At 55.1% G+C, this 56,544-nt stretch carries 51 protein-coding genes and 2 pseudogenes (1 of these 53 only partly in view); 18 read left to right on the top strand and 35 right to left on the bottom strand.

What is annotated here, in order from left to right; translation table 11 throughout:
* Nucleotides 1-737, bottom strand: partial view of a ubiquinone anaerobic biosynthesis protein UbiU gene (gene ubiU, locus ACMV5H_RS14745; RefSeq protein WP_021807507.1) — the 5' portion only. The gene continues 259 nt to the left of window position 1, outside the view; only the first 737 of its 996 coding nucleotides appear in the window; the start codon lies at nt 735-737; the stop codon falls past the left edge of the window.
* A gap of 288 nt (nt 738-1,025) precedes the next feature.
* Between ubiU and ubiT the strand changes: the two genes are divergently transcribed.
* Together ubiT and ACMV5H_RS14755 are read left to right on the top strand one after the other, a co-directional pair.
* The gene (ubiT, locus tag ACMV5H_RS14750; RefSeq protein WP_024483381.1) at nt 1,026-1,547 is read left to right on the top strand and encodes a ubiquinone anaerobic biosynthesis accessory factor UbiT; all 522 of its coding nucleotides are present in this window, start codon (nt 1,026-1,028) and stop codon (nt 1,545-1,547) included.
* On the top strand, nt 1,541-2,044 hold the full coding sequence (locus ACMV5H_RS14755; protein WP_021807506.1) for a GNAT family N-acetyltransferase: 504 nt from the start codon (nt 1,541-1,543) through the stop codon (nt 2,042-2,044). The genes ubiT and ACMV5H_RS14755 overlap by 7 nt, the downstream gene beginning before the upstream one ends.
* Here the strand turns inward: ACMV5H_RS14755 and ACMV5H_RS14760 are convergent.
* The gene (locus ACMV5H_RS14760) at nt 2,031-2,327 is read right to left on the bottom strand and encodes a GIY-YIG nuclease family protein (RefSeq protein ID WP_094981879.1); all 297 of its coding nucleotides are present in this window, start codon (nt 2,325-2,327) and stop codon (nt 2,031-2,033) included. The two genes, ACMV5H_RS14755 and ACMV5H_RS14760, sit on opposite strands and share 14 nt — an antisense overlap.
* A gap of 26 nt (nt 2,328-2,353) precedes the next feature.
* Nucleotides 2,354-3,373, bottom strand: coding sequence for a LacI family DNA-binding transcriptional regulator (locus tag ACMV5H_RS14765; RefSeq protein ID WP_414822030.1), 1,020 nt, complete (start codon nt 3,371-3,373; stop codon nt 2,354-2,356).
* A gap of 198 nt (nt 3,374-3,571) precedes the next feature.
* On the opposite strand from ACMV5H_RS14765, the gene ascF reads away from it, so the two are divergent.
* On the top strand, nt 3,572-5,011 hold the full coding sequence (ascF, locus tag ACMV5H_RS14770; protein ID WP_037376527.1) for a PTS cellobiose/arbutin/salicin transporter subunit IIBC: 1,440 nt from the start codon (nt 3,572-3,574) through the stop codon (nt 5,009-5,011).
* A 37-nt stretch (nt 5,012-5,048) separates the two neighbouring features.
* Nucleotides 5,049-6,479 (top strand): 6-phospho-beta-glucosidase, encoded by a 1,431-nt coding sequence (locus ACMV5H_RS14775; protein WP_059199552.1) that lies wholly within the window; start codon nt 5,049-5,051, stop codon nt 6,477-6,479.
* A gap of 75 nt (nt 6,480-6,554) precedes the next feature.
* Here the strand turns inward: ACMV5H_RS14775 and potE are convergent, their stop codons facing one another.
* The 3 genes from potE to speFL all read right to left on the bottom strand — a co-directional run bounded on the left by potE (nt 6,555) and on the right by speFL (nt 10,541).
* Entirely contained in the window at nt 6,555-7,871 is a 1,317-nt protein-coding gene (gene potE, locus ACMV5H_RS14780; protein ID WP_021807501.1) for a putrescine-ornithine antiporter, read from the bottom strand.
* 116 nt (nt 7,872-7,987) lie between these two features.
* Nucleotides 7,988-10,150 carry an ornithine decarboxylase SpeF gene (gene speF / locus ACMV5H_RS14785; RefSeq protein WP_414822031.1) on the bottom strand — a complete coding sequence of 721 codons (2,163 nt, stop codon included), beginning with the start codon at nt 10,148-10,150 and terminating at the stop codon, nt 7,988-7,990.
* 286 nt (nt 10,151-10,436) lie between these two features.
* Nucleotides 10,437-10,541, bottom strand: coding sequence for a leader peptide SpeFL (speFL, locus tag ACMV5H_RS14790; protein WP_112363015.1), 105 nt, complete (start codon nt 10,539-10,541; stop codon nt 10,437-10,439).
* A 429-nt stretch (nt 10,542-10,970) separates the two neighbouring features.
* Here speFL and ACMV5H_RS14795 point away from each other — a divergent pair, with 429 nt between their 5' ends.
* The 3 genes from ACMV5H_RS14795 to ACMV5H_RS14805 all read left to right on the top strand — a co-directional run bounded on the left by ACMV5H_RS14795 (nt 10,971) and on the right by ACMV5H_RS14805 (nt 13,191).
* Nucleotides 10,971-11,402, top strand: coding sequence for a YhbP family protein (locus ACMV5H_RS14795; RefSeq protein WP_115159479.1), 432 nt, complete (start codon nt 10,971-10,973; stop codon nt 11,400-11,402).
* Between the two features lie 30 nt (nt 11,403-11,432).
* Complete coding sequence (locus ACMV5H_RS14800; protein ID WP_115159480.1) at nt 11,433-12,488, top strand: DUF1176 domain-containing protein; 1,056 nt, start codon at nt 11,433-11,435, stop codon at nt 12,486-12,488.
* 67 nt (nt 12,489-12,555) lie between these two features.
* A complete protein-coding gene (locus ACMV5H_RS14805; RefSeq protein ID WP_021807497.1) occupies nt 12,556-13,191 on the top strand; it encodes an NAD(P)H-binding protein in 636 nt (211 codons plus the stop codon).
* Here the strand turns inward: ACMV5H_RS14805 and phnP are convergent.
* The 10 genes from phnP to phnF are packed head-to-tail and all read right to left on the bottom strand — an operon-like array spanning nt 13,186 to nt 20,832.
* Nucleotides 13,186-13,935, bottom strand: coding sequence for a phosphonate metabolism protein PhnP (phnP, locus tag ACMV5H_RS14810; protein WP_059199557.1), 750 nt, complete (start codon nt 13,933-13,935; stop codon nt 13,186-13,188). The genes ACMV5H_RS14805 and phnP overlap by 6 nt on opposite strands.
* A gap of 17 nt (nt 13,936-13,952) precedes the next feature.
* Nucleotides 13,953-14,507 carry a ribose 1,5-bisphosphokinase gene (gene phnN, locus ACMV5H_RS14815; RefSeq protein WP_021807495.1) on the bottom strand — a complete coding sequence of 185 codons (555 nt, stop codon included), beginning with the start codon at nt 14,505-14,507 and terminating at the stop codon, nt 13,953-13,955.
* Complete coding sequence (gene phnM, locus ACMV5H_RS14820; protein ID WP_115159481.1) at nt 14,507-15,643, bottom strand: alpha-D-ribose 1-methylphosphonate 5-triphosphate diphosphatase; 1,137 nt, start codon at nt 15,641-15,643, stop codon at nt 14,507-14,509. Before phnM ends, phnN begins: the two co-directional genes overlap by 1 nt.
* Nucleotides 15,640-16,344: a phosphonate C-P lyase system protein PhnL gene (phnL, locus tag ACMV5H_RS14825; protein WP_021807493.1), complete on the bottom strand. Its 705-nt coding sequence runs from the start codon at nt 16,342-16,344 to the stop codon at nt 15,640-15,642. The genes phnM and phnL overlap by 4 nt, the downstream gene beginning before the upstream one ends.
* A gap of 13 nt (nt 16,345-16,357) precedes the next feature.
* Nucleotides 16,358-17,146: a phosphonate C-P lyase system protein PhnK gene (gene phnK / locus ACMV5H_RS14830; protein WP_024483394.1), complete on the bottom strand. Its 789-nt coding sequence runs from the start codon at nt 17,144-17,146 to the stop codon at nt 16,358-16,360.
* Entirely contained in the window at nt 17,146-17,997 is an 852-nt protein-coding gene (locus ACMV5H_RS14835; RefSeq protein ID WP_115159482.1) for an alpha-D-ribose 1-methylphosphonate 5-phosphate C-P-lyase PhnJ, read from the bottom strand. Before ACMV5H_RS14835 ends, phnK begins: the two co-directional genes overlap by 1 nt.
* Nucleotides 17,990-19,075, bottom strand: coding sequence for a carbon-phosphorus lyase complex subunit PhnI (locus ACMV5H_RS14840; protein ID WP_179248705.1), 1,086 nt, complete (start codon nt 19,073-19,075; stop codon nt 17,990-17,992). The genes ACMV5H_RS14835 and ACMV5H_RS14840 overlap by 8 nt, the downstream gene beginning before the upstream one ends.
* The gene (phnH, locus tag ACMV5H_RS14845) at nt 19,075-19,656 is read right to left on the bottom strand and encodes a phosphonate C-P lyase system protein PhnH (protein ID WP_414822032.1); all 582 of its coding nucleotides are present in this window, start codon (nt 19,654-19,656) and stop codon (nt 19,075-19,077) included. The genes ACMV5H_RS14840 and phnH overlap by 1 nt, the downstream gene beginning before the upstream one ends.
* A gap of 3 nt (nt 19,657-19,659) precedes the next feature.
* Nucleotides 19,660-20,103: a phosphonate C-P lyase system protein PhnG gene (gene phnG / locus ACMV5H_RS14850; RefSeq protein WP_179248704.1), complete on the bottom strand. Its 444-nt coding sequence runs from the start codon at nt 20,101-20,103 to the stop codon at nt 19,660-19,662.
* Nucleotides 20,104-20,832 carry a phosphonate metabolism transcriptional regulator PhnF gene (phnF, locus tag ACMV5H_RS14855; protein WP_021807487.1) on the bottom strand — a complete coding sequence of 243 codons (729 nt, stop codon included), beginning with the start codon at nt 20,830-20,832 and terminating at the stop codon, nt 20,104-20,106.
* 289 nt (nt 20,833-21,121) lie between these two features.
* Here phnF and ACMV5H_RS14860 point away from each other — a divergent pair, with 289 nt between their 5' ends.
* From ACMV5H_RS14860 to ACMV5H_RS14870, 3 genes are all read left to right on the top strand, one after another.
* Nucleotides 21,122-21,409 (top strand): type II toxin-antitoxin system RelB/DinJ family antitoxin, encoded by a 288-nt coding sequence (locus tag ACMV5H_RS14860; protein ID WP_021179086.1) that lies wholly within the window; start codon nt 21,122-21,124, stop codon nt 21,407-21,409.
* 8 nt (nt 21,410-21,417) lie between these two features.
* Nucleotides 21,418-21,615, top strand: a complete 198-nt coding sequence (locus ACMV5H_RS14865) for a type II toxin-antitoxin system RelE/ParE family toxin (protein WP_414822033.1) — start codon at nt 21,418-21,420, stop codon at nt 21,613-21,615.
* 136 nt (nt 21,616-21,751) lie between these two features.
* Nucleotides 21,752-22,228 carry an Hcp family type VI secretion system effector gene (locus ACMV5H_RS14870; protein ID WP_094981869.1) on the top strand — a complete coding sequence of 159 codons (477 nt, stop codon included), beginning with the start codon at nt 21,752-21,754 and terminating at the stop codon, nt 22,226-22,228.
* Nucleotides 22,229-22,483: 255 nt separating this feature from the next.
* Here ACMV5H_RS14870 and ACMV5H_RS14875 read toward each other — a convergent pair whose 3' ends face one another.
* Nucleotides 22,484-23,191: a hypothetical protein gene (locus tag ACMV5H_RS14875; RefSeq protein WP_209529923.1), complete on the bottom strand. Its 708-nt coding sequence runs from the start codon at nt 23,189-23,191 to the stop codon at nt 22,484-22,486.
* 465 nt (nt 23,192-23,656) lie between these two features.
* Between ACMV5H_RS14875 and ACMV5H_RS14880 the strand changes: the two are divergent.
* Nucleotides 23,657-23,948, top strand: a pseudogene (locus ACMV5H_RS14880) (resolvase); the annotation flags it as partial.
* On the opposite strand, the gene nrdG reads toward ACMV5H_RS14880, so the two are convergent.
* The 3 genes from nrdG to ACMV5H_RS14895 all read right to left on the bottom strand — a co-directional run bounded on the left by nrdG (nt 23,949) and on the right by ACMV5H_RS14895 (nt 28,129).
* On the bottom strand, nt 23,949-24,413 hold the full coding sequence (gene nrdG / locus ACMV5H_RS14885; RefSeq protein WP_115159491.1) for an anaerobic ribonucleoside-triphosphate reductase-activating protein: 465 nt from the start codon (nt 24,411-24,413) through the stop codon (nt 23,949-23,951). It abuts the pseudogene before it with no gap.
* A gap of 378 nt (nt 24,414-24,791) precedes the next feature.
* Entirely contained in the window at nt 24,792-26,930 is a 2,139-nt protein-coding gene (gene nrdD / locus ACMV5H_RS14890) for an anaerobic ribonucleoside-triphosphate reductase (RefSeq protein WP_166733970.1), read from the bottom strand.
* Nucleotides 26,931-27,241: 311 nt separating this feature from the next.
* A complete protein-coding gene (locus ACMV5H_RS14895) occupies nt 27,242-28,129 on the bottom strand; it encodes a LysR family transcriptional regulator (protein WP_059199566.1) in 888 nt (295 codons plus the stop codon).
* Between the two features lie 104 nt (nt 28,130-28,233).
* Between ACMV5H_RS14895 and ACMV5H_RS14900 the strand changes: the two genes are divergently transcribed.
* Nucleotides 28,234-28,758, top strand: coding sequence for an NAD(P)H-dependent oxidoreductase (locus tag ACMV5H_RS14900; protein WP_059199567.1), 525 nt, complete (start codon nt 28,234-28,236; stop codon nt 28,756-28,758).
* Nucleotides 28,759-28,950: 192 nt separating this feature from the next.
* Here ACMV5H_RS14900 and ACMV5H_RS14905 read toward each other — a convergent pair whose 3' ends face one another.
* The 4 genes from ACMV5H_RS14905 to treR form a co-directional block, all read right to left on the bottom strand.
* Complete coding sequence (locus ACMV5H_RS14905; protein ID WP_414822034.1) at nt 28,951-30,984, bottom strand: glycoside hydrolase family 3 N-terminal domain-containing protein; 2,034 nt, start codon at nt 30,982-30,984, stop codon at nt 28,951-28,953.
* A gap of 491 nt (nt 30,985-31,475) precedes the next feature.
* Entirely contained in the window at nt 31,476-33,140 is a 1,665-nt protein-coding gene (gene treC, locus ACMV5H_RS14910; RefSeq protein WP_115159493.1) for an alpha,alpha-phosphotrehalase, read from the bottom strand.
* An 18-nt stretch (nt 33,141-33,158) separates the two neighbouring features.
* Nucleotides 33,159-34,574, bottom strand: coding sequence for a PTS trehalose transporter subunit IIBC (gene treB / locus ACMV5H_RS14915; RefSeq protein ID WP_059199570.1), 1,416 nt, complete (start codon nt 34,572-34,574; stop codon nt 33,159-33,161).
* Nucleotides 34,575-34,763: 189 nt separating this feature from the next.
* On the bottom strand, nt 34,764-35,711 hold the full coding sequence (gene treR / locus ACMV5H_RS14920) for a trehalose operon repressor TreR (RefSeq protein WP_021807795.1): 948 nt from the start codon (nt 35,709-35,711) through the stop codon (nt 34,764-34,766).
* Between the two features lie 412 nt (nt 35,712-36,123).
* On the opposite strand from treR, the gene mgtA reads away from it, so the two are divergent.
* From mgtA to ACMV5H_RS14940, 4 genes are all read left to right on the top strand, one after another.
* A complete protein-coding gene (gene mgtA / locus ACMV5H_RS14925; RefSeq protein WP_021807796.1) occupies nt 36,124-38,832 on the top strand; it encodes a magnesium-translocating P-type ATPase in 2,709 nt (902 codons plus the stop codon).
* A gap of 155 nt (nt 38,833-38,987) precedes the next feature.
* Nucleotides 38,988-41,381 carry a beta-N-acetylhexosaminidase gene (locus ACMV5H_RS14930; RefSeq protein ID WP_414822036.1) on the top strand — a complete coding sequence of 798 codons (2,394 nt, stop codon included), beginning with the start codon at nt 38,988-38,990 and terminating at the stop codon, nt 41,379-41,381.
* Between the two features lie 134 nt (nt 41,382-41,515).
* The gene (gene metC, locus ACMV5H_RS14935) at nt 41,516-42,703 is read left to right on the top strand and encodes a cystathionine beta-lyase (protein ID WP_414822037.1); all 1,188 of its coding nucleotides are present in this window, start codon (nt 41,516-41,518) and stop codon (nt 42,701-42,703) included.
* Between the two features lie 425 nt (nt 42,704-43,128).
* Nucleotides 43,129-44,337, top strand: coding sequence for a hypothetical protein (locus ACMV5H_RS14940; protein ID WP_223537220.1), 1,209 nt, complete (start codon nt 43,129-43,131; stop codon nt 44,335-44,337).
* A gap of 57 nt (nt 44,338-44,394) precedes the next feature.
* Here ACMV5H_RS14940 and ridA read toward each other — a convergent pair whose 3' ends face one another.
* The 9 genes from ridA to argF all read right to left on the bottom strand — a co-directional run bounded on the left by ridA (nt 44,395) and on the right by argF (nt 52,902).
* Complete coding sequence (gene ridA / locus ACMV5H_RS14945) at nt 44,395-44,781, bottom strand: 2-iminobutanoate/2-iminopropanoate deaminase (RefSeq protein WP_021179099.1); 387 nt, start codon at nt 44,779-44,781, stop codon at nt 44,395-44,397.
* Between the two features lie 136 nt (nt 44,782-44,917).
* Entirely contained in the window at nt 44,918-45,382 is a 465-nt protein-coding gene (pyrI, locus tag ACMV5H_RS14950) for an aspartate carbamoyltransferase regulatory subunit (protein ID WP_414822038.1), read from the bottom strand.
* Between the two features lie 12 nt (nt 45,383-45,394).
* On the bottom strand, nt 45,395-46,330 hold the full coding sequence (pyrB, locus tag ACMV5H_RS14955; protein WP_021179101.1) for an aspartate carbamoyltransferase: 936 nt from the start codon (nt 46,328-46,330) through the stop codon (nt 45,395-45,397).
* Nucleotides 46,331-46,678: 348 nt separating this feature from the next.
* A complete protein-coding gene (locus tag ACMV5H_RS14960; RefSeq protein ID WP_115159496.1) occupies nt 46,679-47,395 on the bottom strand; it encodes an ABC transporter ATP-binding protein in 717 nt (238 codons plus the stop codon).
* Nucleotides 47,382-48,218 (bottom strand): ABC transporter ATP-binding protein, encoded by an 837-nt coding sequence (locus ACMV5H_RS14965; RefSeq protein ID WP_414822039.1) that lies wholly within the window; start codon nt 48,216-48,218, stop codon nt 47,382-47,384. The genes ACMV5H_RS14960 and ACMV5H_RS14965 overlap by 14 nt, the downstream gene beginning before the upstream one ends.
* Nucleotides 48,211-49,032 carry an ABC transporter permease gene (locus ACMV5H_RS14970; RefSeq protein WP_414822040.1) on the bottom strand — a complete coding sequence of 274 codons (822 nt, stop codon included), beginning with the start codon at nt 49,030-49,032 and terminating at the stop codon, nt 48,211-48,213. Before ACMV5H_RS14970 ends, ACMV5H_RS14965 begins: the two co-directional genes overlap by 8 nt.
* Complete coding sequence (locus ACMV5H_RS14975) at nt 49,029-50,081, bottom strand: ABC transporter permease (protein WP_414822041.1); 1,053 nt, start codon at nt 50,079-50,081, stop codon at nt 49,029-49,031. Before ACMV5H_RS14975 ends, ACMV5H_RS14970 begins: the two co-directional genes overlap by 4 nt.
* A gap of 11 nt (nt 50,082-50,092) precedes the next feature.
* Nucleotides 50,093-51,661, bottom strand: a complete 1,569-nt coding sequence (locus ACMV5H_RS14980; RefSeq protein WP_414822042.1) for an ABC transporter substrate-binding protein — start codon at nt 51,659-51,661, stop codon at nt 50,093-50,095.
* 221 nt (nt 51,662-51,882) lie between these two features.
* Nucleotides 51,883-52,902, bottom strand: a complete 1,020-nt coding sequence (gene argF / locus ACMV5H_RS14985; protein WP_179252838.1) for an ornithine carbamoyltransferase — start codon at nt 52,900-52,902, stop codon at nt 51,883-51,885.
* Nucleotides 52,903-53,064: 162 nt separating this feature from the next.
* Here argF and rraB point away from each other — a divergent pair, with 162 nt between their 5' ends.
* Nucleotides 53,065-53,490 (top strand): ribonuclease E inhibitor RraB, encoded by a 426-nt coding sequence (rraB, locus tag ACMV5H_RS14990; protein WP_414822043.1) that lies wholly within the window; start codon nt 53,065-53,067, stop codon nt 53,488-53,490.
* 44 nt (nt 53,491-53,534) lie between these two features.
* Entirely contained in the window at nt 53,535-54,296 is a 762-nt protein-coding gene (gene miaE / locus ACMV5H_RS14995) for a tRNA isopentenyl-2-thiomethyl-A-37 hydroxylase MiaE (protein WP_179252839.1), read from the top strand.
* 5 nt (nt 54,297-54,301) lie between these two features.
* Here the strand turns inward: miaE and ACMV5H_RS15000 are convergent, their stop codons facing one another.
* Together ACMV5H_RS15000 and ACMV5H_RS15005 are read right to left on the bottom strand one after the other, a co-directional pair.
* The gene (locus ACMV5H_RS15000) at nt 54,302-55,909 is read right to left on the bottom strand and encodes a GMC family oxidoreductase (RefSeq protein WP_179252840.1); all 1,608 of its coding nucleotides are present in this window, start codon (nt 55,907-55,909) and stop codon (nt 54,302-54,304) included.
* 411 nt (nt 55,910-56,320) lie between these two features.
* Nucleotides 56,321-56,544 (bottom strand): annotated as a pseudogene (locus tag ACMV5H_RS15005) (IS481 family transposase); the annotation flags it as partial.

Consider the following 56,544-nt stretch of genomic DNA (forward strand, 5'->3'; position numbering starts at 1 on the left):
AGCGGGTGATAGAGCACGTTATCCACCAGATAGCGGCCTTTGCACAGCGTTGGGTAACCGGCGTTTTCGCCGTCCTGATAACGGTCGATCAGTACGTCATTCAGGCGCGATTCCATCCCCTGCGGTGTTTGTTGCCAGCGTACAAAGCGGGCAGGTGAGCAGGCGCCCACGGTGTTAGGCGATTCCCCAGTCAGATAAGAGGAGAGGTAACACCGCCCTTCGGCCATGATGCACAGGCTGCCAAAGGCGAACACTTCCAACGGTACTGGGCTGGTGCGTGATAATTGCTTCACTTGGTGCATCGACAGCACACGAGGCAGCACCACGCGGGCCACATCAAAGTGGCGTTGATAAAAACGGATGGCTTCTTCATTGGTCGCAGAGGCTTGCACCGAAACATGGCGCTCCACCTGCGGATAACGTTCCGCTGCGTACTCCAGCATTGCCAAATCAGCCAGGATCAGCGCGTCGGCACCCAACTGGGCGGCCATATCCACGGCTCTCTGCCAGCGTGCGTAGCCATCGGGGTGAGCAAAGGTGTTGATGGCGATATGCAGCTTGCGGCCATGCCGGTGCACATAGTCAGCCGCTTCCTGCAGCTTCTTCTCAGTAAAGTTCAGCCCGGCAAAGTGGCGCGCATTGGTATCGTCTTTCAGGCCGATGTAAACGGCGTCTGCGCCATTATCTACCGCGGCTTTCAAGGCCGGCAGGTTGCCAGCGGGGCAAAGCAGCTCCATAGATCTATCCTGATCCCAGCTATATACCTGGCCAGGTATATGCTGTGATAAACGTTGCCGGGCCATTGATTCGCCTGGCAATGATGTAAAAGGGGAGACAATTTTAGTGAACCCGAGGTTAACAAGCTTTGATTTGAGGCAGCTTCTGGCGTATTGATATTCAAGCAGTAACTTGAAATCTGTAGGGCAAGATGAGCGTTAATTGCACCATTTGTTGATATAGACCGGTTACGCGTAGCCGCAATGTGGCAAAATAACCTCAGACTGAGTAGAAAGGAGTGAATAACAGTGTTGGAAAAACTACGAGCACGCATTGTGCGTCAAGGGCCGTCGCTGTTGCGCGTACCGTTAAAATTCACGCCGTTTGCTCTGCAGCGTCAGGTTTTGCAACAGGTGCTGAGCTGGCAGTTCCGTCAGGCGCTGGCTGAGGGAGATTTAGAATTTCTCGAATCGCGCTGGCTGAAGATTGAAGTGCGCGATCTGGCACTGCAATGGTTTATGACGGTAGAAAACGATAGGCTGGTGGTGAGCCAACAGGCTGAGGCGGACGTCAGCTTCAGCGGCGAAGCCAACGATCTGATCTTGATTGCGGCACGTAAGCAAGATCCCGACACGCTGTTTTTCCAGCGTCGGTTGCAGATTGAAGGAGATACCGAATTGGGCCTGTATGTAAAAAATCTGATGGACGCTATCGATCTGGATGCGATGCCTACGCCGTTACGCGTTGGGCTGCTGCGGTTAGCAGACTTTGTGGAAGCAGGTTTGCAGGAGGGCACGGCGCAAACTTCCCGTGTGCCGCAGCCATGCTGATCCGCGTTGAAATCCCGGTGGATGCCGCAGGTATTGATGCGCTGCTGCGTAACGCCTTTGGCCGTGATGACGAAGCCGAGCTGGTACAACAACTGCGTGAAGACGGGTTGTTGACGCTGGGCATCGTTGCCACCGACGAAGAGGGTGGCGTGGTCGGTTATGCCGCATTCAGTCCGGTTGACGTTGCGGGCGAGGATCGCCAATGGGTTGGCCTTGCGCCGTTGGCGGTAGAGGAAAGCCTGCGTCGCCAAGGGCTGGCCGAAAAGCTGGTTTACGAAGGGTTGGATGCGCTGAATGAGTTCGGCTATGCCGCCGTGGTGGTGCTGGGCGAACCGGCTTACTACGGGCGTTTCGGCTTTAAAACGGCTGCCCAGTTCGATCTGCATTGCCGCTGGCCAGGAGCGGAAGCCGCATTCCAGGTTTATCCGTTGGCGGAAGATGCACTGAGCGGTGTGAATGGGCTGGTGGAGTATTCGGCACCCTTTAGTCGCTTTTAACTACCGGTAGTAGGTATTCCAATGAGAGGGGCGGATTCACTATCAGCTCCTCTTTTTGTTTTTTGCTCAACTGTTTCACCCGATATTCCAGCCGCAAAGCCATCGAGCGATCCCTAACCTGGCAGTGAAAAACCAGTTTCAGCTCCCCTTTGCCGCGCAGGGCTTTAGCCCCTTTACCGGCCTGATGCTGCGCCGCTCGCCGGGCGACGTCTGTCGTGATACCGGTGTACAGCATCCCGCTTGGCATTCGCAGCATATAGAGATGCCAGGTTGTTTCAGTCATAACGGCCTGCGTAATGGTTCAAAGAGTTACTTATGCCAAAAAGGCCCAACGGCTACAGAATCCCTAACCAGCAGCTCAGAAGTAAAAACGTTGTCCTTCGACAGATAGCCGCCGTCGAGCATGGCGATCAGCCGGTCGATCACTTCGCTCATCATATCGCTCACCGGGTCTTTAACGCTGGATAACGCCGGGGAGAGATAGGGAGCCGTAGGGATATTATCGAAGCCGATAACCGAGACGTCATTGGGCACGGCAATGCCCGCCTCGTTCAATTTCTTGATGGCGCCAACGGCCATATCATCGTTGCTGGCGAGTACCGCGCTAAAGGTGATCTTATCCTTGAGCAAGGACTCCATCGCCGCCGCACCGCTGGCTGGCGTCCACTTTCCTTTGATGATGAGCTTATCATCCAGTTCAATATCGTGTTGATTTAAGGCTTCTTTATGGCCGGATAGTCGCTCAATCGCCGTTGGCGAATCCAGTGAACCGGTAATAAAGGCGATATTCCTGTGGCCCTGTTCAATCAGGTATTTTGTTGCCTTAAAACTGGCCCCTTTGTGGTCGCAGCAGATGCAGTGGCTTTGGTGTTTTCTCAGCCTGCGGTTAACCACCATGATAGGTTGCTTGTGTTGCTCGATGATGTCATCCATCGCTTCGATGGTTAAGAAACGTGGGTAGATGATGATGGCGTCGCAGCGTAAATCGAGCAGGAATCGGATCGCCTCTTGCTCTTCTGCGGCACTGTGTTTACCGTCCACCAGGATCAACTGGCGGCCGTTGTCTTCCAACTTTTGCGCCGCCTGGGAAAGTATCTCGCTGAAATAACTGCCGTTATAGAGGGTGTTGGTGACCACCAGGCCAATGCACTGGGATTTATTGGTGGCCAGATTTCTCGCCAGCAGATTGGGACGATAACCCGCCTCTTCGATGGCTTTAAATACCTGATCTTTGGTGGCTTCGCTGACGTACCCTTTGCCGGAAAGAACGCGTGAAACAGTGGCTTTTGAGACGCCTGCCTTTTTTGCCACTTCCTGCATGGTAGACATAGGGTTTTCCCGGCTTATAACAATTATCCCCATTCTACACATTCCGCCGCATTAGAGCAGAGCCTTTGCAGCTTCTCGAACCCATTCATGTCGATCACAATCACAAAATAGACAATAAAAAAATTTATAGGTTGATCTGAAATCTCAATATCAACACTCTTGTGTGAAACCGGTTACCTATCTATGAGAGTGGTCCTCATGTCTAAGAATTATGCGGCAGTATCAAGATCGATAGTGGATGCAGTTGGGGGAGCGAGTAACGTCGCGGCGGTGACTCATTGCATGACGCGTTTACGCTTTGTGCTCAACGACGACACCCTTGTTGATGCCGCCAGGCTGAAGGCAATTGGCGGCGTACTGGGCGTGGTAAGAAGCGAAAATCAGTGCCAGGTGATCATTGGCAACACCGTTTCACAGGCCTATGCCGAGGTGTTGAAACTGTTGCCCGAAGGGTCGGTAGTCCAGCCACCGGCGCCGGAAAAGAACAAGATCACTCTCAAACGTATCGGTGCGGGGATCCTGGACGCGCTGATTGGCACCATGTCACCGCTGATCCCGGCCATTATCGGCGGCTCGATGGTGAAACTGCTCGCCATGATCCTCGATATGACCGGCGTGTTCGGCAAAGGCTCCTCGACGCTGATTATCCTCAACGTCATTGGCGACGGGGCGTTCTTCTTCCTGCCGGTGATGGTTGCCGCTTCCGCAGCGGTGAAATTCAAAACCAATATGTCGCTGGCGATCGCCATCGCCGGGGTACTGGTTCATCCCGCATTTATCGATCTGATGGCGAAAGCCGCGCAGGGCCAACAGGTTGAGTTTATGGGTATACCGGTCACGGCGGTAAAATACACCTACACGGTGATCCCGGCGTTGTTCATGACCTGGTTGCTCTCCTACATTGAAAGATGGGTCGATCGCATCACGCCAGCCGTGACGAAAAACTTCCTCAAACCGATGCTGATCGTGCTGATCTCTGCGCCAATCGCCATCTTGTTGATTGGCCCGCTGGGCATCTGGATTGGTAGCGGCATTTCCGCGCTGGTGTACACCATTCACAGCTATCTGGGGTGGTTATCCGTAGCGATTATGGGCGGGTTATGGCCGCTGCTGGTGATGACCGGGATGCACCGCGTATTTACGCCAACCATCATTCAAACCATCGCGGAAACCGGCAAAGAAGGCATGGTGATGCCCTCTGAAATTGGTGCCAACCTCTCGCTGGGCGGTTCATCGTTGGCGGTAGCCTGGCGGACCAAAAACCCGGAGCTGCGTCAGACGGCGCTGGCTGCGGCGGCATCGGCGATTGTGGCCGGGATTTCCGAACCCGCGCTCTACGGGGTGGCAATACGCTTGAAGCGCCCGCTTATCGCCGCGCTGATCAGTGGTTTTGTCTGCGGCGGCGTGGCCGGAATTGCCGGGTTGGCGAGCCACTCGATGGCCTCTCCGGGTCTATTTACCAGCGTGCAGTTCTTTGATCCGGCCAACCCAATGACCATTGTCTGGGTGTTTGGCGTGATGATTTTGGCGGTGGTGCTTTCCTTTATCCTCACGCTGTTGCTGGGCTTTGAAGATATCCCGGTGACTGAAGAGGCGGAAAGCGAAAAAGCCAAATCGGCGCCCGCGTTATCCGTATAACCTGTTGTAAAAATGCATATTTGAGAAGAGGTATCTTATGCCAGCATCTGTTTTCCCCGCAGACTTTTTATGGGGTGGTGCACTAGCGGCTAACCAGGCCGAAGGCGCTTATCTTGAGGGCGGCAAAGGGCTGACCACGGTGGATATGATCCCTCATGGCAAAGATCGGCTGGCGGTAAAGCTGGGTCAGGAAAAACGCTTTGAGCTGCGTGAAGACGAGTTCTACCCTAGCCATGTCGGCATAGATTTTTATCATCGCTATAAAGATGACATTGCCCTGATGGCAGAGATGGGATTCAGCGTATTCCGTACTTCGATCGCCTGGAGCCGCATTTTCCCTAACGGGGATGAAAGGGTGCCGAACGCGGAAGGGATCGCTTTCTACCGTGACGTGTTTACCGAATGCAAAAAGCACGGCATCGAACCGCTGGTCACGCTATGCCACTTTGATGTGCCGATGCATCTGGTGCGGGAATACGGTTCTTGGCGCAATCGGAAAATGGTGGAGTTCTTCACCCACTATGCTCGTACCTGTTTTGAGGCCTTTGACGGGCTGGTGAAATACTGGCTGACGTTTAATGAAATCAATATCCTGCTGCATAGCCCGTTCTCCGGCGCGGGGCTGGTGTTCGAGCCAGGCGATAATCAGGAGCAGGTGAAATATCAGGCTGCGCATCATGAACTGTTGGCCAGCGCGTTAGCGACCAAAATCGCCCATGAGGTTAACCCGCACAATCAGGTTGGCTGCATGCTGGCTGGGGGCAATTTCTACCCGTGGTCCTGTAAACCCGAAGACGTTTGGGCTGCGTTAGAGAAAGACCGCGAGAATCTGTTCTTCATCGACGTTCAGGCTCGAGGCGCTTACCCGTCATACACCAAGCGCCTGTTTAAGGAAAAGGGTATCACTATAACAATGGAGCCAGGCGACAGTGAGATCCTGAAAAACAGCGTCGACTTTGTCTCCTTTAGCTATTACGCCTCCCGCTGCGCCTCGGCTGATATGAACGAGCATAACAGCAGCGCGGCCAATATCGTCAAATCGCTGAAAAACCCGCATATCCAAGCCAGTGAGTGGGGCTGGGGTATCGATCCGTTGGGCCTGCGCATCACCATGAACATGATGTATGACCGTTACCAGAAGCCGCTGTTCCTGGTGGAGAACGGGCTGGGAGCGAAGGACGAAATCAACCCGCAGGGCGAGATCGACGACGAATACCGCATCAGCTATTTGCGTGAGCATATCAAAGCCATGGCGGACGCTATCGAGGATGGTATTCCGGTGATGGGTTACACCTCCTGGGGCTGCATCGATTTGGTTTCTGCTTCTACCGGGGAAATGAGTAAGCGCTATGGTTTTGTCTATGTGGACCGCGATGATCAGGGCAATGGCACCTTGGCCAGAACCAGAAAGAAATCCTTTTACTGGTATAAGAAGGTGATTGCCAGCAATGGGGCGGATTTGAGTTAGCAAAATGGGCACCGAAGTGCCCATTTAGACATCAACTTTATGGGCGCTGCATGCAGCGCCCTTTGTAATCAAAACTCATACCTTCTTCTCAGTCATCTCAAAGCGAGGTGAAACCAACCCATACAACGTCCAGCCGAAGAAGGTAGCAATAGCGCCCCACATCATCGCCTCTTCACCGGAACTATAAAGCGCATAGAAGCTATACAGCGCCCCAATCACGGCAATCACGTTGGCAATACGTGCCTTGTTCTCCGGTACTTTGGCTACTTTCTGGATAATAATCAGCGCGGCCATCGACAGGATATACGGAATAATATTGGTCACTACGGCCAGGTTAACCAGCACGTTAAACTGCTTATTCAGCGACGGGCTGATGGTCATCAGCGACATCACGCTCTGAATAATCACGATGGTCAGCATGCCTTTCACTGGCGCATCAGATTTACTGACTTTAGAGAAAATTTTCGGGAAGAAGCCGCTGTCGGCAGAGGATTTGAATACCTGCGCGATAGTGAACTGCCAGCCCAGCAGCGAACCCACGCAGGACATGATCATCAATGCCATGATGATTTTACCGACCGTTGGGTTGAACATATGTGAGAACGCCAGGCCAAACGGAGCGGTGGAGTTAGCCAGTTCCATATTCGGCACGATACCGGCGATCACGTTGGTGGAAACAATGTAGATCACTGCGGCACCCAAGGTGCCCCCGAGTACGGCGATAGGCACGTTACGTTCCGGGTTTTCTACCACGTCGGTATTGGCGCAGGCAGATTCAAGACCCAGGAAGGCCCACAGAGTCATCGAGATAGAAGACCCGATGGCTTCAAAGGTAGGCACTGCATGCGGGTTCCAGGCGGCTAGATAAGCGGTACCGCTGAACCAATACCAACCGATAATCGAGATGCCGACCACCGGGATAATCACCCCCCAGACGGTGATCCCGCTGATCTGCCCGGTGATGCGTGCTCCACCGAAGTTGGCAACCGTAGCCAGCCACAGCACGGCGATAGTGGCTATACAGATGCCCAATGGTGTCAGGGCAACGCCGAACAGTTCGGTGCCATAACCCACGGCAGAAATGGCGATGGCAATATTGGCGATCAGTAGCGAAACGCCGTACGTGTAGTTGGCCATAAAGTTGCCGGATTTACCGAAGGCATACTCGGCATAGCCGCCCATCCCGCCGGATTTACGGCTGAACATGCCGCATTTGGCAAACGCATAGGCCAGGGCCATCGAGCCTACGGCGGTCACCAGCCAGGAAACGATAGAAATCGTCCCCACTTCGGCCAGCTTGGTTGGTAGCATAATTATGCCGGATCCCATCATATTGACCGCTGTCAGGATCGTTAATTGCACAACCCCCATCTTATTATTGGATTTGCTCATGATCATTCTCGCTCTTATATTTCTCGAATTTTTTCCAGCCATATCCATTCCGCTTGAAATTCGAGGAATATCTCTGTATGTCTGGCGGCAAGAATATGCCGCCTCCCTGGAGTTAATTATGCTTTCATGACATAACCGTAAGCCCGGTTCCAGCCATCTTCATCCTGCTGGATATAAACGCCTTGTAATTCTGGAGCAAATCCGGGTAATAAATTAATCCCTTCTTCCAACGCCAGGAAATAGCGTTGAGCAGATCCCCCCCAGATTTCACCTGGGACTACGCACAGCACGCCCGGTGGGTAAGGCAACGCACCTTCTGCGGCAATGCGGCCTTCGGCTTTAGCGAGAGAAACCAGTTCCACCTTGCCACGTACGAATTCGGTATTGGCGGTTTGTGGATCCATGGCGACGCGTGGGAAATGGCTTTTACGGAACATTTCCTTCTGCAATTCTTTCACGTTGTAGCTGACGTACAGATCGTGCATCTCTTGGCACAGCTGGCGCAGGGTGTAGTTCTGGTAACGTTTTTCGTTGTTCTTGTACACGGTTGGCAGGACTTCACTCAGCAAGGAGTCTTGTTCGACGTGTCTTTCGAAGCGGGCAATCAGCGCCACCAGATGCTGCATTTTGGCGATATCTTCCGCCGGGGTGAGCAGGAACAGGATAGAGTTCAGGTCACATTTCTCCGGCACAATACCGTTTTCACGCAGGTAGTTAGCCAGAATGGTCGCCGGGATACCAAAGCTGCTGTATTCGCCGCTGGCGGTATCGATGCCCGGCGTGGTCAACAGCAGCTTGCAGGGATCCACAAAGTATTGTGATTCCTCATAACCCTCGAAGGCATGCCATTTTTCGCCAGGGACAAAGTTGAAGAAGCGCAGATCGTTGGCCATGGCTTCGGTGCTGTAGGACTGCCAAGGTTTACCGTCGATTTGCTCTGGGACAAAAGGTTTGATCATGGTGCAGGTGTCCAACAGCATTTTGCGTGACTCAATGCCGATGCGCACACACTCTTTCCACAGGCGTTGGCCGCTCTTGCCTTCATGCATTTTAGCGTTCACATCCAGTGCGGCAAACAGCGGGTAGAACGGGCTGGTGGACGCGTGCAGCATAAAGGCGTTATTGAAACGCTTATGGTTGCAGTAACGATCTTGCCCTTTGATGTGCCTGTCTTTTTTATGGATCTGCGAGGTCTGTGAGAAACCGGCCTGCTGTTTATGTACCGACTGGGTAACGATGATCCCCGGATCGTTTTCGTTCAGTTCCAGCAGCAGCGGCGAGCAGTCTTTCATCATTGGGATGAACTGCTCATAGCCGACCCAGGCAGAGTCAAACAGGATGTAATCACACAGGTGGCCAATCTTGTCGACCACCTGGCGAGCGTTATAGATCGTGCCGTCGTAAGTCCCCAGTTGGATAATCGCCAGGCGGAATGGCCGCGCGTCGTTGGCGCGTTCCGGTGCGGTCTCGCGGATTTGCTGGCGCAGATAGCCTTCTTCAAAGCAGTGAGCATCGATGCCGCCGATAAAGCCGAACGGGTTACGTGCCGTTTCCAGATATACCGGCGTTGCCCCGGCCTGGATCAGCGCGCCATGGTGGTTGGACTTATGGTTGTTACGGTCGAACAGGACCAGATCGCCACGGCTCAGCAGGGCGTTGGTTACCACTTTATTGGAAGCCGAAGTCCCGTTCAGCACGAAATAGGTTTTATCGGCGTTGAACACCTTGGCGGCGTGTTTTTGTGCATCGCAAGGTGCGCCTTCGTGGATCAGCAGATCGCCCAGCTTAACGTCGGCGTTGCACATATCGGAGCGGAACAGCGTTTCACCATAGAAATCAAAGAACTGGCGGCCTGCGGGGTGCTTGCGGAAGAACTCACCGCCCTGATGTCCTGGGCAGGCGAAGGTGGCGTTACCCATCTCTACATATTGGGTCAGGGTATTAAAGAACGGTGGTAGCAGCTCGCTTTCATATTTTACCGCTGCGGCTTCCAGTTGCTTGCCGTAGAACTGAGTGTTCTTGCCACAGAGTTCAAATACGCCGTTCAGCGCCGGTAATACGGCGTTATCCAGTTCTTCTTCACAGCAGACGGCGACAAAGATCGGAATGTGTAAACTGGTTTCTTCCAACTGTGCCACCAGGCCTTGCTGTACGTCTTCCACGGAAAGCACGATGGCGGCTACGTCATTAAAGTCGCTGTGGTGCACATCGCTAATTTCACGTGTGGTTTCAAAGCAAGAGAGAGTTTTTGGGTTCGCTGCAATTTTTAGTTTGTTCATTTTTGTCATTCTTCAGGCGAAAATATCCCGCCGGCAAATAAGGTCTTTGCCAGAAAGTATTTTCGTTAAAATAAAGGTATGCGTGAGCGTAATCATGTTCATAAAACATAATTAGGTTACGAGTTTATTTTGACGAAATTTTTTGGGTTCTTAAACGAGGTTGCAATGATGCCGGATCCACTCTGTTTTTAAGCAAAACAAAGCGATACCATCGCCATCAGGCGCAGGGAATGATCGTTGGCATAGGTCTGGCTGCAAGACGTAATAAGAACGCAGAGGAGGGAGTTTATCTGAAGTTAAAAAAGGCAAAGCTAAAGCAGCTGCGGTGAGCCATCATCATAATATGTGTAGTTCGTCGGATGTGAGCCATCTTTCTGTTGTTGTTTTCCATTTTCCATTTACCTATGGGTTTCGGACTTGGCGCTATTTTATCCCCTAAATACGGAAATAAAGTGATGCAGATCACGTTAATCATGCGATTTATACTTAACTATTCATTTTCTATGCACCGGAGTGAATAGCTATGAAATCTACCGTGAGGGTATATGTGAAGTAATTGCTACAAATGGAACCAACGGACTGGATAAATTTGGTTTAGGCTAACCAAGCTCCTGTAAATCACCCTCAATAAAAGCGGGTAATAGCAGAAATAAAGCTAGGATGTTTTTTATTTGTTATTACTGTAGTCAGGCTTATCTTGCATAAAGATGCATGAATTGCTAATTAATATGCTAGTTTTATGTTGAGCATAATTTGTCGCTAATTGTGACTGTCTTCAAATCTGCAGGTAAGATGGCGGAGGTGATAAGGAGAACTTACGTTGGATCAGATCGAAGATCGGCTGCACATTATCCGTTTTCTCAGTAAGCAGCATGTGCTCACGCTGTGTGCCGGTGATGGCATTGCGATGTGGTGTGCCAACTGCTTTTACGTATTCGATGCCGAGTGTATGGCGCTATGGCTGATGACCGAGCCCCACACCCGCCATGGCGAACTGATGCAACGGAACAACCGGGTGGTTGGCACTATTGCGCCGCAGCCCAAGACCATTGCGCTGATCAAAGGGATACAATACGCCGGGGAAATCACGCTGTTGGCGGGGGACGAGGCTGAACTGGCCCGTAAGCGCTACTGCAAACGCTTTCCGGTGGCCAAGGTGATGAAAGCGCCTATTTGGCAGATCGCGTTGCAGGAAGTGAAGATGACCGATAACACCCTGGGCTTTGGCAAAAAGCTGCACTGGGCACGTTGATAATCGAGCTGAATATTAAGGACCGATGGCATGAAAAACACCGAGATAGCTGCTTTATCGTTATTGGCGGCATTGGTTTCCCCGGCGATGGCGCAAGACAGCGGAGTTTCCTTTAGCCATAAGAACTGGGAATTGGCCTGTGACAACACCAATACCTGTCGTGCGGCGGGCTACGCTAATGAAGATGAGCCAAACGCTTCGAACGGTTCGGTGCTGATCACGCGCATTGCTGGCCCTGGCACTGTCCCAACGGGGGAAGTGACCTTGGCGGACTACGAAGAGGGTGATTCAGCCGCGGTGGCAAAGCTGACGCTGTGGATCAACGGCAAGTCGGCTGGTGCGCTCAAACCGACCAAGGAGGGAAACTGGAACCTGTCAGCAAGCCAGACTCTGGCATTGATCGGCGCAATCAAAGGCAGCGGCACGGTTGAATTTAAAGGCGGCCCCGCACCTTTCGTGTTGTCAGGCGAGGGGGCTTCGGCCACCTTATTGAAGATGGATGATGTGCAGGGGCGTATCGGCACGCCTGGTGCTTTGACTAAAAAAGGCGACAAGCCGGAAAGCAGCGTGCCAACAGCCATTCCTGCCCCGGTGATCCAGGCAGTGAAGGTGCCCAAGACGGAAGAGCGCCCGCTTACGGCACCCGAGATCGCCGCGCTGACACCTAAACTGCTGGCGACGCTGCAACCGGATGATTGCGACCGCATGCAGTCCCCAGAGGATAACGATGGCGCAAGCGAGGATGGCATCACGCTGACCCCGCTCGGTAATGGGCATGCCCTGATCACCGCCGTGTGTTGGCGGGCGGCCTATAACGAAGGTTACGGTTATTGGGTGATCGACAGCGCCCTGAAGCAGGCCCCGGTATTGGTGACCAATTCCGGCTCTGGCTATGATGAAGGGATAATCTCAATGGGGCAAAAGGGGCGTGGATTGGGTGATTGCTGGGCCACTGCCAGTTGGGTATGGGATGGCACGGCGTTCCGTCAAAGCAACGAGGCCACCACCGGCCTGTGCCGTTTAATCCATGCGGGCGGAACCTGGGATTTACCGACGTACGTCGCCGAGGTGAAAGCGGCGCAGTAAAAAGAACTAGAGAGTCTCCACGGGCGGTTCTGTGCCTTGGGCAAACAGAGGGTGAGGAGGAAAACATATGGCACGGGTACTGATCACAGGCGCCAGCGGGCTGGTGGGAAGTGAACTGCTGCGTCTGTTGTTGGCAGATAGGCAGGTCACTTCGGTCATTGCTCCCACGCGTAAGGCGTTGCCACCACACGCGAAATTGCACAATCCGGTCGGGGGCGATCTGCACGAGTTGTTGACGCAACTGGCACAGCCGGTGGATGCGGTATTCTGCTGCCTGGGCACCACGCGCAGTCAGGCCGGGAGCGCGGAGGCATTCCGCCATGTCGACTATCAGTTGGTGGTTGAAACGGCCCTTACCGGGCGGCGGCTCGGCGCGCAGCATTGCCTGGTGGTGAGCGCAATTGGGGCCAACTCGAAATCCTTATTTCTGTACAACCGCACCAAAGGGCAGATGGAGCAGGCGCTGCGTGAGCAGAACTGGCCGCGGCTGACAATATTGCGCCCTTCGATGTTGTTCGGCTCCCGTGCTGAACCGCGTTTGCTGGAACGGCTCAGTCAACCGTTGTTCGGCCTGCTGCCTGGCAAATGGAAGGGCGTTGCTGCCAAAGATGTGGCGCAAACGCTGCTGACACAGGCCTTCAGCCCTGGTAGCGGCGTCAAGATTTTAGAATCCGACCAGTTGCACTGCTCGCACCGTTTATAGCTCAACGCACAGATTATCGAATGCCAGCTCCATGCCTGGCGGCAGTTCGTTGGTCATCAACCACAAATCGAGGTGATGGCTGATGTGCGTCAGCAGAGTACGCCGTGGCTGCAAGCGTTGTTGGATCTCCTGCGCGCGGGGCAGATCGTTGTGATTACGCGGTGTCTGTGGCTGCGGCGGCAGGCTGCAATCCAACACCAGTAAATCGAGAGTGACCTGTTGCAGGTAGCGTGTGGTTTCTGGCGGCAGGCCGACGGTGTCGGTCAGATAGGCCAGGGCTTTGCCTGCGGCCTGGATCAGATAGCCGTGGGTGAGTTTGGAATGGATCAACGGTAACGGCGTGATGTGCAGCCCGCCTAGTTTAACCGTTTCAAAGGGGGGCAACGGGGGTTGGAACGCCAGAATACCGGGGTGTTTGAACAGGTCGTCACAGCCTTGCTCATCGGCTGGGCCGTAGACCGGGATCGCATTTCCGCACCCCCAGCGCAAAGGAAATAACCCCTGAACGTGATCCATGTGGTAATGTGTCAGTAAAAAACGTTGAATTTCCCCCGCCGCAAAACGCCTTTCCAATGAGCTCAATCCCGCATCCAGTAACGTTGTTTCCCCTTGAAATGTGATCATCGCGCTGCACGCTCGCCGCCGAAATGCTGGTTCACGCCGCGCCCGTTGGCACACTAGGCATTCGCAGCCAAAGGCGGGCACCTGCTGAGCGCCGCCGGTACCAAGAAAGGTCAGTTGCATGTTGGTTTCCTCTTTTCTTACTGCATTGCAGGCTGCCCGGTGGTTAAGGCCAGCAGTGCGTTGAGGGTATGTCCGAGATCGCCGTTGTTATCCAGCAGGTGGCAGCCAACCGGCAGAGTCTGCTGATAGTCGGCCGCCCGCGCCAGCCGTTGCTCGATCTGTATCGCGTTCTCCCGCCCGCGTTGTTCCAACCTTTGGCGCAGCACCGTCGGGGAAACCTGCAGACAGACCGGCAACAGTTGAGCGCCATAGCGTTGCAGCGCCTGTGGCAAATGAGCGCGGGATCCGTTGACCACCACGTCGATCCCTTGCAATAGCCACAGATCGACCTCAATACCAAAGGCGTATCGGTGCTCATGCGCCTGCCAGTCCAGGGCGAATAACCCCTTGGCACGGCGGCGCAGAAACTCCTGTTCGCTCAGGGCGATATGGTTCTCGCAGCCAGCATTGGCCGGGCGGGTGATGTAACGGTGCGCCACCAGCGGCCCGGCACCGGTGGCTGCCCGCAGCCGCTCGAGCAGGCTGTCCTTGCCTGCCCCAGACGGGCCCATCAGATAGATGAGATAAGCCATCAGAACACCTGTTTGCCCTGACGCCAGACGTTTTGCACGTAGATATGCTCGCCGTGCGGCCTGGCCAATACCAGATCTGCGCGCAGCCCCTCAGCGATCAGGCCACGATCCTGCAAACCCAACGCTCGTGCCGGGTTGCGGGTGATCAACTGTACCGCCTGCGGCAGGCTGAAAGCGTTGCGATCGTCGTTTGCCAGACGAAACGCCGCATCCAACAGGCTGGCAGGGTAATAATCGGAAGAGAGAATATCCAGCACGCCAAGGGCCGCCAGATGATGAGCCGCCACATTGCCGGAGTGTGAACCCCCGCGCACGATATTCGGTGCGCCCATCAGCACCTGCAAACCTTGCTGATGTGAGGCCCGGGCTGCCGCTTCGGTGGTCGGGAATTCGGCAATCACGCTGCCCAGCGCACTGGATTCGCTGACGTGTTCGGCGGTGGCATCGTCGTGGCTGGCCAGGGCGATATTACGCGCCCGGCAGTGGGCGGCGATCGCCTCGCGGTTCGGTGTGGCCCAGCGTTCGGACAGGCTCATCTGCTCTATCTCGAACTCGCTCATCTGCTGGTCATTGAGGTGATATTTGCCCTGGTAGTATTCACGATATTTCTCCCGTGAGGCGAACTGGCGCTGGCCCGGCGAATGGTCCATCAGCGACACCAAAGACACGCCTGGTTTATCCATCAGTTGTTCGAACAGCGGCAGGGTACTGCTATGGGGTAACTCGCAGCGCAGGTGCAGGCGGTGTTCGGCCCGGTTCACTCCGGCTCGCTGGCTGTAGATCACCGCGTCGATCATTTTTTGCAGGTTTTCCAGCCGGTGCCCGCCGTCGCGCACGTCACCGATCGCCACCGCATCCAGCACCGTGGTGATGCCGTTGGCGACCATCAGCGCGTCGTGGCTGCTCATGGCCGAATGCGCTGGCCAGTCCACGTTGGGGCGCGGGGTGAAAAACTTGTCCAGATTGTCGGTATGCAGCTCGATCAACCCGGGTAGCAACCAGCCGCCTTCGCCATCCAGCGCCTGCGGTAACTGGCTTGGGGTATCGGCAAAGCTGCGGATCACGCCGTCGGTCATTTCCAGTGAACCTGCAACGATCTGGTGTTCCAGCACCAGCTTGACGTTATTGATAATCATGGCGTCTCCAGAACCTGTGGGGCCTGCATGGTATGTAAACGGTCTGCCACCTGCTGACGGGTGCCTGCGTCGTGGAAAATACCGACGATGGCAGCGCCACGCTGTTTGGCCTGTTCGATCAGGTTCACCACCGCCGCGCTATTGCGGCTGTCGAGGGAGGCGGTCGGCTCGTCCAGCAGCAGAATGGGGTAATCCTTGATAAAGCCACGGGCGATATTCACCCGCTGTTGCTCACCACCGGAAAAGGTCGAAGGGGCCAACTGCCATAGGCGCTGCGGCACGTTGAGCTGGTTAAGTAGGGCTTCGGCGCGTTCACGGCATTCGCTACGCTCAACGCCGGATTCCAGCAACGGCTGCATCACCACTTCCAGCGCGCTGATGCGGGGTATCACCCGTAGAAACTGGCTGACCCAGCCGATGGTGTGGCGGCGCACCGCCAGGATCTGACGAGCCTCGGCCTGAACCAGCTCCAGCCAGTCGTTTTGGTGATGGATCCAGATCTTGCCGCTGTCTGGCAGATAGTTGGCATACAGCGAGCGCAGCAGGGTGGATTTCCCACTGCCCGAGTGGCCGTGCAGCACCACGCATTCGCCGCTGCTGACGGTCAGGTTGGCATCCTGCAACACCGGCAGGCGGGTGCCGTGTTGTTGGTGCAGGACAAAGGTTTTGCTCAGGTGTTCAACCCGGATTTTAATTGTCATTATCTCACCTGTGTTACGAAAGAACCGAAGAGACCAGCAGTTGGGTGTACGGATGGTGCGGGTCGTCCAGCACCCGATCGGTCAGACCGCTTTCCACCACTTCACCTTCCTTCATCACCAGCAAACGGTGGGCCAGCAGGCGTGCAACCCCCAGATCGTGAGTGACGATCACCGCCGCCAGCTGCATTTCCACCACCAGATTGCGCAGCAGATCCAGTAGGCGCGCCTGCACGGAAACGTCCAGCCCGCCGGTCGGCTCATCCATAAACACCAGCTTGGGGTGGGTCACCAGATTGCGGGCGATCTGCAAACGCTGCTGCATACCGCCGGAGAAGGTGGTGGGCAGGTCATCCAGACGAGAAACCGGGATCTCCACGTCTTCAAGCCATTGTTTAGCCTGCTGGCGAATATCACCGTAATGACGCTGGCCGATAGCCATCAGGCGCTCACCGATGTTGCCACCGGCAGACACCTGTGGCCGCAGACCGTCGAGCGGATGCTGATGGACCACGCCCCAGTCGGTGCGCAGCAGGCGGCGGCGATCGCTTTCTGCCATGGCGTACAGATCCTGTTGTTGCCCCGGTTGTGGGCGGTAGAGGATCTGCCCCTGTTGTGGGGCCAGCCGGGCGGAGATCGACTTGAGCAACGTGGTTTTACCCGAGCCGGATTCGCCGACGATGCCCAGTACTTCACCAGGATAGATATCGAATGACACGTTGCTGAAACCCTTGCCAGGCGCGTAAAGGTGGGTGAGGTTGTCGACCGTCAGCAACGGCGTGGCACTCAATGGAGCGGAAGTCATCAGTGCGGTACCTCTTGGTTGAGTTGTTGCTGGCAGAAATCGGTGTCTGAGCAGACGAACATCCGGTTGCCCTGGTCGTCGAGCACCACCTCATCCAGATAGCTGTGGCGCGAGCCGCACAGGGCGCAAGGTTCTTCCCACTGCTGTACGCTGAACGGATGGTCGTCAAAGTCCAGGCTTTCCACCTTGGTAAACGGCGGCAGGGCGTAGATGCGTTTTTCACGCCCGGCGCCGAACAGTTGCAACGCGGGCATCATGTGCATCTTCGGATTATCGAATTTAGGGATCGGTGATGGGTCCATCACATAGCGATCGTTAACCTTCACCGGATAGGCATAGGTGGTGGCGATATGGCCGTAGCGGGCGATATCTTCATACAGCTTCACCTGCATCACGCCGTACTCTTCCAGCGCGTGCATCTTGCGCGTTTCGGTCTCGCGCGGTTCGATAAAGCGCAGCGGCTCCGGGATGGGCACCTGATAAATCAGGATTTGATCCGCCTGCAATGGCGTTTCCGGAATACGGTGACGGGTCTGGATCAGCGTGGCCTCTGGCGTGCGCTCAGTGGTAGCAACACCGGCTACTCGCTGGAAGAAGCGGCGGATGGAGACCGCGTTGGTGGTGTCGTCAGCACCCTGGTCGATGACCTTCAGCACGTCGGTGCGGCCAATGATGCTGGCAGTGATCTGAATGCCGCCGGTGCCCCAGCCATAAGGCATCGGCATCTCACGGCCACCAAACGGCACCTGATAGCCGGGGATCGCCACCGCTTTGAGCAGGGCGCGGCGGATCATACGCTTGGTTTGTTCATCCAGATAACCGAGGTTATAGCCGGTCAATACTTCACTCATGGCGGGTCTCCTGAAGGGCGGCAAATTCCTGCTGCAGGCGTTTGAGCAGCTCCAGTTCGGCCTGGAAATCGACGTAGTGCGGCAGCTTGAGATGGGAGACGAAACCGGCGGCCTCCACGTTATCGGCGTGCGCCAGCACAAACTCTTCGTCCTGTGCCGGGCCTGCCACGTCCTCGCCGTACTCGGTGGTTTGCAGGGCGCGATCCACCAGCGCCATCGCCATGGCTTTACGTTCCGAGCGGCCAAACACCAGCCCATAGCCACGGGTGAAGTGCGCAGGCCGGTCCTGCGGGTCGACAAAGCCGTTCACCATCTCGCACTCAGTCAGCAAGATCTCGCCGATATCGACGGCGAAACCCAACTCTTCCGGCACGATCTCCACGGTAACGTAACCGCTGCGGATCTCTCCGGCGAACGGATGGTTACGGCCATAGCCGCGTTGGGTGGAATAGCTTAATGCCAGCAGAAAGCCCTCATCGCCACGCACTAGCTGCTGTAAGCGCGCCGAGCGGGAGCAGGGGTAAACCGGCGGGTTACGGGTAATATCGTCCGGAGTGCTGCCGTCATCCTCTTCTGCCAGCGCCAGCCGTTGCTGGTTGAGAAGGTCGAACACGTGGGCGCAGTTCTCTGGTAGTGGCTCATCGGCCTGTGGTGCCGGAGGTGTTTCACCGTTGGCCAACAGCGCAAAATCCAGCAGGCGGTGGGTATAGTCGTAGGTCGGGCCAAGCACCTGGCCACCGGGCAAGTCTTTGTAAACCGCTGAGATGCGCCGCTCCAACCGCATGTTCTCGCTAGCTAGCGGTTCGCTGACGGCCAGGCGCGGCAGAGTAGTGCGATAGGCACGCAGCAGGAAAATAGCCTCTACCAGGTCGCCACTGGCCTGTTTTATCGCTAACGCGGCCAGTTGGCGATCGTAAATACCGCCCTCCGTCATCACCCGGTCAACCGCCAAGCCAAGCTGTTCACCGATTTGCTCCGCGCTAAGTGCTGGGACAGCTTCGTCACCCCGGCGCAGATTTTCCTGTAGTTGATGGGCAGCCTCGATGGCCTTTTCGCCCCCTTTCACCGCAACGTACATCAGCACTCCTCCACGCGGGTGGTTCTTGGCAGCGCCATCAGACGCTCACCGCAGGTCAAGATAATGTCCAGACCTAGCGGGAAGCGCTGAGGCCGTTCGAGTAGATAAGCCCGTAGGGCAGCTGGCAACGGCGGGGCAATTTCCCGTTTTTTTTCAATACCGGGGCCGGAAAGGCGCAGTGTGTGGCTGCCTGCCAATGCGGTAACCTGTACCACTAGCGTGGCACCGAACTCCGGTGAGACTTCATTGCCGTGGGGTAATGCGCTCAGCTCGGCAGGCTGTAACTGGTCATCCCATACCGCCAGATGGATATCTTCCTGCCGGGTAGCCAGCGGAGCACCGGTATGAAAACGGATGTTAGTTAGCACTTGCTCGCTTTCAAGGTCGGCACAGAGCTGGAGCGGGGTTTCCTGATCTGCCAGCGTCAGTATCACGGCAGTGCTGGCGGCGTTCAGCGCACCCCATGCCGGGCAATTTGGCAGTTCAACAATCACGCCAGGCTCACTCAACGCCTTTAAAATCAAACGGAAAGCAGACTGAGATTGCTCAATCGGCTGGTCAAAACCGGCTAGTAACGTCATGGCTTAATCCCCTCGCACCAGCGTAAAGAAGTCTACCCGGCTGGCTGCTACGGCACGGGCGCGCAGTTGGCGCTGCTCCTGCTGCAGTGCGGCCAGGGGCTCAATCAGCTGAAGCTGTAGCAATTCATGGTTGGCGGGTTGTTGTAGCAGGGCGTCGATCAGCGCACAGAGTTCGGCATGTTCCTTGTCACGCCCGGTTATGTAGCTGTAGCCCTGGCCACCGTTTTCCAACTGCACCACGGCACGGGTGACGGTCATGTCGCCCAGTACAAAGCGGCGGCCGGTCGCTCCCATCCGCCCTAGCAGCTGTGTCAGGCCAATCTCAGGGGCGCGCAGGCGCTGGTAGCTTGGGTTGAGGTTCAGCGCCTGCCAGTGGCTGCGCAACTGGGCGGGTTGGCTATGCGCCAGGACCGACATCCAGCGTTGTCTCTGCTGTAAGGATTGCATTCAGTGCTCCATCGTCAGTTCGATCATGTCGGCGCGCGCCAGGCTGACGGAGTATTCCGCCACCAAATCGCTGCCGATACAGGTATTTAGGGTGCGCACGCATAGCAAAGGGGCATGGGTTGCTATCTCCAGCAGGCGGCTCTCTTTGGCCTGGGCACGCCGTGCGCTGATGCGGGTCTGGCGGCGGGTCAGCGGCTGGTGGATCTGTTGTTGGATAAACTCATGCAGCGAGCCGCTGTGGAACTGCTGTAAGGCGGGCCACCAGTCCAGATCGGGCAGATAGTGGTCGATCACGCTGAGGGGAACGCCGTTCACCCGGCGCAGGGTGCGTAAGTGTATAATCGTTTCCCCCTCTTCACGGCTGAGCGCGCTGGCGATATGCCCATTACACGGGCGTAAAACAGCGAGTAAGCGCTCACTGGTGGGGTGACTGCCCTGCTCGAACAGGTTCTGGCTGAAGCGGGTGTTGGCGTGCAGCGGATAGTTATACGGGCGTAGCAATACCAGAATGCCGATGCCGTGGCGGCGCTGCAGCCAACCGCGCTCTACCAGCTCGTCTACGGCGCGGCGCAGCGTGTGGCGATTGACCTCAAAACGTTCGGCAAGCTGTTGTTCTGAAGGTAGATAATCTCCGCAACGGTATTGGCTGCACAGTTCCTGCTCCAGTTGGGCGGCAATCTGTTGATATCGGGTAGGGTAACTGGTCGGATGTCTAGATAAGTGCGTCATAGCCAATACCTCGGCACTTCGGTTGGGGGAGCAAGCGAAAAAGCGGCGATAGCATTCATGATCGGCACTCGGTAACAAAGTTGGGCTAATGTTGCCGGGGGCAGATGACAATCAGGTGACGCGCAGGTGGCGAACTGATGAACAATTTGGGACAGGGAGGTGATGGCTTAGATTGATGTAAAGAGTGGGTGCTGGCTTGAGTGAAAAAACACCAATGAGGCTTATTTTGTTGTCACAAACGTGCTAACGTTTATGGATGTTGAATACGGAGTATGTAGGAGTTTTGAAGATGGAAAGCCGTATCCAGTTTCGCATTGAAAATGAAACTAAACTGTTGGCACAGAAAGCTGCTGAAGCGAAAGGGACGACCTTAAGTGAAGCCTGTCGGCGTTTAGCACAACAAATGGCGGACGATCAACGTGCTGCTGAAGAACACGAAAACTGGTTGAAAGATAAGGTTGATGCAGCCTTTGCCCGTTTGCATGAAGGAGAGGCTGTTTATCTTACCCAGCGGCAAGCTGAGGAGAGAATGAGCGACTTTAAAGCCAAAGTCAGGGCGAAATACGCAACCAAATAAGGATTATTATGCGCATCGAATGGGACGACGTTGCGTTGCAAGATCGGGAACGCATTTTTGAATTTCTTTATCCACTCAATCCATTGGCCGCGGAACAAGTTGATGATGAGATTGAACTTGCCGTTGAGTCGCTGCTAGAAAACCCAGAAATGGTTAGGCTCACAAGCTTTGTTAGCGCACAATTATTCAATAATAAAAACATATAATTAAAAAGCTTTCATTCATGAAATCCATTTGTAAATCTCTAAGTATACTGTTGGGCTTTCTAGTATTATACACAGAGTGGATTGTTACTCTGGAACTTCGATTTTATTAAATCGCTTAATTAAAATGGAGATTTAAATGGCCACAACTATTTATGCAGATATTCAAGGTGAAAAGCAAGGGCATATTTCCGCAGGTTGTTCATCAGTACCATCCATTGGCAATAGGAGTCAAAAAGGGCATGAAGACCAAGCTTTTATCTATTCTTTTGATCATGACCTTACAAGAGATCAAAACGTCTGTCACCATCCGATTGTAATAAACAAGCCTATTGACAAGTCATCGCCTCTTTTGGGGGTTGCATTAGATGGAAATGAAAGACTTCAAATTATAATTTATATGCACCGAATAGATTCAACTGGAAGGATTGAAAAATTTTACACTATAAAGCTAAAGGATGCATATATTGTTAGCATTAGTCAGCACTGTCCAAACTCACTATTACAGAGTGATGTTCAGCCTTATGAAATCATATCCATAGCATATAAAAGTATTGACTGGACTCATGTGGCTGGCACGTCAGGATACAGCATATGGGATGAGCGCGTATTCTAGTTATTGAAGGCCGTTTTAAACGGCCTTTTTATGTATACTTGTCTGGGATATACTTCCAAGATAAATAGAAGACTACAATAATTGATATTATTAATAACCTCCCGCTATATTCTGGTATGAATGCCAAATACAGCAAATACAATAAAACAACGACAGCAGTTGGAAGGAAATTAAAAAATATAGTAAATATAATTAGTTTGACGTATTTTAAAAAAAAACCAATCATGATTTTTATTATTTCTAATATTTCGATAATCATAAGCCAATTACCTCTTCTAAAATTTCAATTTTTTCTTCAAGCGTAGCGTTATGTTTACTTTTAAGCTTCATTATTAACGCCGTTATAATTGGATCTACATATATATATAGCATCTCAATTCTATTATTATATAGTATGTTATAATAGCGAGGTTCAAGCGTTCTTAGTTTTCTTGCTGCCATAGCAGCTCTTTGAACTTGCCCATACAATGCAACACCTGTTAAAGCCCATGGCCCTTTCTTATATGTTTGTTTCCTGATTGAGGCTAAAATTTCAGGCGATCCAGATAAAGATTTACCTATTGTATAAGCAATAGCTTTCTTAGTTAGCACTCCAGAAGTAAACGCAGCAAATAATTTACTTGTCCCTCTTGTTCTTGATTTAGCTTCTCTTTGGGTTCTATCCTCATCATCTAAAACAAACTCAACATATAAAATCAGCATATGCAGAAGTATATCTCTCTTTCCAAATAACTCCAAAATACCATAAAAATACCGTTCGTCTTCTATTTTTATTTCTTGACAAACATCTTCATATTTATCTATGAAACATGATGTTCTCCATGATAGCCTTTCAAATCCATCATATATTGCCTCGGTTGTATCAATTGCTTTCTCATAGACACCCTCAACACCTTTATCAAGGGATAATGCCATTTTTCTTTCAGCCTGCATTTGTTGTCTAAGAAAGTAACTATAGTCCATTTAACAAGCTCCTTTTATTTATACGGCATTTGGTACTAAAAAAACATTATATCTCTAATGCATTCCTCAAAGCTAGCCTTACGAAAAAATGAGGTTATAGTTTGATATGCATGGATAAGATCGAAATTTTCATTCACATGATGTATTTTTTGATTTTAATTTATTAGTTATTTATATGTCATCGGCAAACCAAAAATTTAGTCCTCTAAATTGAGGCTCTTTGTCTGCCTTAAAATGTCGCCTTGTACGGCTTACTTGCTCACATCCTTTGTTGATCATTTCGTTCTTGGCCATCCCCAAAAAATTAACATCTGGTTTCGATCGCAGCTGACCAGCGCACAATATGTAGTGTATCGGGCTGGCCCTCTTCTTCTTTCCTTTCCCGTTCTGTGCCGGTGGCCGCTCCGCGAACTTTTACAGAATTCATGTAGCGACACTTCCCAGGGGCTGGGATACCTGTTGCTTGATATCGTCCGATCGATGCGTGATTACGCCGCACAGTTGGGCGCAGGATTACCGAAATATCTACTAGCTCCAGAGGTGGCCGTATTGCTGAGCTACTTTGACGGTCTAACTCGGCGCATGTTTTTTGATACTCTATGGAACACCAGCGCAAGATTGAATGAAGCACTTGCACTAAGACCAGGGGATTTTGAACTGGAGCCATCGCGAAAATACCCGCAGCTGGTTGTGGCTATTAGGGACATGGAAACAGCGTCAAATCGAAGCCAGTCGGAACCCCGGACGGACATCAACATTAGCGCAGTTTATGTAGCACCTGGTTAGCGCTGCCGCGCCAGATCAGCGACGGGTCTTTTAAATCCTGCACAAACTTGCCGTCTATCAATACGTTAATCCGATCGACGATCTGCATCTGCTCGCTATTCAGTTCATCCAGCTTATAGCCGGTCCACAGCCAGATATCTTTGCCGGGGCATTCGGCGTGTACTCGCTTGACCAACTGCAATACGGCGGCGACGTTGGCCGGGTGCAGCGGATCACCACCGGACAGCGACAACCCTTGGCGTGGAATACGCGTGTCGTTGAGATCGGCTATGACCTGATCTTCCATCTGCTGGGTAAACGGCAGGCCAGAGTTCAGCCGCCAGGTGCTTTTGTTATAGCAACCGGGGCATTGGTGCACGCAGCCTGCGACAAACAGCGTACAGCGGGTGCCGGGGCCGTTGACCACGTCGATAGGATAATACTGGTGAAAATTCATAATGTTGCGTTCTTTTATATGGCCCCTCACCCCAACCCTCTCCCATAGGGAGAGGGAGCTGGCCCGGCGTTGTGCTCAGGTGCAGAAGTTACTCTGCAACATTGTTACCAAGGGCGAGTGCAGTAATTAAGTTGTGGCACTTTCTGTCCCCCTCTCTGTGGGAGAAGGAGCAGGTACGGTGCGGCAGTTAGGTATGGAAGTCACCCGTGACGTATTTGGCCCCATCCTCTCATCTCAAGCCTCTCCTTTAGTAAGAGGGAGCTGACCCGATGTTGTGCCCAGAAGCTATGTTGAGGACGAATGCCGTCGTTAAGTTGTGGCACATTCGGTCCCCTCTCCCTGTGGGAGAGGGTTAGGGTGAGGGGCCACTGGCTGAAATTAACCGATCTGCCCGTTGCCCAGATGTTTTACCCGGCGTTTCACTTCTTCCTGCTTACCGGCGTTGAACGGCCGGGCATCCGGGCTGCCCAGATAGCCACATACGCGGCGGGTCACCGACACTTTTGCCGAGTCATGGTTGCCACATTTCGGGCAGGTGAAGCCCTTGCTGGTACAGGAGAACTCACCGGTGTAGCCACACTCGTAGCACTCATCGATCGGCGTGTTGGTGCCGTAATAAGGCACGCGGGTGTAGCTGTAATCCCACACGTCTTCCAGCGCCTTCAGGTTGTGCTGCAGGTTCGGGTATTCGCCGTAACAGATAAAACCGCCGTTGGCCAAAGGTGGGTATGGCGCCTCGAAGTCCAGCTTGTCGTACGGATTAACCTTTTTCTCCACGTCGAGGTGGAAACTGTTGGTGTAATAACCCTTGTCAGTCACCCCGGCGACCACGCCAAACTCGCTGGTATCGAGGCGGCAGAAGCGATCGCACAGGTTCTCACTTGGCGTGCTGTACAGGCTGAAGCCGTAGCCGGTTTCTTCTTTCCAGCTTTCGGTGGCGTTTTTCAAGCGCTCAACGATGGCAATGGCTTTGGCGCGCAGTTGCTCGTCGTCGTACACGTGTTTTTCTGCGCCAAACAGCGCGTTGATGGTTTCATGCACGCCGATGTAGCCCAGCGAAATCGAGGCGCGGCCGTTCTTGAAGATCTCCGCGATATTGTCGTCGGCTTTCAACCGCACGCCGCAGGCTCCTTCCATATACAGGATCGGTGCCACGCGGGCCTTGATGCCTTCCAGGCGGGCAATGCGGGTCATCAGGGCTTTCTTGGCCAGCAGCAGGCGCTCATCCAGCAACTGCCAGAAGCGGTCTTCGTTACCCTGGGCTTCCAGAGCAATACGTGGCAGGTTCAGGCTGATCACGCCGATATTGTTGCGGCCATCGTGGATTTGCTCGCCGTTTTCTTCATAGGTGCCGAGGAAGCTGCGGCAACCCATCGGTGTTTTAAACGAACCGGTGACCTTGACCACCTGATCGTAATTGAGAATGTCCGGATACATGCGTTTGCTGGCACATTCCAACGCCAGCTGTTTGATGTCGTAGTTGGCGTCACCAAATTTGTGGTTCAGGCCGTCGCGGATGGCGAAGACCAGTTTCGGGAACACGGCGGTTTTACGATTTTTACCCAGCCCGGCGATACGATTTTTCAGGATCGACTGCTGGATCATGCGCGATTCCCAACTGGTGCCCAGGCCGAAACCGAAGGTGACAAACGGCGTCTGGCCGTTGGCGGTATGCAAAGTGTTGACTTCATATTCCAGCGACTGGAAGGCGTCGTAACACTCTTTCTCGGTGCGGGTCATCGCATAGCCTGCCACGTCTGGGATCTGCCACTGCTGCGCTACCTGCTGATGCTTGTGGAAGCTCTCGGTAACGAAGGGGGCCAGGATCTCATCGATGCGGTTGATGGTGGTGCCGCCATAAATATGGCTGGCAACCTGAGCGATGATCTGCGCGGTTACGGCGGTGGCGGTGGAGATCGACTTCGGCGGCTCGATCTCGGCGTTACCCATCTTGAAGCCGTTGGTCAGCATGCCTTTCAGATCGATCAGCATACAGTTGAACATCGGGAAGAACGGTGAGTAGTCGAGATCGTGATAGTGGATTTCACCGCGCTCGTGCGCCAGCACCACATCGCGCGGCAGGATATGCTGTTTGGCGTAGTGCTTGGCGACGATCCCGGCCAGCAGATCGCGCTGGGTAGGGATCACCTTGCTGTCTTTATTGGCGTTCTCATTGAGCAGCGCAACGTTGCTTTGTTCCACCAGGCCACGAATTTCCTGGTTCAGCCGCCCGCGCAGCTCACGCGAGACGTCACGATCGTGGCGATATTCGATGTAGGTACGTGCCAGTTGCTTATACGGGCCAGACATCAGCTGGTTTTCTACCGCCTGCTGGATTTCGTGGATATCGACTCGCGGTCGGTTTTCCATCTGTTGAGCGACCACGCGGGCGACGGTAGCACAGTAGTCGGCATCGACAACTTCAGCGGCCAAAGCGGCCCGCTCGATGGCCTGCTTGATCAGCATCTCGTCAAAAGATACCTGGCAACCGTCCCGTTTAATCACTACTGGTTTCACGTTGTAACTCCTATCCCCATGGGGGAGCGTCGGCTTATCCACAGGGCAAAACCGCAGGGCGCAAGGGCTGCGGAGGGTGTGGATGATATTGTGGATAACTACTACATATAGGTGGTTGAATATCTATGGGCACTATATATGGGTGTGGCGCCGCTTTTTTTGACGTGGGTCAAAGAATGGGGGGAGCAGTTTGAACGCTGTACAGCTACCCGTTACAGGAATATTTGTAACCCTTGCTATCAGCGGCTTGAATGGAAAATGCCGATTATCCGAAAGATCGTTAAAGCGTGATTGCGATCGCATCATGCCGGTTAGCGGCGAAAATGCGCCAGTAAAAAATCGACCCAGACACGCACCCGTGGCGGCAAATCTGCAGAGGCGTAGTAGAGCCAGATTTGCGTGGGTTTAGGCCAGTGATCTGGCAGCACCGGTAGCAATGTTCCCTGGGCAAAGTGCTGTTCCACATACCAGCGCGACAGGCAAGCAATGCCCAGCCCGGCCAGCGCGGAATCTAGCAACATCTCCGGGCTGCTGGCCGTCAGGCGGCCATGCAAATCCAGCGTTTTGTGTGCCAGAGGCCACTTTACATTACGCCCGGTAGCCGGATTGCGGTGCAGCAGGCAGCTATGTTGCAGCAGATCTTCCGGCACCTGCGGTGTGCCATGTTGGGCAAGGTAACCGGGGGCAGCGACCAATAGCATCTGCATCGGGTAGAGCGGGCGTGCTACCAGCCGGCTATCGGGATCGACCTGGCTGCCGATGCCCACATCAAAACCTTCACCGACCAGGTTCACCACGCGTGCATCCAGTGACAGATCCAGATCGATCATCGGGTAGCGTTGTAAAAACTCAGGGATCAGCGGCATCAGTACCTGGCGGCCAAAGCCTGGGATCATGCTGACGCGCACGCTACCGGCGGGGGGGAGTTGTGTGCCTCCTGCCAGCTCTAACGTGGCGGTCAGCGCTTGCCATAACGGTGCTACCTGTTCCAGCAGGGCTTTGCCTTCGTCAGTCAGCACCACGCTGTGGGTGTTGCGTTGGAACAACCGCAGCGCCAGCTTCTCTTCCAGCACGCGGATATTTTTGCTGATCGCTGCCGGGGTCACACCCAGCTGGCGTGCAGCGGCGGAGAAGTTTTGTGTCTGAGCGGCGCTGAGAAACGCCGGTAACAGGCGGTGTACGTCAATGGGCAGCGACATAATGGTTGATACTTTAGGTTGAAGTTAATGTGACTGTTTACAGACTACACCGGAAACGGAGGAAATGAAAAAATGGTTTACTTTCGATAAACAAGGATTTCCCCATGTCACGTATTTTAGTGTTGGCCGCCCACCGTTTCCCCGACGAATCCCGCATCAATAAGGCGCTGATCGAGGCGCTGCGTCCTTTACCTAACGTCACCGTGCATGAACTGATGCGCGTTTACCCGGACTACCAGATTGATGTGGCCCGCGAGCAGGAACTGCTGCAAGCGCACGATGTGGTAGTGATGCTGTTTCCGTTTTATTGGTACAGCTCACCGGCGATCCTCAGCGAATGGCAGGATGCGGTATTAACCCACGGTTTCGCCTATGGCAGCGAAGGCACCCAACTGCAGGGTAAGCCTTTGCAACTGGTGGTCAGCACCGGGGGCAACGCGCAGGCCTATTCACCGGCAGGGTATAACCGCTATCCGGTAGCAGACCTGCTGCGGCCGTTTAACGCCGTTGCCAACCTGACCGGCATGGATTATTTGCCGCCGCATCTGGTGCAGGGCGTATTTGATATGAGCGATGAGAAGCTGGCAGAGGAAGCGGCGGACGTAGTGAAGCTGGTGAAAAGTTTTTGAGTTCGGGGACATCCTGAACACTTAACACCGAAGTTTGCTGCTCGGTGTTAAGCGTGGCAACTGTTTGATAATCCGTCTCCCTGTGGGAGGGGACCGATCGAGCGTGTTTGCTGAGGTTATCGCTTTACTACCAAACGAGCAGGGGCTATCAGCTCCCTCTCCCTTTGGGAGAGGGTTGGGGTGAGGGCCGTATTACAGAATACCCGCGCCGATTGGGAACAGAGGATCGACAGAATCGTGCGCCACGTCCTCTTTCTGATCCAGCACCGCCTGCCAGTTGGATGGCAGCTCAAACGGTAACTTACCCTGTGCCTTGCTCTTGCCGGTGATCACATCCAGCACCGCCTCATCGGATGCGCCAAAGTTGGCCAGCAGTACGTCGGTTTTATCCACGATGTTGGTCAGGATCGCCGGACGATCGAGGTAAACGGAAATCACCGTTGGCAGGTTGAGCGCCTTCACCTGTTTGATCAGTCTATAGTCTTCACTGCCGCTGTAAGTGCCAGCTTTCTGATCCAGCACCACGGTTTCGGCATCGTCAAAGCCCAGTTGGCCAAAGTTGACCGAAACGCCAAACGGGTAGTGCGGATCGTTCTGATGTGGCGTATCTACTCGCAGGATGGCGATCTCCGCCTCTTCCGGCGTAGCGACGACTTCCAACCCATAGCGTGCCGCCACGGTAGCGTTGACGTTATGCAGGAACACCTTCTTGCCGCTCAGCGCCAATGGCAGCAGGGAATTATTATTCTGCAACAGGATCTGCGCACGGCGCTGTGCGTCATCCCCTTGTTGTTGGAATTCGGCGTTACCGACGATTTTCACCGCTTTGGCTTCGTCCACGTAAGGTTTCTCAAACAGCCCCAGCTCAAACTTCTGCTGCAAAATACGTGTGACGGAAGCATCGATGGTGGCGATCGGCAGCTGTTGCTGGTTGATGGCTTCTATCAGATCGCTAGGATCGCTGGTACCGCCGAACTGATCGATGCCGGCTTCCACCGCTTTCACTACGCGTTCCTGGCGGGTGAGATTCTCAACGCCCCACGACATGCCGATCCCGGCAGCCCAAGGTGAGACTCCGGCGGCGATGTCGGCATCGCTGATGCCGGTGGCGCATTTACCTTCGCAGCTTTCCAGGATGCCCCAGTCACTCAGCACTACGCCGGTGAAGCCAAAGCGGCCACGCAGCATCTCGGTTAACACCTGCTTATTAAAGCCAAAGCCTACTTCTTCAATCAGCTGATCCTTGTACCACAGGTTGATCGGTTGGCCGTAATAGGGCATCACCGAGGCCACATTGGCGGCAAATGCCCCTTCGAACGGTACAAGGTGGTATTCCAGATTATCGCCCGGATAGACCTGCTCTTTGCCAAAGATATTGTGCGGATCCAACCCGCCAAGCTGTGGACCGCCACCGGCAAAGTGTTTTACTACGGTGATGACGCTGTCTTGGGTCAGGCCTTTGTCACCATGCTGGAAGCCTTCGATATAGGCTTGCACCTGGCGTTTGGCGAGCTGGTTATCCTCGCCGAAGGTACCGTTGATGCGGCCCCAGCGCGGTTCGGTGGCAAGGTCGGCCTGCGGTGATAACGCCATATGGATCCCAACGGCCCGATACTCCTGACGGGCGATATCACCAAAGGTTTTGGACAGTGCCGTATCATCGATTGCCGCCAGGCCGAGCGGCTCTGGCCATTGTGAGAAACTGCCTGCCGCGACGCTGGTAGCATTCGGATCGTTAACGAAGTGGTTGCGTGGGTCGGTACTGATGGTCACTGGAATACCGAGGCGAGACTTCTCGGCCATTTCCTGCAGCGCATTGTTATCGGCGGAAATATGCTGTGGATCGCCCGCCATGCGGGTAATGAAGGTGTTGACGAAGCGTTGGTTAACATCTTCTTCGGCGGCGCTGATATCGACGCGGCCAGCACCATCGAGGCCAATGGTACCATGCATCATGGCACCGGCTTTTTCTTCCACGTTCATGCGGGCGGTCAGATCGCGGGCGCGGGTGGCGCTATCAAGACGCCAGTCTTCATAAGGATCTAGCTGGCCGTTTTTATTCAGATCTTTAAATTTCAGCCCGTCGACGGTAAGCGTGGGGATATTTCTGCTCTCCAGCTCCGCCTGATTACTCGGAGTAATCTGGGTGTCATTATTGTCACAGCCGGTCAATCCGGCGGCGAATAAACCACTGACTATAAATATCGACTTCCTTTTGATGGTCATAAAGAGTGCTCCATTTCACGAGAGGTAAAAAGGCCGATGGGAAAAATCAGTCTGGTGGTTTAATTAAAATAGTTATATTTATTATTGAGTTATGTTTTCAATCTGGTTTTTACCTATTATTGCATGTTTTTTTTACAGCGTGAAATAAATCTATTTACAATTTGGGATATCCTTCACATTTTAATCTTGGATGCAGATCTTTTTACGTCTGAAATAGCGTAATAATGATTTGGGAAGAAATATAGGGGAGTTAAGTGTAATTGTGCCGGGTGACTTATTTATACGGGGAATAATAAAGGTCAGGTACTACGTGTTTAATATATGATTCAATGGCAGGGCGTTGCGGTTAGATCCGCTGCCTTTTGGCCTCTGCCTGGCGCTGAGTCACAGAGGAAGTGTTCTCAGCGCCAATTTCATTGTTCAAGCCATACAAAATCATGATTTTTAAAAAGATTATGTATTGGTTGTAGCAAACAACTCCCGGTGACCAATCAGGACTCCAGCAGCCACCAACTTGCTTCGAAAGGCCGCAAAACTCCGGCCCGTGGCTGCTCGGCAGCATCCATATAGTTGCTAATCAGCGGTCGCCACAGTTCAGAAAACTCAACGCCGGCGGCATCCCATGCCAAAGGTTCGTGGCTCAGGTTCGCAACGACCAGCAACTGTTGCCCATTCCAACTCCGTTGATAACACCACAATGCCGGGTGAGCCGGGGCCAGATCCTGATAGTCACCGTGAGTCAGCAGCGGATACTGCTTGCGCAGGGCGATCAGATGGCGATAAGCGTAAAACACCGAATCCCGATCGGCCAATGCTGCCGTGGCATTAATCTGCGGGTAGTTCTCTGCACAGGCAATCCAAGGTGTACCGGTGGTGAAGCCAGCGTGGGCTGTTGCGTCCCACTGCATCGGCGTACGACCATTGTCCCGTGATTTGCTGGCCAGAATAGCCAACAGTTCGTCTTGGTTTCTTCCCTGAGCCAGCAGTTCGGCGTACATATTCAGGCTTTCCACATCGCGATAGCTTTCGATTTGCTGGAAGCCCGGATTGGTCATGCCGATCTCTTCACCCTGATAGATATACGGCGTGCCCTGCATACCGTGCAGCACCATTGCCAGCATCTTGGCTGCGGTGACTCGCAGTTCGCCCTCGTCGCCAAAGCGCGAAACGATGCGCGGCTGGTCGTGATTACACCAGAACAACGCGTTCCAGGCGCGGTTATGCATGCCTTGCTGCCAGTGGTGGAAAATCTGCTTCAACTCGACGTAATCCGGCGCGGCCAGCGTCCACTTCTGCCCGTTGGCATAGTCTACTTTCAGATGGTGGAAGTTGAAGGTCATCGACAGCTCGGCACCGCTTTGCGCCGCATACTGTTGGCAATGCTCCAGCGAGGTTGAAGACATCTCGCCCACGGTCATCAGGCCGCGTGGCTGGAACACGTCGCGGCTCATCTCCTGCAAAAACTCGTGAATGCGCGGGCCGTCGGTGTAGAAACGGCGGCCATCGCCCTGGCTATCGCTTGGGAAGTCCTGCTGCTTGGACACCAGGTTGATTACGTCAAGGCGCAGCCCATCCACGCCTTTATCTGCCCAGAACTGGCACACTTTCTTCAGCTCTTCGCGCACCGGCGGGTGTTCCCAGTTCAGGTCGGCCTGCTCGGTAGCAAACAGGTGCAGGTAATATTGGCCGCTGTCGGCATGCCATTGCCAGGCGTTACCGCCAAACTTGGAACGCCAGTTGTTGGGCAGGGCGTCACCTTCGCCATCGCGCCAGATGTAGAACTGACGCAGCGGGCTGGCAGGATCCTGCGAAGCCTTAAACCACGGATGCTCGGTGGAGGTGTGGTTAAACACCATATCCATCACGATACGGATGCTGCGCTGGTGGGCCTGTGCCACCAGGTGTTCGAAGTCGGCCATGGTGCCGTAGGCCGGATCGATGGCGCAGTAATCGGCGACGTCGTAGCCATTATCGACCTGGGGCGAGACATAGACCGGCGTCAGCCAAATGGCATCGACGCCCAGTTCCTGCAAGTAGTCCAGCCGTTGTGTCACCCCAGCCAGATCGCCATAGCCGTTACCGGTGCTGTCCTGGAAGCTCTTCGGATAGATTTGATAAATAACGCCGTTCTGCCACCAAGGGATGATATTGCTCATAAAAAAATACCTTTCTGTTTAAACCGGCAACTCGCCGCGGCTGGCTTTGCGTTTGTAAACCATCATGGTCAACAGCAGCGGGATCACCACGGCCACCAGGATGGCTACCGAGTAGATCAGCCAGAACTGCGGTTGGATAGACAGGATGCCCGGCAGGCCGCCCACGCCGATGCCGTTAGCCATCACGCCGGTCAGGCCACAAATCAAGCCTGCGAAGGCGGAGCCGATCATCGCGCACAGCATAGGGAAGCGATATTTCAGGTTGATACCGTACATGGCCGGTTCGGTAACGCCGAGATAGGCGGAGATAGCGGCCGGTACGGAAATTTCACGTTCGTTGGCCTTGCGGCTGACGATGATGATGCCCAGCACCGCCGAGGCTTGCGCGATATTGGACAGGGCAATCAGTGGCCAGACTGGCGTGCCGCCCATGCTTTGGATCATCTGCATATCGATGGCCAGCGTGGTCTGATGCACCCCGGTGATCACCAACGGTGCATACAGGAAGCCAAACAGTGCCGCGCCGATCGGGGCAAAACTACCGGTCATCACCCACTTCACCGCCCAGGCTACGCCATCACCGATCATGCGGCCAAACGGACCGATCAGCGTGTGTGCCAAGAACACGGCCAGCAGCAGAGAAACCACCGGCACCACCACCAGATACAGATAATCCGGCACGATCTTTTTCAGACGGGTTTCGATCCAGCCCAGCGCCATACCGGCGAGGATCGACGGGATCACCTGCGCCTGATAGCCCACTTTCTCAATGGTGAACCAGCCAAAGTTCCACACTTCCGGCACTTGCTGGCCGAGCAGGTAGGAGTTCATCAGCTGTGGGGAGACCAGGGTGATCCCCATCACGATGCCTAGCACCGGGGTACCGCCCATCTTCTTCACCGTTGACCAACAGATGGCCACCGGCAGGAACATAAAGATGGCCTCGCCCAATAGCCACAGGAAGTCGTAAATGGTTTTCCAGGCTGGGTGCATCTGGGCCAGCGTTTGGCCGCCGGACATTGGGATATCGCCGATCACGTTGCGGAAACCCAGGATCAAACCGCCGCTGATCAGGGCTGGCAGCAGCGGGAAGAAGATTTCGGCGAAGTGGGAGATGCCACGTTCGAACCAGGTCATATTCTGGCGGGCTGCCAGCTTGGCTTGTTCTTTATCGGCTTCGTTGATGCCGGTGGTGGCGATTAACGCCTGATAGTAATCACCGACTTCGGGGCCGATCACCACCTGAAACTGCCCGGCGTTGGTGAAGCAGCCTTTGACCATGCGCAACTGCTCAATCTCTTTCGGCTTGGCCTTGGCGGGATCGTTAAGGACGAAACGCAGGCGGGTAATGCAGTGGCTGACGGTGGCGATATTCTCGCGGCCACCCACCAGCACGATCAGGCGATCGATGTCCTGCTGCTGAACTTTGCTCATTATGGCACCTTTGTTATCAGTGAGGTTCAGAGGTATTGATGTTTTTAAGCTTAGTCACTTGGCCGTGGTTATTAAATGGGAACGTTCCCAACTTGCGGTAAGGATCACAAAACGAACAATAAAGCCTCAGGTAGCGTCACAACGAATTCTGGCTACGATACGAAGGGGCGCCGCATGGGGCGCCCGTTGTCAGGCAAGTTTGCAGGGGATAATGATTTGGCGGATGCTCAGTTCACCACTCAACTGGCCCAGCAACTGAAGTGCCGCCTGCTGCCCAGCGGTGCCATAACCCAATTCAACGGAAAATGTCTCCGGGAACAAGAAGTTGAGCATTGGAGTGTTACCGATGGCGCACACCTGGATTGGCGTAATCTGTTGCTGTTGCAGGTACTTCATCGCACCTAGCGCGATGGTATCGGAGGCGCACACCAGCGCGGTGGTTTGCGGTTCAATCACGTTGGCGGCCTGTTGGAAGCCGCTCTGATAGCTCAGTTCTCCCAGCGCCACGACCGGTGAGATCTTCTGTTCGCGACAGGTATCCAGATAGGCCTGATGACGACGCATCCCGGTGGTGGCATCGGACTCCTGTACGCCAAGGTAGCTGATATGGCTATGACCCTGCTTGCGTAAGCGCTGCATCAGCAGTTTCACGGCTCCTTCATCGTCATAACAAACGGAGGAGATCCCCGGATATTCGCGGGCGACTACCACCATCTTTTCCTGCCATGGTTTGAGCATGTCAGCGGTCAGGCCGGTAAAGCCGAACAGGATCACGCCATCGACGTTGCGCTGGCGCAGTACGTTGAGGTGCTCCTCTACCAGCCGGGTTTCAAACTGGCTTTCCATCACGATCGGATCGAAGCCCTGCTGATACAGCAGCGGCAGCATGGTGCGCACGGCCTGATTTTCCGAAGGGGAATCCAGACGGGAAACGATAATGGCGACCACTTTGTCGCTCTGGCCGCGCATGGCTCGCGCCGATTTTGATGGGGTAAACCCCTGGCTGCGGATCACCGCCTCCACCCGTTCACGGGTTTGCGGGCTTACGCTGCCTTCGTTATTCATCACGCGTGAGACGGTAGACTTGCCTACCCCGCTCAGGCGGGCGATATCCTTGATTGTCAGCCGGTTTTGCATGGTTTACTTATCGTTTAGGTTATGAGGCTTAAACTTACAACATCCCACTTATGCTCGCTACCATAGCGCATTTTAACGCGCGGATCTTGGTGCGCAGCCCATAGTGTTGCAAAACGGAATGGCCGCCTTTGCCGTTCCCACTTTTTCTTTGACCTGAGGTAAATCCCTGAATGGATCCTGATCCGAGCCCCGACACTACTCATTCGGTTCCCCGGTAAAACCTCTCCGCTCTGCGTTGCTGTTTTACCGGTTTAGGTAAGCAGCGGCACTTGTTCGATAGTTCGCCTCTGTTGTGATTGAAAATCAGTGATCTGCTCCGGCGGAGGATTTTTGGCGCGTCCGAAAATCAAGCCAGCGAGCCGATCCGCCGTTCACCCACTGCCGTGAGGCGCTGGGCAATGAGGTGCGAACGATGAAATTAAAACAAATCCCCCGTCGGCTGCTGGGTCTGCTCAGCCGCAATTTGCCACGCCGTCTGGTGCGGCGTGATGCACTGTTGGAAAGCGTCAGTGGATCGGCGCAAGAGTTGCCTGCCGGTTTGGCGCAACAACGTCTGGAATGTGCCGCCGCCAGCGCGATGCAACTGTATGAGCGTTTCAACAGCCACCCGGAAGGCATCACCGAGCAGGAAGCAGAAACCGCCCGCGGCCAGTTTGGTAGCAACACCATCGAAAACCAGCTTGCTGAAAGTTGGTGGAAGCATTTGTGGCACTGCTACAGCAACCCGTTCAATCTGCTGCTGACCGTACTGGGGCTGATTTCCTACGCCACCGAAGATCTGATTGCCGCGCTGGTGATTGGGCTGATGGTGCTGATCTCCACGTTACTGCATTTTATCCAGGAAGCCCGCTCCAACAAGGCGGCGGACGCGCTGAAGGCTATGGTCAGCAACACCGCAACGGTGTACCGCAGCGATGCGCATACCGGTAAAAGCGAGCATAGCGAACTGCCGATCTCACAGTTGGTGCCGGGCGATATCATCAAGCTATCGGCTGGGGATATGATCCCGGCGGATCTGCGGTTGTTGTCTGCCAAGGATCTGTTTATCAGCCAGGCAGCGTTGACCGGTGAGTCACTGCCGGTAGAAAAAGTGGCAGATCCACGTAGCCAGGTGAGCGATCCGTTGGAGTGCCAAAACCTGTGCTTCATGGGCACCAACGTCGTCAGCGGTACCGCGCTGGCCATGGTGATCGGCACCGGCAGCGAAACCTACTTCGGCCAGTTGGCACAGCGGGTGACCAGCCAGGATGAGCAGCCCAACGCCTTCCAGGCCGGTATCAGCAAAGTAAGCTGGCTGTTGATCCGCTTCATGCTGGTGATGACGCCGATCGTGCTGCTGATTAACGGCTTTACCAAAGGCGACTGGTGGGAAGCGGCGCTGTTTGCGCTCTCGGTGGCCGTGGGGCTGACGCCGGAAATGCTGCCGATGATCGTCACCTCTACTCTGGCGAAAGGGGCGGTCAAGCTGTCGCGTCAGAAGGTGATCGTCAAACGTCTGGACGCGATCCAGAACTTTGGCGCGATGGATATTCTGTGCACCGATAAAACCGGCACGCTGACCCAGGACAAAATTGTGCTGGAGCGCCATACCGACGTGTTTGGAGCTAACAGCGAGCGGGTGCTGCGCTACGCCTGGCTGAATAGCTTCTACCAGACCGGGCTGAAAAACCTGCTGGATGTGGCGGTGCTGACCTGTGCCGACGAAAGCCAGCAGCCGGACGCGTTGCAGCATTACCGCAAAGTGGACGAGATCCCGTTCGATTTCGAACGTCGCCGCATGTCGGTAGTCGTTGCCAAAGAGGCGCAATACCACGAGCTAATCTGTAAGGGCGCACTGGAAGAGATGCTGTCGATCTGTAGCCACGTGCGGCAGGGAGATGAAGTGATCCCGCTCAGTGAAGCGCTGCTGGCGCGCATCCGCCGTGTTACCGACGAGCTGAACCAGCAAGGGCTGCGCGTGGTGGCGGTGGCCAACAAGATCCTGCCAGCGACGGATCATGAGTATGGCGTGGCGGATGAATCGGATCTGATCCTCGAAGGCTATATCGCCTTCCTCGATCCGCCGAAGGAGAGCACCGCACCGGCGTTGGCTGCGCTGAAAAAGAATGGTGTAACCGTCAAAATCCTCACCGGCGACAACGAACTGGTCGCCGCCAAGGTGTGTAAGGACGTGGGGCTGGATGCGGAGCATATCCTGCGTGGCAGCGAGATCGAACTGATGGATGACGCCACGCTGGTCGCCGCGGCGGCGCGTACCACGGTGTTTGCCAAGCTGACGCCGCTGCACAAAGAGCGCATCGTCCAACTGCTGCGTAAGCAGGGCCACGTGGTGGGCTTTATGGGTGACGGTATCAACGATGCCCCGGCACTGCGTGCAGCGGATATCGGTATTTCGGTAGATTCTGCGGTGGATATCGCCAAGGAAGCGGCGGATATCATCCTGTTGGAAAAAAGCCTGATGGTGCTGGAGCAGGGGGTGATCGAAGGCCGTCGCACCTTTGCCAACATGCTGAAATACATCAAGATGACGGCCAGCTCCAACTTCGGTAACGTCTTCAGCGTGCTGATCGCCAGCGCCTTTTTACCCTTCCTGCCGATGTTGCCGCTGCATCTGTTGATCCAGAACCTGCTGTACGATATTTCGCAGATTGCCATCCCGTTCGATAACGTCGATGACGATCAGATCACCAAGCCACAGCGTTGGAACTCTGGCGATCTGGGGCGCTTTATGGTGTTCTTTGGGCCGATCAGCTCGATCTTTGACGTACTGACCTTTGCCCTGATGTGGTACGTGTTCCAGGCCAATACGCCGGAAATGCAGACGCTGTTCCAGTCCGGCTGGTTTGTGGAAGGACTGCTGTCGCAGACGCTGATCGTCCATATGATCCGTACGCGCAAAATTCCGTTTATCCAGAGCCGCCCATCCTGGCCGCTGTGCGTGATGACGTTGGCGGTGATCGCCGTCGGTATCGGCCTGACCTTCTCGCCGCTGGCGGGCTTCCTGCAGCTGCAGGCGTTGCCGCTGAGCTATTTCCCTTGGCTGGTGCTGATCCTGGCGGGTTACATGGTGCTGACCCAGTGCGTGAAAGGCTGGTTTGTCCGCCGGTATGGCTGGCAGTAATTTTGCTGGTGGTGAGGTGAGGAGGGAAATCTCCTCACCACCAAATCAATTTGTGATCCATCGCACCGTTTTGCCCCTGCGGTTGGACATCTCCCTCCGGCTCGGTCTTTATCTACTTCCTTGGCTAGATTGATTTTTCCTCTGAGGAATTTCCGATGCACAAACCCTTCAGTTATACGCTACTGGCTTCTTCGCTGTTATTTTCCCTTAATGCGCTGGCTAAACCGGCTGGCGATCTGCCGCTGATGCCCTGGCCGCAGCAGGTTGAGTTAGCTCAGCCGCAAGGCAAGCTGGTGCTGGATTACCGCTTATCGTTCAACGTTCAGGGCGATGACTTGAGCGAAGCGCAGGCTCGCTGGCGCGATCGCCTTGAACGGCAAACCGGTTGGACGTTGGCCCCACAGGGCGAGAAAAACCAGGCGGCAACGATCAACATCATCATCAAACACCAGGTTGCAGCCCAGCCGTTACCGGATAGCGATGAGAGCTACCAGCTCAAGGTGACATCGCAGGGCGCGACGCTGACGGCCAACACTCGCTTCGGTGCGCTACGCGGCATGGAAACGCTGCTGCAACTGGTGCAGACCGACGGTGAAAACACTTTCATGCCGCAGGTGTTTATTACCGACGTCCCGCGTTTCCCTTGGCGCGGCGTGCTGCTGGATTCGGCGCGCCATTTCCTGCCGGTCGAGGATATTCTGCGCCAGCTTGATGGCATGGCGGCCGCTAAACTCAACGTATTCCACTGGCATCTAACCGACGATCAGGGCTGGCGCTTTGCTTCCGAGCACTATCCAAAGCTACAGCAACTAGCCAGTGACGGCCATTTCTACACCCGTGAACAGATGCAGCAGGTAGTCGCCTACGCCACGGCACGGGGTATCCGGGTGGTGCCAGAAATCGATCTTCCGGGTCATGCTTCTACCATTGCCGTTGCCTACCCAGAGCTGCTCAGCGCGCCGGGGCCGTATCAGATGGAACGCCACTGGGGTGTCCACAAGCCCACGCTCGATCCTTCGAACGACCAGGTTTATCAGTTTGTCGACAGCATCATCGGCGAATTGGTGGCGATCTTCCCCGATCCTTACTTGCATATCGGTGGGGATGAGGTGGATGCCACCCAGTGGAAAGAGTCCAAAACCATCCAGGCGTTTATGCAGCAGAACCAGCTGGCGGATGCCCATGCGCTGCAGGCTTTCTTCAACCAGAAGCTGGAAAAGATCCTCGAAAAGCATCAGCGCCGCATGGTGGGTTGGGATGAGATTTACCATCCGACCTTGCCGCGCACCATCGTGATCCAATCCTGGCGTGGGCCAGATTCGCTAGGGGCCAGCGCCCAGGATGGCTATCAAGGCATTCTCTCCACCGGTTTCTATCTCGATCAGCCGCACAGCACCGCCTACCACTATCGCAATGAAATTTTGCCGCAGCCGCTGGGGGTAGATACCAACGTGCAGGCGGGGGAGCAGGCGCAGAGCTGGCAGTTCAGCATGCCGCGTTTCAAGGGGAGCCCGGTGGAAGGCACCTTCACGCTGATCGAAGGCAAGCAGGGATGGCGTGGCTTTATCGATTTCAAAGACAAATCGCGCCGTGCTGTACGGGATATCGATTGGCGTACGCCAGAACAGGTGACCTTCCGCATTGATACCTGGATGGGTGACACGCGTCCGGTATTTACTTTGCAGCAGGACCAATTGAGCGGTTACACGCTGGTGGGCAACGTGCGCTACCCAACCAGCGGCAGTAAATTGACGACGATCCCGGCGGGCGTGATGCCGGTGGTGCCGGATGAGCAGCATCAGGCCAATATTCTGGGGGGCGAAGCCGCCTTCTGGGCGGAAAACATCCGCGCACCGGTGCTCGATCTCAAGCTGTGGCCAAGAACCTTTGCCGTAGCGGAACGTATGTGGTCGGTCAAGGATGTGACCAATGAGGACAATATGTACCAACGCCTGGCGGCGATAGATGCCTGGTCGGTGGTGTCTGTTGGCCTGCAACAGCACGCTGAAACGGCGCGTGAGTTTACCCGCTTAGCTAACAGCGTCGATATCACCCCATTGCAGGTCTTGGCCGAAGCGGTGGAGCCGGGGCAGTATTACACCCGTCAGCACCTGAAGTTCAAGGCAGGTAATTACCATCAATTTGAGCCGCTGAACCGCTTTGCCGATGCCATCCCACCGGAAAGTGCGGCGGTACGCGATCTCGATCAGCAGGTGGCGTTGTTGCTCAAAGACAAGAACCATCGGGCAGCGGCGGAGGCGATCCGTGAACGTCTGCAACGCTGGCAACGTAACGGTGCACCGGTGAAGCAGGTGATAGCCGGTAACGTGGTGATGAAGGATTTGGCACCGGTGGTACAGGATGTCAGCGCGTTGGCCGATCTGGGCTTGATGCTGTTGGAACGCTATCAGCAAGGGAAGCCTTTGAGTAAAGACGAGGCGGAACAGGCTCAGCAACAGTTGGGTGCGGCAGCACAGATCCGGGATGAAGTGGTGATTGCGGCGGTGTACCCGCTGGAAACGCTGTTGCGCGCCGTAAAGGTGCAATAATCCTGACAGGGGATGGCCGCTATTGCCGTCCCCGTTGCTTTCCTTGGTGAGAGCTTTATCGTTATCAAGCTTCAGCTTGAAAGGTGAAGGATATCGCTCTACTTTATTGATTGACGATAAATAGCAGGCAGATTATGACAGCTAAAAAAATAGAAACCGCCCTGGTCACCGCTGGCCGTAAGCCTCGATTCACCCAAGGATCGGTCAACCCGGTGATCCAACGCGCCTCTTCCTTAACCTTTGATACGGTGAAGGCCAAAAAGTTTGCCACCGCCAACCGTGCTAAAGGTGAGCTATTCTACGGGCGTCGCGGCACCCTGACGCATTTCTCATTCCAGGACGCGATGGCCGAGCTGGAAGGCGGGGTAGGCTGCTCGCTTTACCCTTGTGGGGCGGCGGCTGTCACTAATGCTATCCTGGCGTTTGTTGCCAGTGGCGACCATATCCTGATGACCGGAGCCGCCTATGAGCCGACGCAGGATTTCTGCAACAAGATCCTGAGCAAGCTGGGCGTGGCAACCACCTATTATGACCCGCTGATCGGTGCCGGGATTGCCGAGCTGATCCAGCCCAATACCAAAGTGCTGTTCCTTGAATCCCCAAGCTCTATCACCATGGAAGTCCAGGACGTACCGGCGATGGTGAAGGCGGCCCGGGCGGTTAACCCAGATATCGTCATCATGATTGATAACACCTGGGCGGCGGGCATTCTGTTCAAGGCGCTGGATTTTGGCGTGGATATCTCTATTCAGGCCGGAACCAAATACATCATTGGCCATTCCGACGCGATGCTGGGTACCGCCGTGTCGAACGCTCGTTGCTGGGACCAACTGCGTGAAAACTCCTACCTGATGGGGCAAATGGCCGACGCGGATACCGCCTATAACGGTAGCCGTGGCCTGAGAACGCTGGGTGTCCGCCTCAAGCAACATGAGATCAGCAGTATCGCCATTGCCGAATGGTTGGCGGCACGGCCGGAGGTGGAGCGGGTCAACCATCCGGCGCTGCTTTCTTGTAAAGGGCATGAATTCTTCCAGCGGGATTTCAGCGGTAGCTGCGGGTTATTCTCTTTTGTGCTGAAAGGACGGCTGACCAATGAGCAGCTTGCCCACTATCTGGACCATTTTGAGCATTTCAGCATGGCCTATTCGTGGGGCGGGTTTGAATCGCTGATCCTGGCCAACCAGCCGGAAGAATTGAACGAGATCCGCCCGGCAGCCAAGGTGGACTTTAGCGGCACATTAGTGCGTGTTCATATTGGTTTTGAGAATATTGACGACCTGATCGCCGATCTGGAAGCGGGCTTTGCGCGTCTGAAGTGACCCCTCACCCTAACCCTCTCCCACAGGGAGAGGGGACCGACCGAGTGTGTTTGAAATTGTAGTCACTTACCTTGGCTCTGCTGGGCGGTATTACCTCTTTACTTCCAAAAGAGCAGAGGCTATCAGCTCCCTCTCCTTGGGGAAATGCAGAGGGGACTGCACATGCCACAGATTGACTATGATCGGTTTACATGTCACAGACTAACTCCCGCACCTGATAACAGCACTGAACTGGCTCCCTCTCCTTGGGGAGTGGGTTGGGGTGAGGGAGAATTCACCATGGCCAAACCAGAACATTTCAATCATCTTTCCCACACCGATTAGCGGCATTTAAACTGGCCAGGAATTTCTATTGAGAGAGGAAAGCCCCAGGTGTAGGGTAGCTTCACCTATCATCAATATGGCTTCAATGACAAGGATCCGTCATGTTGCAGAAAATCGTGCTGCTGTGCCTCGGGTTAGCCGCCAGCGTACTGGCGCAGGCCGATTGCACACCGCAATCGCTTGAACGCCTCAACCAATACACCAGAAGTGCACTGACAGAGCTACAGGCCGTCAAGGAAGATGGGGAAGAGGGCGGTGATACTGCCGTTTCCGCCATTGCCCGCGAACAACTCCATAAGTACAAGGATGCCCTGGTGAAGGGGATCGATGGCCATCTCAGTTGCAGCCCCATAGACAGCGATGACGCCTCACTTCAGCAAGCGCTGTTGCCCATGGTCGCTTTGCCAGTACAAGTGCCGGAATCGAACTTCTATGGCTCAGAGCCAGGTTTTGAAGTCACCCGCCAGCCTGAATTCCCCGATATTGTGCTGATCCGCAGTGGTTTCGCAATTCCGTGCGGCGACGACAACGTGCTGCTGGCCTATCAGCGGCGCGAGGGGAAATGGAGCCGCATTCTGCGCTGGCAAAGCGATGACTATCATAAGATTTCGGGTGCCTTTGGCGACAACTTTACCTACCACCTGATCCCTTCTCCACAGCCAGCCACAACGCCCAGAATGGTAGTGGCACAGGGTACGCCCTGGTGCACGTCTCGGTGGAGCGTGTTTCAGCTCAACTTGATTGAATTGGCAACGCAGAATGCGGAACAGCGCACGTTATTCCACACCCAGGAAGATTATGTCCGTTTTACGGACGACGACACGCCGGCCCTACGTGTTAAAACTACTCCGCAAGGATTTGAAGTGCGGGCAGAGGTAGGCATGTTGGATTCGGACGTGATGACGCGCCAAGGAATCTTCCGCTATCGCATCAATGGCGAGCGGGTAGAGCGGATTCAACCAGCGGCTATGAACGGGCGCGATTTTGTGGATGAATGGCTACAGGTTGACGACGAGACGGCGAACCGCTGGAGTATGCCACAGGCCGCCAGCGCATTGGCAGATCAGCACCAGTTGTTGAAAAACCGCTATGGCAACTACGGAGCTGTACGGTTATGCAAGGGTAAGCCGGAGCGTTATCAGGTCGAAATGCTGTTTAGCGCACGCGATGCATCCCGCTTAAAACCTGCGGTTGCGGAGCAACAGGCCTATTTTATTATTCAGCCGATTGTCGGCGGTTTTATGATGGAGGCCGTTTCCGCGCAGGCCGATCCTGAATGCGCTAGCCGGGATATTATGGCGAGTCAGTAACCGCGAAATAAAACGGCCAGCAAAGGCTGGCCGCATTCGATCGCACCGGGTTGCCGATTAACGGCGAACGGCGATGGCTTCGATCTCGATTTTCACGTCTTTTGGCAAACGTGCCACTTCAACGCAAGAACGCGCTGGGAACGAGGCGTTGTGCTCGGTGAAGAACGCTTCATAGGCCGCGTTAACGGTAGCGAAGTCGTTGAGGTCTTTGACGAAAACGGTAGTTTTAACGATGTCGCCCACTTTCAGGCCTGCGGCTTCCACGATCGCCTTCACGTTGGCCAATGACTGGCGCGCCTGAGCGGCAACGTCATCGGGTACGGCACCGGTTTTCGGATCGACCGGGATCTGGCCGGAGGTGATGATCATGCTGCCCAGGTCAACGCCCTGCACGTAAGGACCAATGGCGGCTGGCGCGAGTTCAGTGCTGATATTACGTGACATTTTTTCTCCTGATATCCTGTTGTTGTTCAAACGGCGAGTCGGCCCGCCGTAAACTCACATGGACGCAGCATGCAGCGCCCCTACGACGCACCATTATAAAGGGTGCCCGCCAGATTGACAGCGCCACCCCCCAATTTTAGTCCGTCTGTAACACCACCTGATGATCGAACTCTTTCTCGCAGTAACGGCACTTCAGGTGCACTTCCCCAGCATGGGATTTGACGCTGAAACTGGAGGCCACCGGCTCGCTACGGCTGATGCAGTTGCTGTTCGGGCAGGTCAGTACGCCGTCGATATGATCCGGCAGGCTGAGCGTCAGCTTGCGCACCACTTCATAGTTATCGATACGGTTGACCGTGGCCTTGGGCGCGTACATCGCCAGCTGGTTGGCCTGCTGCTCGGTCAGGAAGGTGTTCTCGATCTTGATCAAATCCTTGCGGCCCAGCGCTTTGGAGGGCAGGTTCAGGCCGATGGTGATGCGCTGATCGGTGGCGGTCAGTTTGAACAGCGAGAGCAGCTTAAAGCCGATTTGCGCCGGAATATGGTCGATTACCGTGCCGCACTTGATCGCTTCAACCTGGAGTTTGTTATCGTGAGTCATGACGGTTCCCCCTTAAAGAGCCAATTCTGCGTTTAAAACCAGTGCCAACAGCGCCTGACGGGCGTAAATACCGTTGCCTGCCTGTTGGAAATAGTGGGCATACGGTGTCTTGTCCACCTCAATGGCAATCTCGTCGATGCGCGGCAGCGGATGCAGCACCTTCATGTTGTCCCGGGCTCCGGCCAAGTCAGACGCACGCAGGATGAACTGCGCCTTCACGTTGGCGTATTCGGACGGGTCCAGACGCTCTTTCTGCACGCGGGTCATATACAGAATATCCAGTTCCGGCACCACTTCCTCAATGCTGTTGTGGCGGCTGTAGGAGATGCCTTTTTCGTCCAGCATCTTCAGGATATAGCTCGGCATTGCCAGGGCATCTGGTGCGATGAAGAAGAAGTGGTTCCCTTCATATTTTGCCAGCGCCTGGGTGAGTGAATGCACGGTGCGGCCATATTTCAGGTCGCCGACCATGGCGATATTGATATTGCTCAGGCGGCCCTGGGTTTCCTGGATGGTGAACAGATCCAGCAGCGTTTGGGTTGGGTGCTGGTTCGAGCCGTCACCGGCATTCAACACCGGGATACCGCCAGAGAATTCAGCGGCCAGACGGGAAGCGCCTTCCTGCGGATGACGCATCACAATGGCATCAACGTAGGTGCTGATCACCGAGATGGTATCGGCCAGCGTTTCGCCCTTTTTGCCGAGGGAGGTGTTGCTGCTGTCGGAGAAGCCGACCACCGAAGCCCCCAGGCGCTGGATGGCGGTCTCAAACGACAGGCGGGTACGCGTAGACGCTTCAAAGAAGCAACTGGCGATCACCAGGTGTTTGAGCAGCTCCGGCTGCGGGTTAGCTTTCAGGCTGGCGGCGGTGCTGAGCACCAGCTCCAGATCTTCACGGCTGAGATCGTTAATAGAGATGATGTTCTTGCGATACAGCGGATTGGCCATGTTCACTCTCCTCGACTCTTGCCCTTGGCGCGGGGCTTTTCAATGTAATAGCAATGCTTTGGACAAAAAAAAGCCCCTCAACGAGGGGCTTTAAATGATGGTTCATGCAACAGGGGAAATAACGGCAGTTGCCCGCCGATTGGCTGGCGGTCTTGTCGAGTGTGGCGAACAAAACAAAGCTCGTTTTTCATGCTTTCTCCTGGCAAATTGTCGCGCATTATACTCGCGCTTTTTTTCTCTGCAAGGGTAAAAACACCACTTTTTGCGATTTCGCAATCGATTGGCTTGATGATTACCGCTGCGAGTAGAACTTGGTGTCTGGTTGTTTGGCCATGCTGCCGCTAGCGCTTAATCATGCATATGCTCACCGGCCTGTAAGGCAGCCCGGTCGTAATGCTGCACGATGTGGCCGTTTTCCATCAGGGCGGCGCGTTCGGACATATGGGCTATCACGTCGCCGTCGTGACTGACCAGCAGATAGGTCATGCCATGCTCGCGTTTGAGATGGTTGAGCAGGTTGAGGATCTCAGCCTGTACTGACATATCCAGCGCCGAGGTGGGCTCATCCAACAGCAGAAGCTTAGGCCGCAGCAGCAAGGCACGGGCGATAGCAACGCGCTGGCGCTGGCCACCGGAAAGCTGGTGGGGATAACGCTGTGCCGTGGCCTCGCTCAGCCCTACCTGCCGCAAGGCTTCGTCGATCCGCGCCGTAATGTGTTTTTCACCGTGGATCTTCAACGGTTCACCCAGCGTACGGGCAATCTGATGCTGCGGATGTAACGAAGCGTAGGGATCTTGAAACACCATCTGCACGTCGCGGCGTAATTGGCCGGTGAACCGTTGCTGTGGTTGCAGAGGCTGGCCGAGCAAGCGAACTTCTCCGCGCCATTCACGTTGCAAACCGGCCAGCACGCGCAGCACGGTAGATTTGCCGCAGCCTGAAGCCCCAATCAGGCTGAAGGTTTCCCCCGCCTCAACGCCAAAGCTGACCGACTCCACAGCGATCTTATGGCCGTTGCCCTGTGGGAAGCTGACCTGCAAATTTTCAATTTCAATCAGCGCCATGTTCACTCCGGGTAAAATCGATGCTGCGATCCAGCACCAGCAGATCCTGGCCGTAGGTGCTGGCATTGGGGCGGCAGGCCCACAGCGTGCGAGTGTAAGGATGAGTGGCTAGTGGCAGGTTGGCCGCGATCCCCTGATCCACCAGCTTGCCCTGATACATCACCAATACCCGGTCGCAGCGCTCGGCCACCAGCGGCAGATCGTGGCTGATCAGCAACAGCCCCATGTTACGCCGCGTGGTTTGTTCGACGATCAGATCGAGGATCTGATTACGCAATCTGGCATCCAGCGCCGAGGTTGGCTCATCGGCAATCAGCAGTTGCGGATCGTTGACCAGCGCAATCGCCAACATGGCACGTTGCCCCATGCCGCCGGAAAGCTGGCCGGGGTAGCTGTGATAGAGACTCTCCGGCAAGCCGACGGCGGCCAGTGAGTTCAGCACCCGCTCATGGCGATCGGCCCGGGTTAGTGCGTTATGCAGCACCAGGGATTCTTCGATCTGCTTACCAATGCTGCGTACCGGATTCAATGCGTAGCGTGGATCTTGCAGCACCATGGCGATTTTGGCGCCGCGTACCTCGTTCCATTGGCGTGGCTGAAGCTTCAATAAATCGGTCTCACGATAGTGCAGCTTATCGGCGGTGACGATGCCAGGCTTACGCACCAGCCCCATCAGGGCACGGGCGGTCATGGATTTGCCTGAGCCGGATTCCCCCACCAGCGCCACTTTCTCCCGGCCAATGCTGAAAGAAAGGCTATCCACTACCTTGTGGCCGTTAAATTCGATACTCAGGTTCTGTGCTGTCAGCAGTGGTTCAGTCATGATGCGGATCCAGTAAGTCGCGCAGGCCGTCGCCCAGCAGGTTAAACGCCAGGCTGCTGATCAGGATCGCACCGCCAGGGATCGCGGCGATCCACCACTGATCGAAGATCACTTGCATCCCGTCGGCTACCATCGATCCCCATTCCGCCATCGGCGGTCGTGCACCCAGCCCCAGGAATCCCAGACCGGCAGCGGCCAGAATAATCCCCGCCAGATCCAAAGCCAGGCGAACGACGGCAGAGGGCAGGCACATGGGCAGAATATGGCCCCACAGCAGGCGTGACCCCTGAATGCCCATCATCTCGGCAGCGGCCAGGTAGTCGCTTTTACGCAGCAGTTGGATCTCGGCTCTGGCTTGGCGAGCATAGGCGGGCCAGGTGGTGAGCGCCAACGCCAACGCACCGTTGACCAGCCCAGGACCGAGCATCGCCACAAAGGCAAAGGCCAGGATCAGTCGTGGCATCGACATCACCACGTCGGTAAAACGCATCAGCACGCGCTCCAGCCAGCCGCCGTAATAGCCGGATAGCACGCCAATCAGCAGGCCGAGCGGCAGGGTGATGGCCGTGACCAACAGCACTAGCCCAAGGGTTGGTCGGGTGCCGTAGATCAGGCGGGAAAGGACGTCGCGGCCATAGCTGTCGGTGCCGAGCCAATGGCCCGCTCCCGGTGGTAATAGGCGGTTGGCGGCGTTTTGCCAGTTGGGATCGACCGGTGCCAACCAAGGCGCGAACAGCGCTATCAGCACCAGTACCAGCAGAATGGTGGCTCCGCAGGTGGCGGAAGGCGAACGTTTAAGTAGCGTCATAGTCATTGGCGCGCCCTCGGATCGAGCAAGCGCACCAGCAGGTCAGTGAAATTGTTGATAATCACAAAGCACAGGCCGATCAGCAGCGTACCACCCATGATGGCGGTGGTGTCCCCGGCAAACAGCGCGGTGGTCAGATAGCGGCCAATGCCCGGCCAGGAGAACACGGTTTCGGTCAGAACCGCGCCCTCCAGCATGCTGGTATAGGCAAGAGCGATCACTGTCAGCAGGGTGCCGCTGATGTTGGGCAGCACGTGGCGGAACATGATGCGCATCTCGCTGGCCCCTTTGGCGCGTGCCAGGGTGATGTACTCTTTATTCAGTTCGCTCAGGCAGGCGGAACGGGTCAGGCGGGTAATGCTGGCCAACGAATAATAGGCCAGCAGGCAGACCGGCAGCACCAGATGTGCCAACGCATTGCTCACGGCCCCCGCATCGCCGGAAAGCCAGGTATCAATCAGCGCGAATCCGGTTTTGGCCTCCACGGTGTATTGGTAGATATCGTCCAACCGCCCCGGTCCGGCGCTCCACTGTAGCTTGGCGTAGAACAGCAACAGCATCAGCAGCCCCAGCCAGAAGATGGGTACCGAGTTGCCGAGCAGGGTAATAAAGCGCACGCCGATATCCAGCTTGCTGCCGGCAAAACGCGCACACAAGATGCCAGCCAGCACGCCGAGCGGGGCACCAATCACCAACGAGAGTGTGGCCAGTTCCAGCGTGGCCGGGAAGGCATGCAGCAAATCCAGCAACACTGGCTGGCCGGTGGCGCTGGCGGTGCCGAGATCGCCATGGGCCAGCCGCTCCAGATAGTGCCAGAACTGCACCGGCAAAGAGCGATCCAGACCGAGCTGCTGTTTTACCTGCTCATAGGTGGCAGCGCTGGCGTGATCGCCGACGATCTGCAACACGCGATCTACTGGCGACAGCGCAGACAGTAAGAAGGTGATCAACAACAGGCCGAACAGGGTCAGCGCCAGCGTGAGCAGCCCCTGCGCCAATCCCCAAAGACGACGCCGGGCATTGCTTCCCAGCGTGGATTTTATTGCTACCGACATGGCAATCCTGATTATTTGCTAACGCGATCGTAATAGACCATATCCGCATTCAGGCCCTGTTGATAGCCTTTGACGTTATCGCGCAGCACCACCTGCGTTTTGGCCTGATCGATAAACACATACGGCGAGCTACGCTGCAATTCCTGCTGCATGGCGGTATACAGCGCGGTGCGTTTGGCCGGCTCGGCTTCTGCGACGGCTGCCAGCGTTTGTTTGCTCAACTCAGGGATCTGCCAGCTGTTCAGCCCGGCCACCGTGCTGCTTTTGCCATCGTTATAGGCGAAGGCGCTGGCGTTGGAGTGCGCATCGAAGTAATCCGGGATCCACAGGCGGATCGCTGCCTGATGCTGCTTGGCGCGTACGCGGGCATAGACCTGGCTACCGGCTGCTGGCAACAGATCGAGCTTCACGCCACCCTGGGCAAAGCTGGCCTGTAGCGACTGGGCGATGGTGATGAACGGCGGTTTGTTTTCCACGTCCAGCGTCAGGCTGGCGTTGGTGATGCCAGCTTTTTCCAAAATTGCCTTGGCCTTGGCCGGATCGAAGCTGAACGGGTTATCTTCCAGCGCTCCCGGTAGGCCGACCGGCAGGAAGCTTTGATGGACGAAGTATTGTCCTTTCAGCAGATCCTTGGTGATGCCCTGATAATCTACCAGATAGCGGGCTGCTTCCCAGAAGGCCGGATTTTTCAGCAGCGGGTTGGCGGTATTTCCGGTGTTGAACACCAGATAGTTCTGCTCGGCGGAAGGGATTTCCAACACCTTCACACCCGCCTGGCTTTTCAGCGCAGCGGTTTGATCCGGGCCGAGTTCACGGGCCACGTCGGCATCCCCTTGCTGGATCAGCAGGCGGCGCGCGCTTGGGTCTGGCACGTTTTTGATAATGATGTTGCTTAGCAGTGGCTTATCGCCCGGTGAAGTTGGGTTGGCATCCAGCACGATCGCCTGGTGCGGCTGGTAAACCCGCATCTTGAACGGGCCGCTGCCCGCAGAGTGCATCTTCAACCAGGCGTTGCCGAAATCGTCACCTTTCACGTTAGGCTGCACGGCTTTGCTGTCGACGATTGAGGCGATCGGCGTCGAGAGGATATTCAGGGCCACCGCCGGGCTGACGTCTGCCGTCCAGCTCAGTTGTACGGTATGGTCGTCGATCTTCTTCAGCTGCTTTTCGATATTGTCTGGCTGCCAGCCGAGCACGTTGAGGATAAATGCTGGTGACTTGTTCATCTTCACTGCGCGGGTATAAGAGAAAATCACGTCGTCGGCGATCAGCGGGTTACCGGAGGAAAACGCTGCCTGTGGGCGTAGCTTGATCGTCAGGGTCTTGGCGGCGGCATCATCCTGCCAGCTTTCAGCCAGCACCGGGATCACCTTGGCCGGATTATCACGATCGGCCTGCACCAGGCGTTGATAGAGGCTGGGAACTGTCTGGATGCTGGAAAGCTCATTGGCCTCCGCCGGATCCAGGCTGACGATATCATCCAGTGACTGCACCACCACCAGCGTATTCGGCGGCGTGGCGGCTAGTGTAGTGGTGGAGAGGGCGGCAAGAATAAACAGCGGCAAGACTTTGGCTTTCATAGACGTTTTCCCTTGAATGTACCGGTAAACCAGAACGGAGAAGAGGTTGTTCTCATTAGTTTTTTACGGCATTTCCGCCGCCAGAATGCCACGGTAGAACGTTGGTAAAAAACAGGCAAAGGCCAATAAGTTATTAACAATAACGAAAAAGACTATAGAGGCAGAAGGGGGGATTAACCAGAAAAAACCCTTCACTAAGAAGGGTTTTTGGAGAGGACGATTTACAGGGTTTTGCTCAGCGTGGCGACCATCACGGCCTTAATGGTGTGCAGGCGGTTCTCTGCCTGATCGAATACGATGCTGTGCTCCGACTCGAACACCTCGTTGGTCACTTCCATACCGCCGTGCATGCCATACTGCTCGGCCATCTGTTTACCCAACGTGGTTTGATCGTCATGGAATGCTGGCAAGCAGTGCAGGAACTTCACCTGTGGATTACCGGTCAGTTTCACCATCGCCATATTCACCTGATACGGCCTGAGCAGGGCAATCCGCTCCTGCCAGGCTTCTTTGGCTTCCCCCATGGAAACCCAAACGTCGGTATACAGGAAATCGGCACCTTGCACGCCTTCGGCAATATCTTCCGTCAGGGTGATTTTACCGCCGGTCTGCTGTGCCAGCGCCTGGCATTCAGCAACCAGCTCGGCCTGCGGCCAACAGGCCCTCGGCGCGACCAACCGCAGATCCATGCCCACTAGCGCGGCGGCTTCCAACAGGGTATTGCCCATATTGTTACGTGCATCGCCAATGTAAGCGAATTTCACCTCGCTCAACGCTTTCCCCGGCAGGTGTTCACGCACGGTGAGCAAATCTGCCAGCAGTTGGGTGGGATGGAACTCGTTGGTCAGACCATTCCACACTGGCACACCAGCATGTTCTGCCAAGGTTTCCACCAGGCACTGGCCAAAACCGCGATATTGAATACCGTCGTACATCCGGCCCAGCACGCGGGCGGTGTCTTTCATCGACTCTTTATGGCCGATCTGGCTGCCGCTTGGGCCAAGGTAGGTCACCTGAGCGCCCTGATCGAATGCGGCAACTTCGAAAGAGCATCGGGTACGGGTGGAGTCTTTTTCGAAGATGAGCGCAATGTTCTTGCCTTGCAGATGGCGGGTTTCCTGACCTTGCTTCTTGGCCTGCTTCAAATTGGCGGCCAACTGCAACAAGGACTGGATCTCACTGGGGGTAAAATCCATTAATCTCAAAAAGTGACGACTGTAGAACGGGTTCATCTGGCTCATCTCCGTAAATCCCTATCGTTTTGATTGAATTTAAATTCACTTTATATGTATGAATATTCAATTTCAACCCCAAGGCAGAAATCTTTCACGTTTATCGTGGCAGCGGTGACAGCGGTGTGTGAAAATAGAAGTAACGAAGCCCATTTTATTGAGGATAGAGGCATGGCAAACCGCGAATTGCTGGAAGAACAACGTGAAGAGACCCGCCTGATCATCGAAGAACTGCTGGAAGACGGCAGCGATCCGGATGCGCTCTACACCATCGAGCACCATTTCTCTGCCGAAAAGTTTGACGTTTTGGAGCAGGCCGCCGTGGAAGCCTTCAAGTTGGGCTACGAAGTGACCGATGCCGAAGAGCTGGAAGTGGAAGATGGCTCCATAGTGATGTGCTGTGACGTGATCAGCGAAGTTGCGCTGAATGCCGAGCTGATCGACAGCCAGGTAGAACAACTGGTGGCGCTGGCAGAAAAATGCGGTGTCAATTACGACGGTTGGGGCACCTACTATGAAGATCCGAACGGTGAAGAAGGCGACGACGACGAAGACGGCGACTTTATCGATGAAGACGACGACGGCAAACGTCATTAATTAAATCCTGCGGGCTGGCGCAAGCTGGCCCCTGATAGAACCCGATGAAATACCAATCACTGTTATCCCCGATTTTAAACTTCCTGCACTGCGAAACCCCGAATGGATGGATCGAAGCGGCCCGTCGCCCGGAAAACCTGCCACTGTTGCTGACTGACCACCTGGTATGCGAGCTGAAAGCGGCGCAGACCGGCATGTGGCTGATCCGCCGCTATGTGGCAGACAAAGAGAGTGGAGATGCCCTGCTGGCACTGCTCAGGCCCTATGAGGCGTTTGTGCACGAGGCGCAGGAAGTACCAGAAGAACTGTTCCGCCAGAGCGCGTTTACCAGGAAGATCCTGCCGAAGAATGGCTCGGCCTATGGCCAGGATCTGGTCGATAAGATGGTGTTGCTGATCAAAGAGGAGCTGCATCATTTCTCTCAGGTGCTGGAGATCATGCAGGCCCGGCAGATCCCTTATAGAAAGATCACCGCCAGCCGCTATGCCAAAAGCATGATCCGCGAGGTGCGCACTCACGATCCGGCTACCCTGATCGATAAACTGATCTGCGGCGCGTATATCGAGGCCCGCTCCTGTGAACGCTTCGCCAAGCTGGCCCCGTTCCTGGACGATGAGCTGAACCGGTTTTACGTCTCGCTGCTGCGTTCCGAAGCCCGCCATTATCAGGATTACCTGACGCTGGCAGAGCAAATTGCCGGCGGCGATATCAGCGAACGCGTGGCGTTTTTTGGCCAGTTGGAAGCGGAACTGATCCGCTCTCCGGACACCGAGTTCCGCTTCCACAGCGGCGTGCCAGTGGCGTGAGGGAATTACAGCGTTTCCCCTAATATCAAATCCACTGCCTTTTCGGCCAGCATAATGGTGGGGGCATTGGTGTTGCCGCTGGTGACCTGCGGCATCACCGAACAGTCGACCACCCGCAGGTGCTCAAAGCCATGCACTCGTAGCTGCAAGTCGGTCACCGAGTCCTCCGTATTTTGCCCCATCCGGCAACTACCCACTGGGTGATAGACCGTCTTGCAGAAGTTGCGCACAAACTCCTCCATCTGCGCCTCATCGTTCACCCACGCCGGTTGTGGCATCAGCAGATCTTTAATCAGCGGCTTGAGAGAGGCGGTTTCCAGGAAGCGCAGGCCAAATTTCACCGCGCGAATGCTGCCTGCCAGATCGTCTGGATGACCAAGGTAGTTGGCCTGTAGCTTGACCGGATCGGCAGGGTTACGGCTGCGTAACTGCACCTGGCCGCGCGCTTTGGGTTGCAGATAACCGACCTTGAGCGACATACCGTGGATCGCCGGTAGCGGTTCGCCGGGCACGTCGTCCCAACTGTCCAGAATCGGCAGGAAATGTACCTGCACGTCTGGCCTGCCATTACCCAGGGAGTCTGCAAAGGCGGCCCCCTCCAGTACGTTAGAGGTCAACACGCCGCTGCGAAACGCCAGCCACTCTGCACCGTGGCGTAACGCCTGTAATCCCCGATCGGCACCGAACAGGCTGACAGGTTCGCGGGTGCTGACGTTAATCGACATATGCAGGTGATCGTGGAAGTTTTTGCCCACCGGCAGATCGGCCAGCGGCGTAATGCCTAACTGCTCCAGATGTTCGCGCGGGCCGATGCCGGACAGCATCAGGATCTTTGGTGAGCCAACCGCCCCGGCGCTGAGGATCACTTCCTGGCTGGCATGGGCGGCGATCTCATTGCCACCGTTCAGGCTGTAGACCACTCCAGTTGCCACGTTGTTTTCGAAGGTGACGCGATGCACCAGCGCGTTGAGTTTCACCACTAGCCGCGAGTTATCGCGCACGGCTTGCAGATAGGTGCGGGAGGTGCTGGCGCGTTCACCATTGTGAGTGGTGGTTTGGTAGAAACCTACACCATGCTGATTTTCACCATTAAAGTCGTTGCGGTAGGGCAGATCCAACTCCTGGCCCGCGCGGATAAACGCCATGCTGAGCGGATGGCGGTAGCGGTTCTCGCTGACCGGCAGCAGCCCTTCGTTGCCGTGATACTCATCCGCCAGGCTTTCATTGGCTTCGGCGCGTTTGAAGTAAGGCAGCACGTCCTGATAGCTCCAGCCGGTACAGCCATACTGTTGCGCCCAGTCGTCGTAATCCTGCGGTTGGCCGCGCAGATAGATCATACCGTTGACCGAGCTACTGCCGCCCAGCACCTTGCCCTGGGCGATCTGCATGCGGCGATTATTGGCGTGCGGCTCTGGTTCGGTTTCATACGGCCAGCTTTTCTTGGCGATGATTTTGGCTACCCCAGCGGGCATTTTGATAAACAGATTATTGTCGTCGCCACCGGCTTCCAGCAGCAGGATGCGGGCCTGGGTACGGCGGATGAGCTGGGCTGCCAACACGCAACCCGCCGAGCCTGCGCCAACAATGATGTAATCGAAGTTATTTTCTGACATGACCGTTCCCTGTGCGTGATGGTTAGAGACTGTCATGGCAGAGTAACTCAGAAGAATAGTAGGTCAATTTGCGATCGTTAATTTATTAATGAATATCACAATAAATTTACATTTAAGCATGCGGAATCAGTTTAACTTGTTGAAATATAGAATTACCGTGTGAATTTTTGAATGATGTTGATGTTAATAATTTTTCTGTGAGTGATGTGTTCTCTCCCTCACCCCAACCCTCTCCCCAAGGAGAGGGAGCCGATAGGCGCAGTTGTCAGGTAAAGAAGTTAATTGGTAACAGGGGGGATATCGAGGGTGTATACCGTAATTAAGTTGTGGCACATTCGGTCCCCTCTCCCTGTGGGAGTGTACAGACCGGGGACAGGGTAGACAGGTGTTCAAGGACATGGTGAACACTTTTTAACATCCTTTACCCATGATGATCGACCTACTTCTCAGGTCGATCATCCCCACTTTCGTGCTGTACCACCATACCTCGTAGTAGCCCTCTCTCTCGCTTTCCTTCAGCCCGACATATTCACCGATAAAGGCCTTGCCCACTTTCAGACCCATCCCTTTCAGGCTCAGTTTTCCACTGACATCCACTTTCCTGACCAGGACCCCCTCGTCATACTCGGCTGCCG

It is taken from the genome of Serratia sp. N21D137, from assembly GCF_047530005.1.
Classification (GTDB): Bacteria; Pseudomonadota; Gammaproteobacteria; order Enterobacterales; family Enterobacteriaceae; genus Chania; species Chania fonticola_B.

Bases quoted from the DNA above. Each gene is read 5' to 3' on its own strand.
- ACMV5H_RS14755 (WP_021807506.1), top strand. From the start codon at position 1,541: ATGCTGATCCGCGTTGAAATCCCGGTGGATGCCGCAGGTATTGATGCG.
- ACMV5H_RS14760 (WP_094981879.1), bottom strand. From the start codon at position 2,327: ATGACTGAAACAACCTGGCATCTCTATATGCTGCGAATGCCAAGCGGG.
- ACMV5H_RS14765 (WP_414822030.1), bottom strand. From the start codon at position 3,373: ATGTCTACCATGCAGGAAGTGGCAAAAAAGGCAGGCGTCTCAAAAGCC.
- ascF (WP_037376527.1), top strand. From the start codon at position 3,572: ATGTCTAAGAATTATGCGGCAGTATCAAGATCGATAGTGGATGCAGTT.
- ACMV5H_RS14775 (WP_059199552.1), top strand. From the start codon at position 5,049: ATGCCAGCATCTGTTTTCCCCGCAGACTTTTTATGGGGTGGTGCACTA.
- potE (WP_021807501.1), bottom strand. From the start codon at position 7,871: ATGAGCAAATCCAATAATAAGATGGGGGTTGTGCAATTAACGATCCTG.
- speF (WP_414822031.1), bottom strand. From the start codon at position 10,150: ATGAACAAACTAAAAATTGCAGCGAACCCAAAAACTCTCTCTTGCTTT.
- speFL (WP_112363015.1), bottom strand. From the start codon at position 10,541: ATGGAAAACAACAACAGAAAGATGGCTCACATCCGACGAACTACACAT.
- ACMV5H_RS14800 (WP_115159480.1), top strand. From the start codon at position 11,433: ATGAAAAACACCGAGATAGCTGCTTTATCGTTATTGGCGGCATTGGTT.
- ACMV5H_RS14805 (WP_021807497.1), top strand. From the start codon at position 12,556: ATGGCACGGGTACTGATCACAGGCGCCAGCGGGCTGGTGGGAAGTGAA.
- phnP (WP_059199557.1), bottom strand. From the start codon at position 13,935: ATGCAACTGACCTTTCTTGGTACCGGCGGCGCTCAGCAGGTGCCCGCC.
- phnN (WP_021807495.1), bottom strand. From the start codon at position 14,507: ATGGCTTATCTCATCTATCTGATGGGCCCGTCTGGGGCAGGCAAGGAC.
- phnM (WP_115159481.1), bottom strand. From the start codon at position 15,643: ATGATTATCAATAACGTCAAGCTGGTGCTGGAACACCAGATCGTTGCA.
- phnL (WP_021807493.1), bottom strand. From the start codon at position 16,344: ATGACAATTAAAATCCGGGTTGAACACCTGAGCAAAACCTTTGTCCTG.
- phnK (WP_024483394.1), bottom strand. From the start codon at position 17,146: ATGACTTCCGCTCCATTGAGTGCCACGCCGTTGCTGACGGTCGACAAC.
- ACMV5H_RS14835 (WP_115159482.1), bottom strand. From the start codon at position 17,997: ATGAGTGAAGTATTGACCGGCTATAACCTCGGTTATCTGGATGAACAA.
- ACMV5H_RS14840 (WP_179248705.1), bottom strand. From the start codon at position 19,075: ATGTACGTTGCGGTGAAAGGGGGCGAAAAGGCCATCGAGGCTGCCCAT.
- phnH (WP_414822032.1), bottom strand. From the start codon at position 19,656: ATGACGTTACTAGCCGGTTTTGACCAGCCGATTGAGCAATCTCAGTCT.
- phnG (WP_179248704.1), bottom strand. From the start codon at position 20,103: ATGCAATCCTTACAGCAGAGACAACGCTGGATGTCGGTCCTGGCGCAT.
- phnF (WP_021807487.1), bottom strand. From the start codon at position 20,832: ATGACGCACTTATCTAGACATCCGACCAGTTACCCTACCCGATATCAA.
- ACMV5H_RS14860 (WP_021179086.1), top strand. From the start codon at position 21,122: ATGGAAAGCCGTATCCAGTTTCGCATTGAAAATGAAACTAAACTGTTG.
- ACMV5H_RS14865 (WP_414822033.1), top strand. From the start codon at position 21,418: ATGCGCATCGAATGGGACGACGTTGCGTTGCAAGATCGGGAACGCATT.
- ACMV5H_RS14870 (WP_094981869.1), top strand. From the start codon at position 21,752: ATGGCCACAACTATTTATGCAGATATTCAAGGTGAAAAGCAAGGGCAT.
- ACMV5H_RS14875 (WP_209529923.1), bottom strand. From the start codon at position 23,191: ATGGACTATAGTTACTTTCTTAGACAACAAATGCAGGCTGAAAGAAAA.
- nrdG (WP_115159491.1), bottom strand. From the start codon at position 24,413: ATGAATTTTCACCAGTATTATCCTATCGACGTGGTCAACGGCCCCGGC.
- ACMV5H_RS14895 (WP_059199566.1), bottom strand. From the start codon at position 28,129: ATGTCGCTGCCCATTGACGTACACCGCCTGTTACCGGCGTTTCTCAGC.
- ACMV5H_RS14900 (WP_059199567.1), top strand. From the start codon at position 28,234: ATGTCACGTATTTTAGTGTTGGCCGCCCACCGTTTCCCCGACGAATCC.
- ACMV5H_RS14905 (WP_414822034.1), bottom strand. From the start codon at position 30,984: ATGACCATCAAAAGGAAGTCGATATTTATAGTCAGTGGTTTATTCGCC.
- treC (WP_115159493.1), bottom strand. From the start codon at position 33,140: ATGAGCAATATCATCCCTTGGTGGCAGAACGGCGTTATTTATCAAATC.
- treB (WP_059199570.1), bottom strand. From the start codon at position 34,574: ATGAGCAAAGTTCAGCAGCAGGACATCGATCGCCTGATCGTGCTGGTG.
- treR (WP_021807795.1), bottom strand. From the start codon at position 35,711: ATGCAAAACCGGCTGACAATCAAGGATATCGCCCGCCTGAGCGGGGTA.
- mgtA (WP_021807796.1), top strand. From the start codon at position 36,124: ATGAAATTAAAACAAATCCCCCGTCGGCTGCTGGGTCTGCTCAGCCGC.
- ACMV5H_RS14930 (WP_414822036.1), top strand. From the start codon at position 38,988: ATGCACAAACCCTTCAGTTATACGCTACTGGCTTCTTCGCTGTTATTT.
- metC (WP_414822037.1), top strand. From the start codon at position 41,516: ATGACAGCTAAAAAAATAGAAACCGCCCTGGTCACCGCTGGCCGTAAG.
- ACMV5H_RS14940 (WP_223537220.1), top strand. From the start codon at position 43,129: ATGTTGCAGAAAATCGTGCTGCTGTGCCTCGGGTTAGCCGCCAGCGTA.
- ridA (WP_021179099.1), bottom strand. From the start codon at position 44,781: ATGTCACGTAATATCAGCACTGAACTCGCGCCAGCCGCCATTGGTCCT.
- pyrI (WP_414822038.1), bottom strand. From the start codon at position 45,382: ATGACTCACGATAACAAACTCCAGGTTGAAGCGATCAAGTGCGGCACG.
- pyrB (WP_021179101.1), bottom strand. From the start codon at position 46,330: ATGGCCAATCCGCTGTATCGCAAGAACATCATCTCTATTAACGATCTC.
- ACMV5H_RS14960 (WP_115159496.1), bottom strand. From the start codon at position 47,395: ATGGCGCTGATTGAAATTGAAAATTTGCAGGTCAGCTTCCCACAGGGC.
- ACMV5H_RS14965 (WP_414822039.1), bottom strand. From the start codon at position 48,218: ATGACTGAACCACTGCTGACAGCACAGAACCTGAGTATCGAATTTAAC.
- ACMV5H_RS14970 (WP_414822040.1), bottom strand. From the start codon at position 49,032: ATGACTATGACGCTACTTAAACGTTCGCCTTCCGCCACCTGCGGAGCC.
- ACMV5H_RS14975 (WP_414822041.1), bottom strand. From the start codon at position 50,081: ATGTCGGTAGCAATAAAATCCACGCTGGGAAGCAATGCCCGGCGTCGT.
- ACMV5H_RS14980 (WP_414822042.1), bottom strand. From the start codon at position 51,661: ATGAAAGCCAAAGTCTTGCCGCTGTTTATTCTTGCCGCCCTCTCCACC.
- argF (WP_179252838.1), bottom strand. From the start codon at position 52,902: ATGAGCCAGATGAACCCGTTCTACAGTCGTCACTTTTTGAGATTAATG.
- rraB (WP_414822043.1), top strand. From the start codon at position 53,065: ATGGCAAACCGCGAATTGCTGGAAGAACAACGTGAAGAGACCCGCCTG.
- miaE (WP_179252839.1), top strand. From the start codon at position 53,535: ATGAAATACCAATCACTGTTATCCCCGATTTTAAACTTCCTGCACTGC.
- ACMV5H_RS15000 (WP_179252840.1), bottom strand. From the start codon at position 55,909: ATGTCAGAAAATAACTTCGATTACATCATTGTTGGCGCAGGCTCGGCG.